Raw genomic sequence first — 56,908 nt, forward strand, 5'->3', positions numbered from 1 at the left:
AACGCAACGCCGTCGAGCGCTTCTTCAACAAACTCAAACACTTCAGGGCCGTCGCTACCCGCTATGACAAACGAGACGACAATTTCCTCGCCTCAATCCAACTCGCGTCAATCCGCATCTGGTTGCGGAGTTATGAGTCGGTCTCCTAGGACGGATCGACATTCACCGAAGCCAGATCATGACAGCGGCGAGGTGAATGAAGCCGGTGAAGTGAACGGTCCTGCGGTCGTATCGCGTCGCGAAGCGGCGGAAATGCTTCAGGCGATTGAAGCAGCGCTCGATGCGGTTGCGGAGTTTGTAGGTCGTAGCATCGTGCGGGATGAGGATCTTCCGGGTCCGATTGGATGGGATCACGGCCGCCGCGCCAATTTCGGTCACGCGCCGTCGGAAAGCATTGCTGTCATAGGCTTTGTCGGCAAGAACGGCGCCGCAAGCGAAGCCTTCGACCAGGGCGGGAGCGGCGGTGACATCGCCGACCTGGCCGGCCGTGATGATGAAGCGCACAGGTCGTCCCAGCGCGTCAGCCAGCATGTGGATCTTGGTGGTCAGTCCGCCTCGGGAACGCCCCAGCGCCTGATCCTTAGCCCCCCTTTTCCACTCGCGGCCTGCTGGTGGGCCCGGACAATCGTGCTGTCGATCATCAGATACTGGTTGTCACGATCGGCGGTCAGAGCCTCGAAAACTCGTTCCCACACCCCTGCGTGGCACCACCGGCTGAAGATACACCGGTCAATCGCGCTCCAGATACGCGACGATGCGCTGCCAATCCTACGGCAACTAATCGAGACCTAAGCGTCGCTGGGTACGCGATGTATAATATCGCCAAACCCTTGGGTCTTGTCCCGCTGCTAACAATTTTTTAGCTGCGTCCCGCCTCTCCCTAGCCTCGGTAAGGGAGACGACGGGATAGGATCTGAAGGTCACCATCTTCTGCTTGCCTTCGAAGCGATACTGAAGGCGCCAGTGACGACTGCCGGTTGGGGTGACGAGGAGGTGCAATCCACCCCCATCTGAGAGCTTGCGCGGCTTCGCGCTCGGCTTGGCGTTGCGGACGGCGGCATCTGACAGGGGCATTTTGTTGGTACCCGGCCTGTGAGTTGGTACCGAAGGATGCCAACAAACGTTCCAAAATGCCAACAGGCCCGGCGATACGCGTCAATGCGACGATCGCCGAAAATTCTTTGATTATAGTAGCTTAGCGCACTTCCGGTTACCCCCGGCGGGGAGGAGTGGTGCCAGGGACGTCATCGCTTAATCTATATAGTTATATGATTTTACAAGATTATTTTCATTTAGTTTTGACGCTGGGCCAACAGCAAGGCCAACAAGTGCGATGACTTGGGGAAAACTCGTTAGTTTGGTTCCCGAACAGGGATCCAAAACCGTCACCCACACCATCAAGGCGTCAATGGTCAGTTGGCATGAACCAAACGCCTCCCTTGTAAGAGAGAATCTCGACGTTCAGCAAAACTGCGATCGGCCTTCCCGCTTCATTCAGTTGACCATGGCTGGAGAAGGTCACTTTAAAGATCGTCGGCACCCCCCGACGCTCGGCCTCTCCATCCTGGACGGAGAACCTCGCCCAACGAAATCGGCTCGATGAGGTGTCATCCTGAGGGATCTCAGTTAGCAGATCTTATGCAGCATCAGCTTAATGAAGGATAATATTAACATCGACCGATGAAATACTAGACTTCGTCTTTTAAATTAGCAATCGATGCAGATCCAATTTTTCAACCTAGTGCCGCAGTTCACTAAATCCAGTCAAAGGCTACGATAGCCCAAAGCACCAACATATCTCTGAATCCACATTTTACCCTTAGGATGCGGACCGCGCGCACGAAGCCGAGGGGCGTCAAGACAACCCCGAGATAAGGGACCACAACACCGCAACGGCCATTGACCAATCTAAACAGCCACGGTAATTTGTGTGTACTTTTCTGTACACAGAGGGGATAGGACTTATGAATGCCCTGAGCGACATCGCAGTGTATTTAGAGAACCCACCTACCACAACTGTCATCATCGAGATTGATCCGAAAACAGCAAGGGAGGTTCTCGAAAAGCGCAATAAGGGTAATCGTCCGCCAAAGGCGAACAAAGTAAATCAATTTTCAGGAGATATGAGTTCTGACCGCTGGGGTTTAACTGGAGATACGATAAAATTTGGCACAGACGGCCGCTTGCTTGACGGTCAAAATAGACTTGCAGCATGCATAAAGTCTGGAAAAAACTTCAAAACCCATGTTATATTTGGAATCGATCCAGCTCTTTTTGGCCGAATGGATATCGGAAAACCAAGAAATCCGGCCGACATACTTCATATCGCTGGTTATAAATATGCATCCACATTAGCCGCAGCAATCAGGTGGGCGCACTTACTAGATAACGATCCATACGATCGCTCAACTTTGCAGCCGGACGAGGTCCTCCGCCTAGCGAAAGAAAAATATAATGATATTGAACCTTATTTGAAGTATGGAAGAGATATTAATAGGCAATTTGCGCATCCGGCGGGTCAGCTAGCCGCTTTAATTTATCATTTCTCGAGATCAGATAACAAAAAAGCAATGGATTTTATTAGAGCATGGCTTAAAGGTGATAGGAATGGAAAGTATCAAATCATAGATACAATGCAAGCTCTATTGCACTCGCAAAAGGCAAATAATAATGGCCGAATTCATGAGCTCACTCGAGCCAGCATCATCATAAAGGCTTGGAATATTTTTAAATTGGGGCAGAAAGGGTCTCTGGCTCAGCTCCAGTCTGCCGCAAATACAAAGCTCGAAATTATATCATAGAATAATTAAAAATTTTTCTTATATTTTTATAAAAAACAAATAAGTTGAAATAAATTACATGTACGCTCACGAGTAGGAATCTAATTCGCGACGGGCAATGATTTATGCAGTTTATTTAACGCGAAGAATGGCTTCAGTGAATCGTTTCATAATTTACATAGTATCTAGGTCAATCGACTGATTTTTGGATTTCGCTGTGCGCGGCGCCGCATCCTGCGACAGCCTGCGTACCGTGAGGCCCCCGCATCATTACTAGAAAACCAATGAACAGGCGGAGCAGAAACTATTCCACCTGCCAGGTGCGTTCAGTTCCGTTGACCTCGCACCTCTCCCGTGCCCGCCACCGCGGCGGGTCGGCAACCCATCGGTTGATGTCGGATTCCCGCCAGCCGGCGCCATTGGTGCTGATCCTGAGCTGGGCGGGAAACGTGCCCTCGGCGATCTTGCGATAGATCGTGGAACGGGACAGGCCGGTACGGGCGAGGACGGTCTTCAGGCGGATGATACGCTCTGGTGTCTGCATGGCGGTGCTGCCTCCTGCTGGATGCGCCTGAGGGCGCCTGCGCAAGACAAGGCATCGGGCGGCCAACCGGCAAGGGAATGAACGGCGCCGGTGTGGCATGGCGAACCGGCGGCCGCACATCGGACGGTTTTAGAGCCCGAGGCCACGACTGCGGTCGAAGTCGATGCCGTGACTGCGGGCGAGCTCTCGACCCAGACTGCGGCCGGTGTCAAAACTGATGCCGAGTTCCTTCTTGCGACTGGCGAGCAGGGATTCGAGCTGCGGGTCGCGCTCCAGGCTCCGCGCCATGTCGCCCATCTGGCTGCGGGTTGCCTTGTAGCCGGCGTAGTCGCCTTGCGCGTACTGGTGCTGGAGCTGTCGGTCGAGCTTCTGCCAGCGCTCGACGAAGCGATCGGCGCGGCGCTCCGAATCGGTGCGGATTTCGGTTTCAAGCTGGAGGGCGCGGATGGTGCGATTGAGCTTGCCGTCGGCGGCCTCGTGCACCAGCTCCGGGCTCTTCTCATAGGCCGCTTCCGCATCACGCCAGCCCTGGGGCCGCACCTCGTCGAAGGCCTTGCGGGCATCGGTGAGCTCGCGGATCTGCTCGGGCGTGCCCCGGCCGGTCGGATCGGCCCTGGTGAGGATCGCATCCCACGCCCGGGCATGCCGGACGAGCGCGCGGCTTCGCGCCCGCCGCAGCACTGCCTCCGGATCCTCGGGAGGCTCCTGGGCGAGCGGCTCGGGCTTAGCTCCCGCCTCTTCGCGCAAGGCTGGCGCTTCCCGTGCCGTGTCCACGGACGGCTTTAGGGTGTCGACAAGGTCGCGCAGCTTCTCCGGAACCTTGCGCACGATCTCGACGACACGCTGGCGGAAGGTGATGCCGCGCCGCTCGGCATAGGCCTGTGCCGGGTCGGACCGCGCGTAGTCCGACGCCATGTCCTTGGCCCGGTCGCGTGACAGCGTGCGCACCAGCCGCTCCCCATCCGCGAAGTCGTCGCGGCCATAATGCAGCTCCATGCCGTCGCGATGACGTGACAGCGCGACATAGCTGGAATGGGCATCCATGCCGGGCGTCGCCAGCACATGGGTGCGGTCCACCGTCATGCCCTGTGCCTTGTGGATGGTGGCGGCATAGCCATGGTCGATGCGGCCATAGTCCTTCAAGTCGAAGGCGACGGATCGGCCATCATCAATACGCACGGACATGGACTGTGCGCTGACCTCTTCGATGGTGCCGAGCGTGCCGTTCTTCACCCCGAGGCCGCGCTCGTTCTGCAGAAACATGACCCGGTCGCCACGGGCGAAGGAACGCGCGCCGCGCTCGACGGTGACGCGCACCTCCTCGCCGAGATCGCCGGCCTCCCGCATGCGTTCGCGGGCGGCCTGGTTGAGAGAGCGTACCTCGTCATTGGTGTGAGTGAGGATGATGCGGCTGCGGTCTGGTGCGGCTTGCCGGTCGCGGTCCCAACGCTCGATCAGCTCGCCCCGCGCCTGCTCCCGCGTTTGCGCGGCATGGACCATGCCGCTCCTCTCATAGGCTTGGATGGCCTCGCCGATCCGGCCGGTCGCCAGATCGCGCGTGGCATCGCGCTGCCAGCTCTCGCGCTGGCGGCGTACCTCGCTGATCTCCGCACTGGCGTGACGCTCAACAAGCGAGCGGAACGCGGCGCCGGCCTCGATGGATTGCAGTTGCTGCGGATCGCCGACCAGCACGACCTTGGCGCCGGCATCCGCGGCATGGGAGAGCACGCGCTCCAGCTGGCGCGTGCCGACCATGCCGGCCTCGTCGATCACCAGAACATCGCGTGAGGAGAGCATATCCCGGCTCTGGCTCCAGCCATGTTCCAGGCTGGCGATGGTGCGGGACGCAATGCCCGATCCGCTCTCCAGATTCTCCGCCGCGATGCCGGACAGCGCAACGCCGCGCACCTCCAGGCCGGCCGCCTCCCAGGCCTCGCGCGCGACACCCAGCATGGCGCTCTTCCCCGTCCCGGCATAGCCGACGACAATGCCGAGATCGCGGGTGCCGGTGATGTGCGACAGTGCGTCGGACTGCTCTACCGAAAGGACAAGGCCGCGCTCAACCGTGCGGGCCAAAGCGGCGTCGCGGTCCCTCTCGTTCACGGAATGGCGTTCGCGCTCGGCCATCAGCTCGGCAGCTTTGTGCAGACGCTGTTCGGCCTCGACCATCTGTTGCGTGGTGAAGCGATCCTCGCCGCGTCTATCCTTGCCGAGCTCGACGAGATCGGGCGCGCGGCCGATCGCGCCCATCACCTCGTTGAACTGCTCGATCCCGTCGCTATGGCGATGCGCAAAGCGCGCCATGTCCCGCCGGGTAAATGTCGACTGCTGCTGAGTGATGGCGTCCAGTGCCAGTCCCGGATCGGCGATGATGCGCGCGCCATTGCCGCGCGCGATCTCACGATGAACCTCTGCCCGGTCGGCGGCCTCGATCCCCTCTCCTTCGATGCGTTGCGCGGGCGCGCCGATCTGGCTCTGCGGCTCCAGCGCGATGCCCTGCGCTTCCAGGCTGCGATGATCGATGCGCGCGTCGATGTCGAGTTCAGCGAGGCGCTCATTGGCGAGCACCGCCCAACGTTCGCGCCAGCGCTCCACCATCTCGGTCGCGTTCCACTCCCGCACCTTCGGGCCGAAGCCGTCCTCATCGACCGAGCGCATGGTGAGCATGACATGGGCATGGGGTTTGGCCATGCCGTCCTCGCCCATATCCCAATGCACATTGAGATCGACGACCATCCCGAGATCGACGAACTCCGTCTCAACGAAGTCACGGGCGAGCGCGATGCCCTGCGCCCGGCTCATCTCGCGTGGCAGGGCGAACTCGACCTCGCGGGCGAGCTGGGCGTCCTTGCGTAGCTCGAAGGCTTCGACATCATTCCAGAGCCGCTCGCGGTCGCCCCATATCTCGGGCGCCCCGTCCGGCAGCAGCACCTCGGAATGCACAACGCCGCGCTTACTGGAGAAGTCCTGGACACGGTCGATCCGGTTGTCGCGCAGCCGTGAGGCCGAACGATAGGCCGCGGACGCCACCGCGCTGGAGCCGGCCTTGCGGCCGATGACCTTGACGTGAAGATGATAGATCGCCATCGCGATCCGAACATCACCACGGCGAAGCGCACGTCGGAACGACGTATAAGCGCGCCCTCCCTCGAAAAAATCTCGGGAGCGACGAGCCCATCCCAGTCTGTCCCGACGACATTACGGCCTTCCGCAACCCTCTCAACTATCATTCCTCCATCGATTGCTGATGGAGAGGACGATGCGCAAGCCACGGGACTTCGACGCGGAACTGAAGGCACTTGAAGACAAAGCCAAGGACCTCAAGACCCGCAAGGTGCAACAGCTGGGCGATCTGGTGATTGCCACCGGCGCGGACGCGCTCACCGCCGAGGAACTCGCCGGTGCGCTGCTTGTGCTGGCTGAGACCAAGGACCCCGGACGGAGGGAGGCGTGGGCGCGACGAGGCGCGGCGTTTTTTCAAGGAAGGGCACGTCGATCTTCACCGTCAGCTGACGGCGACCCGGTCAGCCCTCCGCCGCAATCAGACAGCGCGCAACCGCCATCAGGCGGCACGGGCGCGGCATGACATGCGCGACTGGCAGGTGGAGCGCCGCAGGCGCACGCGGCATCTGATCGAGCTCGGTGGGCTCATGGTCAAGTCGGGTGTCGTCGAACTGACCGGCGACGATCGCGCCGTCATCTACGGCGCGCTGCTCTGGGTGGCAGGTAAACTTCAGAGCAAGCATCACAACCGGGCACAGAAGCTCTGGGGTACGATCGGCAGAGGATCGTTCGAGATAAAACGTGGTGTGGATAGAAAGTGACCTTGCTCCCCCCCATCGCTGAGTGGATCGAGATCCGTTCCGATTTTGGTCCACTCGGCACTGTGCTAGAAACTCGTGCGGTGTGAGTACGTCGCGACTCGTGCGGGGGCCTTGATTGTGTCTATTGTCCACTCCTCGATGACATGGCAGCGTGAGCCAGCCCTCAAAGCAGCGTCTAGTTCAAAGTCACTCCGCCCGCACCTTCCTGCCTGATAAACCAAGGGGTACGTAGCGGTTTGTCGGTCGTTAAAGGCCGTTCACGAATTTCCTATTGGGGTGGCACTTCCGCTGTGCACGACCGCGAAATTCGCCGACGCCAATCTTTTTCTCGCTTGAGCAGCAGCCTTCGACCAGCGATACCTTAGGGCACCACATCGTTCGGCGTGGCCGGATCGCTGAACAGATATCTTAGGGGATAGCGAGCTGTGATTTGATGCTCCAAAGATTGAGCGACCAAGTCGAAGGCGCCTACACTTACGACGCTCTAAAGGCCGCGTACGATCGCAACGGCCCGCTTTCTGTCAACTTCCGCGAGATGACCGGCCTAGGATCTGGCGTTGATCGGCTGACGCACCTGTTCCACACCTATCCTGCGAAGCTCCTCCCAGCTATCCCATCCTACTTCCTGTCCTGCGGGCGCTTCGCGACTACCGGCAGCCGTCTGCTTGATCCATTTTGTGGTAGCGGCACTGTTCTGGTTGAAGGATTGGCCACCGGGTGTGAGGTGATCGGATGCGACGTCAATCCACTCGCACGACTGATCACTGCGGCCAAGACGACAGCGGTACCTGCCGCCGCGCTCAATGCCGCTTTTGAGCGATTGCTGGCCCGCCGGCCGCGGTTTGGTTTCGGCCCCCCAACCGGATCGGTACGCATGGAGCGTTGGTTCGCCCTGCCGGTAGCCAAAGAGCTCGATCGATTTGCCGCGGCGCTCGGCGCCATGCCCGACTGCACCGAGAAGACCTTTCTTCAAGCCTGCTTTTCCGCTGTTGTCCGCCGGGTCTGTTTAGCTGATCCGGCGATCTCCGTCCCAGTAAAACTCAATCCCGAGCGCGCGTCGCTTACGTCCGCCCAAAGGGACGATCGACGTCGCTGGTTAGCAGAACGACACAACGCCGACGTTGAAGCGATTTTCCATCAGATCGTCGCGGCGAACGTGCTCCGGATGGGCCGGTTGGAGGCAGTGGCCGGGTCGACCGCAAAGAGCCTTATACTGGACAACGTACGTTCCCTGGATAGCAGCCTTCGAGCCGACCTCGTCATTACCTCGCCCCCGTATGGCAGCGCGCAGAAATATGTGCGATCGAGCAGCCTGTCTCTGATCTGGCTCGGACTCGCGCCCGACGGGCTTCGGGCGATCGAAAAATTGACGATCGGCAGAGAGCATTTCCTCAAAAACGAGGTCGCAAGTGGCCTCCCTGAAGAATCATTGACTTTTGCAGCCGATGCGCTCGAGCGCATCGGCAAAAAGAACGCGACGAGACGGCACATCGCTGCCCAGTTTTTAATCGAAATGCAGAGCGCCCTCGTTGATATCGAAGCCGCAATCCGACCGGGAGGAGTTCTGATCCTCGTGGTGGGCGACAACATCGTGTGTGGCGAACGCTTTGCAACAACGCGCTACCTCGCGGCGATCTGTACGGAACTCGGCTTTGAAATTGAGCTTGAACTCGTCGATAGCATCCGCTCGCGCGGGCTGATCACACGGCGCAACCGTTCTGTCGGCTATATCGCCGAGGAAACAATTTTGGTTTTACGAAAACCGGCGAGCGGCGGCAATGGACGTTGAAGCGCAGTTGCTTCTGAAGATCCGGCGATTGAGCGAGGCGGTTTGGGACAACCGCGCAACCGGTCGCGATGTTGACGCCTGGTTGAAGATTTTTACGAGCAATAGCGCAAACGAGACCACCGATCGAGTTGCGATGTTGAACCTGTTGAGCAATTTCACTTATTTCGGAGTGCACGAAGTTCGAGAGCTTCTGGCCTCACTTTATCACGAGCTTTACCGTCAGCCACTCATACAGCGTATCCGGCAAAGTCTTGTCGACCCACTCGACATTGACGCCATCGAGGATTCCTACGCAGCGCATCTAAAGCGCACGCGTTTTTTGGGTGTTGGAAACCCTTCCGAAAGTGGCCCACACCTGCTTTATTATCTACGACAAGAGGCTGATCTCCCATCCGACCTGTTTATCAATCACTTCGAGCTGCCTGGTTTCGCGGGCGTAGCGGGAGACGTTGATCATTACGTGTTTATCGATGACCTCTGCGGCACTGGCTGCCAAGCCTGCGATTATTCCTCAACAGTCGTCGACACATTACGACGAGCTGCGCCAAAGGCCCAAGTCAGCTACTTTGCTCTAATCGCCACGACTGATGGCTTAAGACATGTTTTGGCTGAGGGCAGGTACACGACTGTCGCCTGCGTCATGGAGCTGGGCGACGACTTCAGATGCTTCTCCGAGAGATCGCGCTTCTGGACCGGCGACGGCGCCTCTGACCTCAAGGCAAGAGCGAAAGATATCTGCCTGCGTCATGGACGGATCCTTTATCCTCCACATCCGCTCGGCTTTGGCGAAGCCGAACTTGCAGTCGGATTTAGCCACAACACCCCAGACGATAGCCTTCCGATTTTCTGGAAACGCCAGAGCGCCGTACTCCCCAATTTCCGACCGTTATTCCGTCGCTACGGGAAGCTGGCCTGATGCGTAACGAAAATCCCTTCGGCATTACTAAGGCGGTCTATCTGACCTCCGAAGAGATTGACCGACTTTGGGTCGAGTCGATCGCTCCGACCAAAGGCACCGCTAAAGGAAAAGACGCTCTGTTCCAGCCGACGTCAGCAATGCCGGTCCTGATTGTTGGCGGCAAGGGAAGTGGTAAGACGCATCTCATGCGCTACTATTCGTACCCCCTGCAGGCTCTTCGACACGCGGAAGCGGGCCTGAGCGCTCTAGACGGCATTCGGCGCGACCGCTATCTCGGCATCTACGTTCTTCTCGGCGCAATGAACGCACAGCGGTTTACCGGCCGGGGTCAACCGCAGGAACGCTGGCAGACGCTGTTTGAATACACCATGGAGCTTTGGCTGGCACGTGAGCTTCTGAGCTTAATCGCAGGACTAGCTGATCCATCGGGCGAAATGGCCGGCGCCGCAGATGCGATCAGCGGCGATCTCTGGGAACTAATCGACGAGCGGCCTCCTGCGCGATTTCGGACACTGGCGGACGTGCTATTGTGGTTGAAAGATGAGCAAAGGGCACTCGATATCGATATGAATAATGTCGTGTTCAACGGCGTTTTCAGCTCACGCATTAAGGTCACCCGAGGCCGTCTTATATTCGGGATTCCTAAAGTTATCGCACGACGTTGTCCATCCTTTAGCGAAGTACGATTCTCTTATCAGCTCGACGAGCTCGAAATGCTTGAGGAAGAGCAACAAGTCTATGTGCAGACATTGATCCGCGAGCGTGAGCATCCTTGTACTTTTCGGATCGGCGCGCGCACCTACGGTATCCGTACTTTCAAGACGCTGGCCGCTGATGAGGAGAACCGCGAGGGTTCTGAGTTTGACAAGGTTCCCCTCGATTCTCGCCTGCGCGAGGTTTGGAAGCGGTTTGCCTATAAGCTCGTCAAGCGAAGGCTGTCGTCGGACGCCGGTGCAAACGAGCTTTCCGACCAAGCGATCCGGGACCTTTTTGAGGACCACTGCTGGACGGCGCGAGACGGCGCATTGCACCGACGGCTAGGATCGCGTCAGCTGGGCACGGGACCACATTTCGAAAAGCTGCTAGATCGATTGATGGACGGACTGAGGACCGGCGCTTCTCCGGGCATTGCAGACGAGAAGCAAGCAAAAGCGGTCATGGCAAAGCTGGCGGTCGATGGCGAGCCGCTTTTGGAAAAGCTCAACATCATGCTGCTGTATCAGCGCTGGTTCAGGCAGGAGGACCTGCCTGCGGCCGCCCGTTCGATCGCCGCATCGTGTCGCGCCTTCCTCGACGATGCAGGCACAGTTCCAGAATACGCACGGCAATTGCAGCATTATCAATCGGATCTCATCGCTCAATTGTTCAGAGAGGCTTCGCTGCCGGTGCCCTATCTCGGCTTCGACGACTTCGTCGCAATGTCAAACGGCCTTCCCCGGTCTCTGATGACTATCCTAAAGGACATTTATACCTGGGCGCTGTATGACGGTTCGGATGAAGAAATTACAAAGCTAACCGACAAGGATCAGATCCGAGGCGTATCTGAAGCCTCGGACTGGTTCTTTGAGGAAATGCGCAAACCAGGCGCGCACGGTTTAGCGCTCCGCATAGCGATCGAGCGCATCGCGCGTCTCTTTGAGATCAACCGGTACGCGGACAAGCCGGTCGAGGTATCGATGATGGCGTTCTCTGTTCCAGAATCGAGTGTCTCGGAGACGACCGCCCATCGGCTGAGGATGGCGGAAGAGCGCTCGTTTCTGATCCGTCTGCCGGATTTCGAGAAAGACCGTAACGGTGGTGAGCGTCGACCAAAGTTCCAGCTAAATGGCATGCTGGCCCCGCGCTTCGGCTTACCAATCGCCCGTCGCGGTGTAGCGCGCTTCGACGCCGCTACGGTCGACCTCATATTCGCGCCGGAAAACGAGGAGGCCTTTAAGGAATTTGCACGTGGGTTCGCGAACAAGATGACCGCCCCCCATTTCGGTCGCAGCCGTAGACGCAAGCAGGACGTCAGATTAAACCTCAATCAGCCAACACTATTTGATTAAAAACATGATTTGCTATGATTATTTTTATAAATATCGTCTCGACCCAGGCGGGAGATGGCCTGGGCATTGGGATTTGTTTATTTCGTCGTGGGACAACTCCAGTCGCGTTCGCTTTGTCTATGACAACATAAGCGCCGAACGAAAGGATTGGTTGATTCACCCTCAGTACCGATTAGGTGACGAGAGTCTCCCAGAAGGCGGGATCGTGCTTGCCACCTCGGAGGACGACGCCATTGTGAGATACCTCGACGGCCTTGAGGCTGATGGCATATCGCTCGCCAGGATATCACTGTGCGTCGACATTACAGGCATGATCCGTCCTCACCTGATGTTCTTGACTAAAATGCTTCGGACCCGGGGCGTGAGGCGTTTCGACGTCATTTATGCGGAGCCGATCTCATACGCCGACCGAGAAAACACGCGGTTCAATGATGGCGACGTACTTCAGACGCGCGAAGTGATTGGCTTTCAGGGTCTCAACACTAGTAGCGAAACACGAGAAGTATTAGTTGTCGCCCCTGGCTTCGACGATTTCTCGCTGAAAGAGGTCATGAGCGACAAGGAGGGCGCCACGCTCGTGGAAATTTTCGGCCTGCCGTCATTGCAGGCTGACATGTACCAGCTGAATGTTCTGAAAGCGCACTCTAACGCCCCGCGGCGGGGAAGGGGGCTGCACTCGCGGCGCTTCGCATCGGCTTCGGATCCCTTCGCCGTTGCGAGCGAGCTAAGCCGGGTACGCGAACAGTTAGAACTAGAAATGGCGAACCGCTTTTATTTCTCTCCATTGTCGACCAAGGCTCAGGCGCTCGGCTTTGCTCTTTTTTACATGGCAGAATGTGAGAACACGCCAGCCAGCATTATTTATCCTTATACCGCATCCTATGCACCCGGCACTGGAAGCGGTGTGTCGGGAGCCTGGAGATATGTAATCGATTTCGAACTGCTCGATCGACTCGTCTCGCGGGCGTCTGATCCTCAGGCCCATCCGCGGCTCTCAACCTAACGCTTCGGTCTGTGCAGCGTCAGGCCGCTCGGCGTCCGCCGCTGTTGCCTGTACTTCGGTGCTGCCCGCTTGGCCGATTGCAGCGAGCGCTGGCCCGACAATTCCCTCACCATAGTCTCGAACGAGCCTACGAACGATAAGTATCGCCTTTGCCTGCGCCGGTAGAGCAAGGTCCTGAAGTTCGGCGACATCGGCAAGTTCCGTCAGCCCGGGCCCGGCAAGCCGCCAGCATGCTTCCGGAAGCGACGCAACGATCAGAGCATCGTCGGCCCGCGCTACGGAGCTCAGGAGCTCAAGATCGAGCGGCGGCAGTCCTGTGATTGTCGCGCCGAGCGAAGAGATCGCAGTTTCGAGCACACTTTTGCCCACCACATTCAGCAGGATCAACCCAAGCACATTGCACTTGGCTTCATCGCTCATGCCGGGCGCTTCGCCAAGCTGCCGGACTTCGTCTCCAATCTCCGCCTTTTCGGCGTCAGAGACGTTCTGCATTAGGTTGAAACACAGAAGCGGCAACGCTTCCTTGGCCCTTTCAAATACGACACCCTTCATAAGCCGCGATACATCAAGCGCGCGCGGCGCCGCGCGTTCCCTGTCATAACGCCGATCGAGAGCCTGCAGGAAAGTTTCGAGGATCAGGTTGGGGCCGACAGAGATGTCCGACGACCCGACCCTCACGTTGAACAGCCCGGCCCGGAAGAACGCCATCGCACCTAGCCCGGCAACCATCACCCGATAGGCGTTGATCTGAGCTTGCTCCTGAGCCCCAAACGTAACGTCGAAAGTGTCGAGCAAGAGAAGTGCAAGCAACGCCGCGCCTGCATTGAGACCAACATAAGTCAAAGCGGCACGACTCTTCAACGTTGCGAACGGTTGATCTTTGTAGCGAGCGATCAATTCGGTCGCACCGAACACGGCTCCGATCAATGCCACCAGCGCCCAAGGAGCTGCGGTTGCGAGCACCTCCCATCCCCACTCCAGCCCAGAGCACGTACTCATCTAACATGACGCCAGTCAGCGTTACGCGATCGCCAGATACGCAAGCTCGTGCGCGCGCTGACCTGCGGGTGACAGAATGTATCGTACATTGCTGGGCGAAGGATCTCGTGGCACAATCAAGCCAAGATTCTCCAGAGCCCCTAGCGATTCAGCCACTTCCACGACATTCGCGCCGATCGCTTCTGCGATCTCCTTGGCCGCTGCACCGGCACCGTGCGCCTTCGACATTTCGGCCAGAATGCGTCCGGGCAGCGCCGACGCGCTCTGGCTAGGCTTGCCACGACGCGCGCTGTCGTAAAAGGCGCCAGACCCGGCAAACCTGAGCTCGTTCGGCATCAATCGTCTCCTTTCAGAGGAAACCCACCGCGAGAGCGGCAATCATTGCACAATATGATGAGCGTAGAGGCCTTCGCAAGCGAACGCACACGTCAACTCCCGCTGAGCTCGAGAGCCGAACGCAGATCGTCCCATTCTCGACGGGATAAGCCGGAATTCTGCGCATTCACGCTCTCACCAGCGATCATGCGTCGGATAGCAGCTAATGCGCTCGCAGAGAATGTGGCTGCATGCATCTGATGCTCCAAAAATGCGGCATGAGTTAGAGGAACCCACTGACGCACGATATCGAGCATCAGCTCCGCATATGCTCTAATTTCATACTGGGCGTGAGAGTCTGCCCGAAGTCTCAAAAACCTCAAGAGATTGTGAAGGTCTGTCTTCCAGTACCACTGCGTGTAAGTGTTTAGGCTTAGCCCGATCCGTGCCAGCTCCCTGGTCAGGCCGAGGCGGCCGCCGTCAATTTGCTGGTCGGCAGTGCCATCGTTAAGCATCCACCCATAATGTTCGTATGAACGTACGGCGTCATTCCGTAACAGGTGCAAAACCTCCTGAGCCTCGTCGCCAGATAGCACCGCATCCCGACCTTGGCGGTTCGTAGAAGACTGCGCAGCGAGATGCTCAGGCGACGGAATATAGAACTCACCGTCAAGGACCGAATACCGAGCAGAATACTCGTTGATGCTGGCCGTCCGGTGGCGCACCCACTGGCGGGCGACAAAAATCGGGAGCTTCACATGGAGCTTGATCTCGCACATCTCGAACGGTGTTGAATGCCAGTGCCGCATGAGATAGGCGATCAATGCGGCATCCTCACTGGTTTTTCGCGTGCCACGTCCATATGAGACGCGTGCCGCTTGAACCACGGAGCTGTCGTCGCCCATGTAGTCAACAACCCGCAGGAAGCCGTGATCGAGGACGGCTGTCGACTGGAATAGTAGCTCTTCCATTGCCGGAACGGTCGGCCGCAGGGTCTGCGATGAGGTGGCCCGCGCGCGGTCGATGTCTTCTTGCTGTTTCGAGGTGATGGTCATCCGCCCTCCGATATCACGTCAATTGTGGCCGCTCGTGCTCGCGATGGCGCAGCCAACGCTCCAAGGGACGACTATACTTGTCGCGATAGTCGCGCCAGTCGTCAGTCGTTGCCACACGTCCGATCCGAGCCGCACTTATCGGGCAGTCGACGGTGCCGCTAACCTCACTGCTCAAACATCTCGCCCCGGGGTTGAACGCCGTCGCATTGAATCTTGGCAATTGAATCGAAGCCCTCCGGTGGCGCTGGCCAGGATCGCTCATGTGCGCTTAGTGCCCGAGGTGGCAGGGCGAAGAGGCAGAATGGGCTGACCTTCAGGAGGCGGCATAAGGTCGAAGGGCACGACAATCCCACCCATGATGATCGCACCGGCCAACGACCGTCCAATGAGTGCGCCTATCATCGGTTCGCGATCCTACTTCTTCAACTGCGCCAGTCGCAAAATATCATCGCGGATGCGCCGCAACTCTGGCCAAGGGAATTGCCGTCCTTCGGCACCACCGGCGCCTACCGCGATCAGCACGTCAAGCTTCGCTGAGAGCCCCCACAGAGAGGTGGCGTCTGCCGCAAATAGCCCCGCAGTCAGCCCTTCTTCATCAGCGGATGCTGCCGCCTCTTCCCGTCGGGCAACGGAGTAGCCAATGACGTTATCCGCGTCGTCCCAGCGCTGCTGATGGGCGCGCAGACTTGCGGCGACTTCGTCGCGCCGAACGCGAAGCGAAGGCAGACTGGCCGCAAGCTCGTCGAACTGCCGCAGAGAGGCGATCCGCACGGGCGACGGCAGTTCGACTGCAGCAAGAACCGCCTGCGGAAAGCCAATCATCCGCGCAAGTTCGGACTCGAGGCGCTGCTGCTTCCGGCACAGAGCGAGTGTGCGCCGATGCGCGGCGCGCCATGCTTTCCACGCGAGGACAGCGGCATCCGTTGCGCCATCATCCTGCGTCGCGGCCGGAGCCGAACTGTTGAAGGAAGTACCGCCAATCGTCATCAGGGCGGCAGAGAGAAGGTCCCTCCGGGATGGCCGGGACAGACTCGTGCTAATCTCAGAATCAGCCATGATCCGAGCTCCAGACAGCTTGGGTTGTGGTCAGGCTGTGTGGGGTGTCCTACCACCCTGCACAGCCGTCTCGGGTGTCTTCCGAGCGAAGGCAGCCTCATAAGAGGCTAACGCAAGAGTAACATGTGTCAATTCTTTTAGCATCATATGATGCCAACGGCCTAATTTATGATGCTCACAAGTGACCAAATCCGAGCTGCGCGGGCCTTACTCAAATGGGATCAGAAGGCATTGGCTCGGGCGTCCAAAGTATCTCTCGCAACCATCAAACGAATTGAGCCGCTGTCCGGCCCGGTTGTCGCGAACGCTGTGACGATTGACGCCCTGCGTCGGGCTTTGGAAGCCGCAGGCATAGAGTTCATTACGGAAAATGGTGGCGGCGCCGGGGTCCGATTCCGCAAACCAGCCAAATCCGGCTGAGTGGCCCTCACCGCGGCCGGTGCTACCGAGGTGAGGCATGCAGCAAGGCCTTTGCGCCTACGCGCAGCCTCTAGTCGAAGATCAGGCTGCCGCTCTTCGTCGGACCACGCTTATAGCGGTCGAGCTCGTCCGCCCATACCTGCATGAGTTCGACCCGCTCTGGCCAATAGGTCGCCCGATTATAGGCACGACGAATTTCGTTTTGCTCCTGATGGCCAAGCGCGGCCTCGATCACATCTGACCGGTGCCCGCGCTCGTTCAGGATGGAGCTAGCAGCCGAGCGAAAACCATGGGCGGACATCTCTTCTTGCGTAAAACCCATTCGCCGCAACGCAGCGTTCATGGCATTCTCCGACAAGGGTCGAACGTTCGAACGGATCGACGGGAAGACGAGTTTGCTGGCGCGCGCGACCTCTTTCACCTCGCGGAGCACATTCATGGCCTGTCGGGATAGCGGAATATCGTGGGGCCGCCGCACCTTCGTGCGCTTCCCGTCGATGTGCCAGGCGGCCCCCTCGAGATCGAACTCGTCCCAAGTGGCACCTCGCACTTCGCCCGGACGGGCGAACGTCAGAGCCGTGAACTGAAGCGCGCAACGCAATGTCGGCCAGCCATCATACAAGTCGATCGATGCTAGCAGCGCGCCTAGCCGCTTTTCGTCGGTAATCGCCGCGCGGTGCTGCACCTTGGGCGCCTTTAAGGCGCCTCGCAGCATTTGGGTTGGATCGTTCGTGGCGCGAAGCGTCGAAACAGCCAACCGGAAAACGGTACCAATTAGGCTGCGCAGCCTGCGGGCCGTTTCGCGCCGACCGCTTCTCTCGATGTCTTGTAGAAGCGTCAGAACCTCGGCTGCGGTGATTTCTGCGATAGGCCGCGCACCCAACGATGGACCCGCGAGGTCCTGCAACATCCATTTGTTCTTCGTCAGAGTGGACGGAGCCGCGCCGTCGTCCTCTATGCGCGCCAGATATTCCGCAGCGATGCCGCCAAAGGTGCTCTCCGTTGCGACGGCCGCTGCGATCTTCCGGACCTTCTTGTCGGCTGAAGGATCGATACCCGAGGCCAACAGCTTCTTGGCCTCGTCACGCAATCGTCGAGCGTCCGCCAAGCCAACTGTCGGGTAGGCGCCGTGCGACAGTTTCTTTTGCTTGTTCCCGAATCGATAGGCTTGGTTCCACAGCCGCGCGCCGTTGGGTTTCACTAGGAGGTAAAGCCCTCCCCCGTCCGAGAGCTTATATTCGCTGTTCCTGCCTTTGGCGGATCGGCAAGCGGTATCTGACAGAGCCATGACATTCGCCCTTGTTGGCTTTCCGAGGCCAACAGACGACACTCTGGGGCCAACAGCAAGGCCAACAAATCCGCGAGATGCGGAGAGACAAAGCGACACAGAGCGAGACCGAATTAGGTCGGGCAGGCCATTTTTCCCTGTATTCTCAACACGATATGAGACGAACTAAAACGTCTCGCACCCGCTGGAGAAAGGGAAATGGTGCCCAGGGACGGAGTCGAACCGCCGACACTGCGATTTTCAGTCGCATGCTCTACCAGCTGAGCTACCTGGGCATGCCGACAACGGCTTGAAGCCGTGTGGAGCGGGCGGTTTATAGTGTTTCGGGCTCGCCCTGTCCATATGCCCGCCACGGGAAAATCGGCCTTTCCCCAGCCTGTCGTCACCGAAGCGTCACCTGTGGAGGTCGCACGATATCCAGCACGCGCGGCCGAAGGGGGCGCCGGTGGAGGGAGGATGGGTGCGGGATCGCGCATATTCCCGTGCGCGCCCATCCCGAGGCGCCCATACCGTGCGCGCCCACGCCGGAAAGGCCCGCAAACCGCATGCATCCGGGCGTGGGAGGGCAACGATCGAGAAGCGGACCGGGCCGTCGATCGAGCCCGAGCGAGCGCCGGAGCTCCCCCCATCCCGGCCGGCCCGGATCGGGGAGCGCCGGAACGCGGAATGTCTTGGCGCGGAGCCGGAGGAACCCGGAAGGCGCCGAGCCCGTAAGGCGCCAAGCCCGGAAGGCGCCAAGCCCGGAAGGCGCCAAGCCCGGAAGGCGCCAAGCCCGGAAGGTTCTGGGCGCGAAAGGTTCCGAGCCCGGACGGCGCGACTCGCGAAAGCGCAGACCCTGCAGGCGCATGAAGCCGAGGGGCAGAAGCGCGAACCCTCATCTGCCAAAGCCCATCGCCCGGCCCCGAGACCACGCCCCGCACACCCTCCCCCCTGCCATAGCCGGGCCCGCGGCCGGCTCAACGCCGGCGCGGCGGGGGCGGCGGCGGCGCGGGGGCGAGCGAGGGCTCTTCGCCGTCCTCGTCGTCTTCCTCGGTCACGGGAATGGCGTAGGCGCCAACCAGCCAGCGGTTGAGGTCGATATCGGCACAGCGGCTGGAGCAGAATGGGCGGTATTTTTCCACCGCCGGCTTACCGCAGATCGGGCAGCCACGGGCCGCCGCGCCACCCGTCTTGTCCTCACCCGAGGCCATGGGACGCTCCCCTGCTCACGCCGGATGACCCCAGCGCTGGCGAACCGGATAGCGCTCGCCCGCCAGCAGCGTCACCGTCTCCGCCAGCGGCAGGCCGACCACATTGGTATAGGAACCGACCAGCTTGATCACGAAGGTGCCGGCGAGCCCCTGAATGGCGTAGCCGCCCGCCTTGCCCTGCCATTCCCGCGCGGCGACATAGGCGTCCATCTCTTCGCGCGACAGGCGCTTGAAGCGCACCCGCGTCTCGACGAGACGGGTGCGTACCCCGCCCTTGGGCGTCATCAGGGCGATGCCGGTATAGACGCGATGGGCGCGGCCCGAGAGCAGGCGAAGGCAATCGGCCGCCTCCTCGCCGATCTCGGGCTTCGGCAGGATGCGGCGCCCCACCGCGACCACGGTGTCGGCGGCGAGGAGATAGGCCCCCTCATACGCACCGTCGGCGGTGCGGCGGGCATCGGCGGCGGCGAGTTTCTGCTGGGCGAGGCGCAGGGCGAGGCGGCGCGGAAGCTCGCCGCGCTCGGGCGTCTCGTCAATATCGGCGGGCAGCAGGGCGTCGGGCTCGATGCCGGCCTGGGCCAGCAGCGCCAGCCGGCGCGGCGAGCCCGAGGCCAGCACCAAAAGGGGGCGGGCGCTCACTCGTATACTCCTCTTCCGCCGGCCATTGGACATGACGGGCCGCCGGTCATTCGCGGCGGCACGCTAGTGCAACTTCCTTAAAAACTGAACGGCTTTTACGCCGCGCGGCCGCGTCATCAGAACCGGAAGCGGGCGCGGATGCGCGTTTCCAGCTCGTCGCGCACGGCGCGATAGGCATCGAGGCGCTGCTCGCGATTGCCGCTGACCAGCGTGGGGTCGGGTGTCGGCCAGTATTCGACGTCGATCGCGTTGGTGCGGGTCAGCTCCAGCGCGCGGTGATGGGCATCGGGCGAGAGAGTGATCACGAGATCGAAGCCGAGCCCCTCGTTCTCCTCCAGTTCCTCCAGAGTCTGCGGCCGGTGGCGATGCAGGTCGAGGCCGATCTCGTCGATGGCGGCGACGACGAAAGGGTCGCTCTCGCCCTTCATCACCCCGGCCGAGCCGACATAGAGCGAGCGGCCGAACAGATGGCGGGCCAGCACCGCCGCCATGGGCGAACGCACGCTGTTCTGGCCGCACATGAACAGCACCGATTGCGGCCGCTCGCGCCGCTTGCCGGGTACCCAGCCGGGCGACAGCGCGTCGGAGCCGGACCGCCCGTCCACGCCTCAGCCTTTCCAGTGCAGCGCGCAGACCAGCGTGAACAGGCGCCGGGCCGTGCCGAAATCAAGGGCGATCTTGTCCTTCAGCCGCGCGCGCAGCACCTCCGAGCCCTCGTTGTGCAGGCCGCGCCGGCCCATGTCGATGGCCTCGATCTGCGAGGGGCTCGAAGTGCGGATCGCCGAATAATAGCTCTCGCACACCATGAAATAATCCTTCACCACCCGCCGCAGCGGGCTGAGCGAGAGATGATGCTGCACCACCGGCGCGCCATCCTCGCGGGTGATTTCCAGCAGCAGCCGGCCGTCGGCCAGCGCGATGGACAGCCGATAGGGGCCGGGCTCGGTGTCGCCGATCGGGGTGAAGCTGTTTTCCTCGATGAGGTCGTAGATCGCGACCGCCCGCTCGTGCTCCACATCGCGGGTGGAACGGCCGATCGACCGGGCGTCGAGCGTCACCGCCGAGAGGCGGCGCGTGTCGGCGTGTGGGTCCTCGCCATCCGCCATCGCGCCGCCGCTACAGGTTCAGGCGGATCGCCACCGATCGGGCGTGGGCGCCGAGCCCCTCCGCCTCGCCGAGTGCGATCGCCGCCGGGCCGAGCGCGCGCAGCTGCTCGGGCCCACATTTGAGGATGGAGGTGCGCTTCATGAAATCGAGCACGTTGAGGCCGGAGGAGAAGCGCGCCGAGCGCGCGGTCGGCAGAACGTGGTTGGAACCGCCGACATAGTCGCCAATGGCTTCCGGCGTGTGGGCGCCGATGAAGATCGCGCCGGCATGGCGGATGCGCGCGACCAGCGCCTCGGCATCCGCGGTCATGATTTCCAGATGCTCGGGAGCGATACGGTCGGACAGCGCGGGCGCTTCCTCCAGGCTGGCGAGCGTGATGATCGCGCCGAATTCCGCCCAGCTGGCACCGGCGATGTCGCGGCGTGGCAGAAGCTCCAGCTGGCGCTCCACCGCGCTCGCGACCGCATCGGCCAGGTCTGCGTCGTCGGTCATCAGGATGGACTGCGCGGCGGTGTCGTGCTCGGCCTGCGCCAGCAGGTCGGCGGCGATCCAGTCCGGGTTCTGCGCGCCATCGGCGATGACAAGCACCTCGGAGGGGCCGGCCACCATGTCGATGCCCACCGTGCCGAACACGTGGCGCTTGGCGGCGGCCACATAGGCATTGCCGGGCCCGACGATCTTGGCCACCGGGGCGATGGTCTGCGTCCCGTAGGCCAGGGCCGCCACCGCCTGCGCCCCGCCGACACGGTAGACCTCATCGACGCCGGCAAGCCGCGCCGCCGCCAGCACCAAGGGGTTGAGCACGCCATCGGGCGCGGGCACCACCATGGCGAGCCGCCCGACGCCCGCCACCTTGGCCGGCACCGCGTTCATCAGCACGGATGAGGGATAGGCCGCGGTACCGCCCGGCACATAGAGGCCGACCGCATCGACCGGGGTCCAGCGATGGCCAAGCTCGACGCCGGCCGCGTCGACATAGCGCCCGCTCGCCGGCAGCTGGCGCTCGTGATGCGCGCGGATGCGACCCTGCGCGAAGGCGAGCGCCTCCACCGTGGCCGGATCGGCCGCCGCCACCGCCGCGTCAATCTCGGCTTCCGAGACCCGGATGCCCAGCGCGCCGAGATCGACCCGGTCGAAGCGCCGGGACAGATCGATCAGCGCCGCATCGCCGCGCGCGCGCACATCCGCGATGATGCCGGCCACCGCGTCGGCGACATCCTGCGACACCTCGCGCTTGGTGCCGAGAAAGGCCGTGAAGCGCGCGGCGAAATCGGGCGAGGACGTATCGAGGCGAAGCGGCATGGCGGATCCTGCGGGCACGTGACCCGTGTCCTATCGCAACCACGCCGCCCGAAGACAAGCGGGAAGAAGGCCGGTGGCAACACCGCTGCCGGGGCGCGGCACGCGGCAATGGCCGGCACCCGTGCGCGCGCTCACCCCACGTCGTGGCAGGGCGTGCCCTTGACGTCCCAGGCCGGGCCCAGATCCTCAAGGGCGACTTCGAGGCACTCGACGTCGAGCTGCACCTCGCCCCCGCCCGAGAACAGGAAGCTGACCGTGCCGGAGGGAGCCTCGCCCGCCTCGAACTTCATCGCCAGCAGGTTGAGCACGCCCTGCTTCTTCTTGAGATCGATGCCGCGCACCCGGGCGGCCAGCACGCGCTCGAAGCGCAGCCCGGAATGCCGGCGCACGCAGGGACCCGCAGCCGCTGCGGCAGCGCCCGTCGGCGTGCCGACCTCCGCCATCGCCTCGGCCTGGATCGCCTTTTCCCAATCGAACCGGCTGGCCAGCAGGACGAAGCGTCGCTCCTTCGGCACGAAGGTCATGTCGCCCACCGCCAGCACCGCGTCCTGCAGATGCATCGACAGTACCGCCAGATCTTCCGCGTCGAGCGCGATAAGCTTGAGGCCCTTGCCCATGTCCCTTAACTCCGTTGCCCGGCTCCCGTGCGGGCCAGCGCCATCCCGTGCTGCCCTCTCGCCACCGGGAGCTGGCCGTCTGCGAGGCAAATGGCGCGCCCCATGGCGTGCCGCAAGGGGGAAACGCGCCGCTGCGGAGTGTTGCTTGGCCTACTCGGGTAAACGGGAGGCGATCGGGCGTCGCGGCGTGAACCCCGCGGCATATTTGCCGCCGTCAGCCTTGGCGAACTGACCGATCAGCAGTGGCTTGGCGAGCTTCTCGAAATCGGCGACCTCGAAAAAGGCGAGGCTGGCGTTATCCGTCGCGGTCGATGCCGGCCGAACGGCATCACCACCATAGAAACCCGAGGACGACGGCAGGTGCCGCACCAGCACGCCGCGAAAGGGCACCTTGCCAATATCCGCCGACCCACCGGCATATCCCGAGGCGGAGGCATAGAAAAAGACGTGGCGCCCCTCCCATTGGGGAGGAAAGGACGCCTGGCTGGTGCTGAACGCCACACGGCGCCCGGCCGCGATGGCCAGCGCCGATTCCAGATGGACCAGCGGCACCGGCGCCAGAATCACCTCATGCGGCATGATCGTCTCCTCCGCTACCCTCGCCCCCCTCGCTCAGCCCGCGATGCGCTCGATCTGCGCGCCGCAGGCGGAGAGCTTCTCCTCCAGCCGCTCGAAGCCGCGATCGAGATGATAGACGCGGTGGATCATGCTCTCGCCCTCGGCGGCCAGCGCGCCGATGACCAGCGACACCGAGGCGCGCAGGTCGGTCGCCATGACGGGCGCGCCGGTCAGCTTCTCCACGCCCTCGATGGTCGCGGTCTCGCCATCGAGATGGATGCGCGCGCCGAGCCGGACGAGTTCCTGCACATGCATGAAGCGGTTCTCGAAAATGGTCTCGGTGATGGTCGAGGTGCCGCTCGCGCGCGTCATCAGGGCCATCAGCTGGGCCTGCAGGTCGGTCGGGAAGCCGGGGAACGGGGCGGTCGACACGTGCACCGGGGAAATGCCGGCGCCGTTGCGCCGGACCCGCAGCCCCTCATTCGACACCGTGACCTCGGCGCCGGCCTCACGCAGCGTGTCCAGCGCCGAATCCAGCAGGTCGGCCCGCGCGCCGGCCAGCATCACGTCGCCGCCGGTCATGGCGACCGCCATGGCATAGGTGCCGGTCTCGATGCGATCGGGCAGCACCGCGTAGCGGGCGCCATTGAGGCGTGGCACGCCACGGATGCGGATGGTGGAGGTGCCCTGCCCCTCGATGCGCCCGCCCATGGCGTTGATGCAATCGGCGACATCGACAATTTCCGGCTCGCAGGCGGCGTTCTCGAGGATCGTCTCGCCATCGGCCAGGCTCGCCGCCATCAGGGCGGTGTGGGTCGCGCCGACCGAGACCTTGGGGAACACGATATGCGCGCCCTTCAGCCCCTTGGGCGCGCGCGCCAGCACATAGCCGCCGTCGATCTCCAGCTCGGCACCCAGCGCGCGCAGCGCATCGAGATGGAAGTCGACCGGGCGCGTGCCGATGGCGCAGCCGCCGGGCAGCGAGACCTTGGCCTCGCCCATGCGCGCCAGAAGCGGCCCGATGACCCAGAAGCTCGCCCGCATCTTGGACACGAGCTCATAGGGCGCCGTGGTGTCGACGATCAGCCGCGCGTCGATTTCCAGTGTCTGCCCGGCATAGGCGCCATCGCCCCGCCGCTTGCCGTTGACGGTGATGTCGATGCCGTGATTGCCCAGGATCCGCTGCAGCAGCGCGACGTCGGCGAGGCGCGGCACGTTTTCCAGCACCAGCTTCTCGTCGGTGAGCAGGCCTGCGATCATCAGTGGCAAGGCGGCGTTCTTGGCGCCGGAGATCGGGATCGTCCCGTTGAGCGGATTGCCGCCGATGACGCGGATACGGTCCATGAGGTTCTGCTCTCCTTAACTCGGAAGCTGACGAGACGCACGGCCACCGGCACGACCGGCCGGGGAAACGCCGGGACGGGCACGCGGCACCTGTACCGTCAGGGAATGAGGGCGCGATGGGGCCGATTCGTGGCGAGGTCCATCCCTGTCCCCATGACGTCTAGCGCGTGTCGCGAGGGGAGACAACGCCCAGTAGATCAGGACGCCTCGTCCGGCCGAGACGGTGTGGGGGTGGCCGGCGCCTCGCCCGGCGCACCGCCACCGGGCGGCTCACTGGCCGACTCACCGGCAGTCGGATCCGCCTGCCGTCCCCGCGCCTGCTGCTTGCGCCGCTTGAGATTGGCGCGCAGGGCCGCCGCCAGACGCTCCGCGCGCGCGGTATCATCCGGGCCGCTCATGGCGTTGTTCCCTTCATGGCGCTTTTCCCCTCGCCCGGCATCGTCGCTTCCCAGCCGCGAGAGCGCTCGCCCGACCGCGCCCGTTTGCCATAAGGCCCGCCGGAGGGGAACGAAAGAGGCTGGATGCCCCGATGCGCGATCTCGCGATAGAGGACCTGCCACAGCGGGGCTGCCAAGGGCGGCCCGACGCCCGGATGGCGAGCGCCGCACCGGAGCCACGGGCACGTGGCAGGGGCGCGTGGCAGGGGCGCGTGGCAGGGGACGGTTCGGCAGCCCTTGACCACTCCTGCACAGGCGGCATGCACAGGGATGGTGCGAATTCCGCGCCCGACGCTTGCACCAGCCGGCGCGCTGTGGCAAACGTCGCCCCGCTTCGGCGGCTCCATCCGCCCGGCAGCGGCGCTGCGGTAGCTCAGTGGTAGAGCACTCCCTTGGTAAGGGAGAGGTCGAGAGTTCAATCCTCTCTCGCAGCACCATCTCCCGACAGGGAACCATCTTCCATCTTCATGAGCCTGCGTCTTCCCCAGCCAGCGCCCTCGCCGCGGCGATGGGGGTCACGCGGCTGTCCGCCTGCGGGGGGATTCACCGGGAGGCTGCCTCTCCGGTGGAAGCTCGCCGGATCCGCGCGCGCCCGGACCTGAATTCCCGGGACCCGCGTTACCCGAACCTGCGTTACCCGGGGCCTGCGTTACCCGGGCCTGCGTGTCCGCCGCAATCCAGCGGTGGACCACGAAGGATGGGCGCCGGCTCTTAACCAGTCGTTAACCAAGATTAACCAAACTTCTCCAAAGCAGAGGAGATTCGTGCGGTGAGCGTAATCGGCAAATCGGGGCCATCCATCCGCTTTCGCGGGCGTTCCTTCCTCGCGATGACGCTGGTCGCCGACGTGCCGATGGAGACGTGGTTCACCGATTTCGACATCTGGCTGCAGCGTTCGCCCGGCTTCTTCACCGGCCGCACCGTGGTGCTGGATCTCGCCGGCACCGCCGCCAACCGGGCCGAGGTGGAGCGCTGGATCCGCGAGTTGGCGAGCCGCGGCGTGCGGCTCATCGGTCTTGAAGGCGTCAAGCCCAGTATGGTCGATGCCGCCATGCCGCCGGTGCTGCGCGGGGGCCGGGACGCCACCCTGGCCATTCCCGACGAAATTTCCGCGCCTGTCGCGGAGCCGGCCAAGCCGGCCGCCCCGGTCGAGCCGGTCAACCTTCTGGTCGAGCAGCGCGTGCGCTCCGGCCAGTCGATCGTCTGCCTGGAAGGCGACGTGACCATTGTCGGCTCGGTCGGCGCGGGCGCCGAGATCATCGCCGGCGGGTCGATCCATGTTTACGGCACGCTGGCCGGCCGGGCCATTGCCGGGGCCACCTTCGGCGCCAAGTCGCGCATCTTCTGCCGAAAGCTGGAAGCGGAACTGCTCGCCATCGACGGCGTGTACCGCACGGCCGAGAACATCGACGACGCCTTCCGGCGCCAGTCCGTCCAGGTCTGGATCGAAAACGACGCATTGCGGCTTGCCGCACTTTAGGAGCGAGGCATGGCGAAGATCATCACAGTCACATCGGGCAAGGGCGGCGTCGGCAAGACCACGACGACCGCCGCGATCGGCGCTGCGCTCGCACGGACGGGCGACAGCGTGGTCGTGGTCGATTTCGATGTCGGCCTGCGCAATCTCGACCTCATCATGGGTGCCGAACGGCGCGTCGTCTATGATTTCGTGAACGTCATCCAGGGCGATGCCCGGCTGCCGCAGGCGCTGATCCGCGACAAGCGGGTGGAAACGCTGTTCCTGCTGCCGGCCTCGCAGACGCGCGACAAGGATGCGCTCACCGAAGAAGGCGTCGACAAGGTCATCGGCGACCTTTCGCGCCATTTCGACTGGGTGATCTGCGACAGCCCGGCCGGCATCGAGCGCGGCGCCACGCTCGCCATGCGCCATGCCGACATCGCCATCGTCGTCACCAACCCGGAAGTCTCCTCGGTGCGCGACAGCGACCGCATCGTCGGCATTCTCGATGCCAAGACGCTGAAGGCCGAGCGCGGCGAGACGGTGGACAAGCGCCTGCTGCTCACCCGCTACGACCCGATCCGTGCCGCCCGCGGCGACATGCTGAAGACCGAGGACGTGCTGGAAATCCTCTCGCTGCCGCTGCTCGGCATCGTGCCCGAAAGCCACGATGTGCTGCGGGCCTCGAATTTCGGCGTGCCGGTCTCCATTCACGATCCCGAGAGCGCGCCGGCGCGGGCCTATGTCGACGCCGCCCGCCGGCTCAAGGGCGAAACCGTGGCCATGGAAATTCCGGGCAAGCCGCGCCTCGGCTTTTTCGGCAAGTTCCTCAGGAGGGCAGCATGACCCTGTGGAAGAAGTGGTTCTCCAGTGCCAGCAGCGCGCCGCAGGCGCGTGAGCGCCTGCAGATTCTGCTCTCGCATGAACGCCAGGTGGTGGGCGGCGACGATCTTCTCGCGAGCCTGCGGGAGGATATTCTCGCCGCGGTCGCCAAGCGCGTGCCCTGCGACCGCGACACGGTGAAGGTGCGGCTCGAGCGCGGCGCGCCGCTGTCGATCCTCGAGATCGAGGTGGAGATCCGCGGCAATGTCGAGCTGGTGCTGAACCAGGCGGCCTGACGGACTCGGCGGGCGCCACACGCCGCCCGAGGAAACGAAGGACGGCCGGGACAGGGCACGCCGCCCCCTCCCGGCCGTCCTTCGTTGTGTTCCACAGCATGGCCATGCGACCCGGCGGCGGAACCGGGGCCGCGGGCGGAGGCTCGCCGCGTCCCGTGCCGGCACATGGCGTTGTCGCGGCAACCGGAGCCGGGCCGTGCGCGAATGGGCTGGAAACATGACGCGGCGCAGGACGGCGCCATCCGGTCGGCGCGTGCCGAGGCGGATCGACCGATCCGCCTAATGCCGCAGGCCGGGCGCTTCCTGCCCGGTGCGGGCGACATATTCGACATAGCCGCCGCCATATTGGTGGATGCCGTCCGGCGTCAGCTCCAGCACCCGGTTCGACAGCGCGGCGAGGAAATGCCGGTCGTGGCTCACGAACAGCATCGTGCCCTCATAACTCGCCAGCGCCGCGATCAGCATTTCCTTGGTGGCGATGTCGAGATGGTTGGTCGGCTCGTCCAGCACGAGAAAATTGGGCGGATCGTACAGCATCTTCGCCATGACGAGCCGCGCCTTCTCGCCGCCGGAGAGCACGCGGCAGCGCTTTTCCACATCGTCGCCGGTGAAGCCGAAGCAGCCGGCGAGCGAGCGCAGCGAGCCCTGCGCCGCCTGCGGGAAGGCGTCTTCCAGCGTCTGGAACACGGTGCGATCGCCTTCCAGCACCTCCATGGCATGCTGGGCGAAATAAGCCATCTTGACGCTGCCGCCGAGTGCCACCGTGCCGGCATCCGGGTCGGTGGAGCCGGTGACAAGCTTGAGCAGCGTGGACTTGCCGGCGCCGTTGACACCCATCACCGCCCAGCGCTCGCGCCGGCGGACATGGAAGTCCAGCCCCTCATAGATGCGCCGGGCGCCATAGGCCTTGGACACGTTCTTCAGCGCCACCACGTCCTCGCCCGAGCGGGGCGCGGGCTGGAACTCGAACGCCACGACCTGCCGGCGGCGAGGCGGCTCGACGCGCTCGATCTTGTCGAGCTTCTTCACCCGGCTCTGCACCTGCGCGGCATGGGAGGCGCGGGCCTTGAAGCGCTCGATGAAGGCGATCTCCTTGGCCAGCATGGCCTGCTGGCGCTCGAACTGGGCCTGCTGCTGCTTGTCGGCCAGCGCGCGCTGCTGGGCATAGAACTCGTAATCGCCGGAATAGGAGGTGAGCGTGCCGGCGTCGATTTCGACCACCTTGTTGACGATGCGGTTCATGAAGGCGCGGTCATGCGAGGTCATCATCAGCGCGCCGTCGAAATTCTTCAGGAACGCCTCCAGCCAGATCAGGCTCTCGATGTCGAGATGGTTGGAGGGCTCGTCGAGCAGCATCACGTCCGGGCGCATGAGCAGGATGCGGGCGAGCGCGACGCGCATCTTCCAGCCGCCCGAGAGCTTGCCGACATCGCCGTCGATCATTTCCTGGCTGAAGCCGAGACCGGCCACCACCTCGGCGGCCCGCCCCTCCAGCGAATAGCCGTCCAGTTCCTCGAAGCGGGCCTGCACCTCGCCATAGCGCTCGATGATGGCGTCCATCTCGTCGGCCCGGTCGGGGTCGACCATGGCGCCCTCCAGCGCGCGCAGCTCGGCGGCAATGGCGCTGACCGGGCCCGCCCCGTCCATGACCGCGGCCAGCACGGACTGGCCCGCCATCTCGCCGACATCCTGGCTGAAATAGCCGATGCTGATGCCGCGATCGACCGACACCTGCCCCTCGTCCGGCGCTTCCTCACCGGTGACCAGGCGGAACAGCGTCGTCTTGCCCGCCCCGTTCGGCCCCACCAGCCCCACCTTCTCGCCCTTGAGAAGCGTGGCCGAGGCCTCGATGAAGACGATCTGCTTGCCGTTCTGTTTGCCGATGGAATCGAGCCGGATCATGCGCGCGGGAGCCCTGCAATGGTGTTGCAGCGCAACTAGAGCCTTTTGCCGTCAGGTGGAACACCTCACGGCCAAGAAAATGGCCGGCGCGGCCGTCAAAGGCCTCAGCGGATGAATTCGATCGTGTCCAGCGCGATCAGCTGGCTGCCCTGATAATTGGTGTCGTGCAGCCGGCACAGCATGAATCGGTCGGCCACCTCGATCGGTCCATAGGCGGTGATCAGGTCGCCGCTGCGCAGCTTGATGGTCAGCGCGTGCTTGGCATCGTCCTTCGCCACTTCCTTGAGAAGGTCGCAGATGCTGCGGTCGGTGGTGCAGATGTTCATGGCGCTCGCTCCCGTGCTGTCGCGCTCCATCGGGTGCGGCGCAGGGCGCAGCCTGCTGCGAACCCGGTCGACCGATGGGCGCATTTTGGACGTCAACACGCCACGATCCATCCGGTTCCCTACGGAGGCACGCGCGCTCCGTCCGGACCAAGTCATTAACCCGCCAGATGATTTCCGCTACGGAAGGTCGTCAGCCCGCGATGCGGCGGGCCCGCCGCTTGCGCAGCACGGCGATCGTGCCGAGCGCGAGGAGGATGATCCCCATCGAGAACAGGGTCGTCACGGTGCCGAGCGCATAGAGAACCGGCGTGGTGACGTTGGTGGTCATGCCGTAGATTTCCAGCGGCAGCGTGTTGAAGGTGCCGGAGGTCATCAGCGTGCGGGCGAATTCGTCATAGGAGAGGGTGAAGCCGAACAGGCCGACACCGACCAGGCTGGGCAGGATGATCGGCAGCACCACATGGGCGAAGGTCTGCCACGGTGTCGCGCCGAGATCGCGCGCGGCCTCCTCATAGGCCGGGTTGAAGCGGTTGAAGACCGCGAACATGATCAACAGGCCGAAGGGCAGCGTCCAGGTGAGATGCGCGCCGAACGCCGAGGAGTACCAGGCCGGCTCCAGCCCGAAGACCTGGAAGGCGAGGCCGATGCCCAGCGAGATCAGGATCGAGGGCACGATCAGGCTGGCAATGGTGAGATAGAACAGCGGACCGGACCCGAGAAAGCGGCGGCGGAAGGCGAGCCCTGCCAGCAGCGACACCACCACCGTGGTCAGCATGGTCATGATGCCGAGGACCAGCGAGCGCGTGAAGGCGCCGCCGAAATCACCCACCGCCTGCTGCTCGAACAAGAGGTTGCGAAACCAGCGCAGCGAGGTCCCGTTCATCGGGAAGGTGAGGCCGCCATTGGGGCCCTGGAAGGACAGGATGAAGATGGTCGTCATCGGTCCGTACAGGAACAGCACGAACAGCGCGAAGAAGGCGGTGAGCACGTAGAAGCCGGGGCCGCGCCTTTCAGAATTCATGACGCCCTCACAGCTCTTTGCGGATGTTGACGATGCGCAGGATGGCGCCGACCAGCAGTAGCACGAGGATCAGGAGGATCACCGCGTTCGCCGCCGCCGCCGGGTATTGCAGCAGCGCGATCTGGTTCGCCATCATCAGGCCCACCGAAGCCGATTGCCCGCCCGACATGAAGCGCACGGTGATGAAATCACCCATCACCAGCGTGACGACGAAGATCGAGCCAATGGCGATGCCGGGCTTGGCCAGCGGGATGATCACATTGGTGAGGATCTGCCAGCCGCTCGCCCCGGCGTCGCGCGCGGCCTCGATCAGCGCGCGGTCGATGCGCATCAGGGTGTTGAAGATCGGCGTCACCATGAACAGCGTGTAGAGGTGCACCATGGCGAGCACGACGGCGAAATCCGAGAACAGCAGGAATTCCAGCGGCTGGTTGATGATGCCGAGCTGCATCAGCGTCTGGTTCAGCAGCCCGTTGCGCCCCAGGAACGGGATCCACGAGATCATGCGGATGATGTTCGAGGTGAGGAAGGGGATGGTGCAGACCAGGAACAGCACCATCTGCGCCGTCGCCGAGCGGATGTGGAAGGCGAGGTAGTAGGCCACCCAGAAGCCGACCAGCAACGTCACCGCCCAGACGATGACGGTGAATTTCAGCGTGTTGATATAGGTGTTCCACGTCACCGGCGAGGTGATCGTCTCCTCGTAATTGGTGAAGACGAAGGCCGGGAAGATCTGGATGGAATCATAGTCCCAGAAGCTCACCATGGTGATGGTGGCGATGGGCAGCACCAGGAACGCCGCGAGGATCAGCGTCAGCGGCGTCGCCTGAAGGTAGGGAGCGATCCGGGAGAGGGTCATGGCGCGCACCTTGGGGCCGCTGCGAGGCCGAAGCCCTCTCCCCGCGGGGGAGAGGGCTGGGTGAGGGGGCGAGCGGCCGGACGCGAAGGAAGGCCCCTCGCCCCACCCCTCTCCCCCGCGGGGAGAGGGAGCCAACGGCGCTCGCTCCCCATCTTCATCCTCACGCCGCGATGAACTCGTTCCAGCGGCGCACCATGTAGCGGTCCTCGTCCATCACCGAGTTCCAGCAGGCGACCGCGCCCATGCGCTCCTTGAAGGAGCCGCCGTCACGCACCGCGCCGGCCGTGTACATCACCTTGCCCTCGGGCGAGAGAATGTCGGTCTTGGCCGGCTGGCCGAGCATCCAGAAGCCCCACTCCTCGGGGGTCATGTTCTTCTCGGCGGTAGACAGCACGGCCGAGTAATAGCCCTGACGGTTGAGATAGGCGCCGACCCAGCCGGACAGGTACCAGTTGATATATTCATAGGCCGCGTCCAGCTGCGCGCCCTTGAGGTGGCGGGCGATGCCGAGGCCGCCGCCCCAGGCGCGATAGCCTTCTTCCAGCGGCTGGTAGACGCAGGGAATGCCCTTGGAGCGCACCGCCGCCACCGCCGGCGACCACATGGACTGGATGACCACCTCGCCCGAGGCCATCAGGTTCACGCTCTCGTCGAAGGTCTTCCAGAAGGCGCGGAACTGGCCGGCCTTCTTGGTCTTGATGAGGAAATCGATCGTGGCGTCGATCTCCGCCTTGGTCATGTTGCCCTTGTCGCCATACTTGATGATGCCGGCGCTCTCGCAGATCATCGCCGCGTCCATGATGCCGATGGACGGAATGTTCAGGATCGAGGTCTTGCCCTTGAAGGCGGGGTCGAGAATGTCCTTCCAGTTCTTGATCGGCCGGCCCACGAGGTCGGGGCGGATGCCGAGCGTGTCGGCATTGTAGATGGTGGGGATCAGCGTCATCCACTGGGTGGGCGCCTTGGCGAAGGTCTTGGATTCCGGTCCCTCGACAAAGCCGACCGTGCTCGGCGCGGTGCCCTGCGCGATCTTCGATTCCGGGGTCAGCTTGCCGGTGGTGAAGATCGGCACGATGTCGTCGTAATATTTGATCTTCTTCACATCCATCGGCTGCAGCGTGCCCGCGGCGAACACCTTCTTGCAGATCCAGTATTCGATGTCGGCGATGTCGAAGGAGTTGGCCTGCGTCACCACGCGCTGGGAGACGGCGTCGGAATCGAGCGCGGTCATCTGCAGCGTGATGCCCAGATCCGCCTTGCACTTCTCGGCGATGGCGTTGAGATTCGACACGCCGGTGCCGAACTGGCGCAGCGTGATCGGGTTCTGCGCCCAGATGGTGGGGAAGCCCGTCACCGCGCCCGAGCCGGCAAGGCCGCCGAACACGGCCGCGCCCTTGAGCACATTGCGGCGCGACAGGCCGGACTTCACGTCCGTGGCGGCGCCCGCGGCGCTCGTATCCGTGGTCTTCTTGCTCATCGAAGTCTCCCGAGCGTTGGCCGGTCTGTGAGCCGGCGTTGCATGTCGCTGATGTCAGGCGGAAGGCGAAGGCTGCAGGATGTGGACATCCTGCGAGGTCCAGGCGAGCGGCACGGCATCGCCGACGCTGAGCGGCGCCTCGAAAAAGGCGGTCTCCGGCACCTGCACGGAGAACTCGTCGACACCTGGGGCCGCGAGGGCGATCTGCACCTTCTGGCCGTGATACTCGATATTCTGCACCAGCCCGGTGAGCCCGCAACCGGGCACGACGCTGTCGGCGAGCCGCACGCGGTCGGTACGTACCGCGATCTCCACCGGCGCGCCCGGCTCCAGCCCGGCCGCGCCCGGCGTGGTGAAGGATGCCCCGCCCGGCACTTCGAAGGTCGCGGTGTCGCCCGCCACGGTCGATACCCGGCCGGCAATCACGTTGTGATCCCCCATGAAACGGGCGACGAAGGCGGTGGCGGGGCGATTGAACACCTCGCGCGGCGTTGCCGCCTGCTCGATGCGCCCGCCATTCATCACCACGACAAGGTCGGAGAGCGCCATCGCCTCCTCCTGGCTATGGGTGACGTGGATGAAGGAAATGCCGAGCTGCAATTGCAGCTTCTTCAGTTCCTGCCGCACCTTGATCTTGAGGAACGGATCGAGCGCGGAGAGCGGCTCGTCGAGGAGGAGCGCCTGCGGATCGGTGATCAGCGCTCTCGCCAGCGCCACGCGCTGCTGCTGGCCACCCGACAGCTGCGCCGGACGACGCTCGGCGAGGTGGTCGAGCTGCACCAGCTTCAGCATCTCCATCGCCTTGGCGCGGCGGGTGAGCTTGTCGACGCCCTTCATCTTCAGCGAGAAGGCGACATTGTCGACGCTGTCGAGATGAGGAAACAGCGCGTAGCTCTGGAACATCATCGCCGTGCCGCGCTTGGCCGGCGGCAGGTCCGTGACCACGGTGGGCCCGAGGCGGACATCGCCCTCGCTGATGCTCTCATGGCCGGCGATCATGCGCAGCGTGGTGGTCTTGCCGCAGCCGGAGGGGCCCAGCAGGCAACAATAGGTGCCGGCCGGAATCTTCAGCGAAACGGCATCCACGGCGAGTGCCGTGCCATAGCGTTTCGTGACGTGGATCAGCTCAATGTCGGCGCCCTTGCTCATCTTGCCGCCGCAACTCCCCGCATGTCCGACCGCCAGGGTCCTCGCAAGCGCTATGCCAACCGCGCCGCGCACAGGCGAAACCGCGCGGGCCGGGAAGAGTGCGGGCGGGCGGCGGGTGACTGCGCGCCGGACATGCAGGGAGAACGCACAGCAATTGGGCATGGCATGCACCGATTGCTCATATTGGATACAATTATCGATAATTCAGTATCCAATGTGTCCGTGCCGCGCGGTGATGACGGCCGATCGCGCCAGAAAATCGCTCGAAATCGCCCCTCGGCCGCCCCTTGGCCCATTGTCCTATGCCGGGGACATTGAGCGATGGCGGCAAATCGCTCACGTTAGGACATCACGCGCGACTGCCTGTCCCCCGGGCGGCGGCTCGCGCCAATGGGTCACAATCGGGAGAACGCCTTCATGTTACGTACGATGTTCGCCGCCGCGGCGGCCGCGCTGCTGACGCTGTCGCCGGCGCTCGCACAGGATTTTCCGACCCGGCCGGTCACCATGGTGATCCCCTTCGCCGCCGGCGGCTCCACCGATCTCGTCGGCCGGCTAATCGCCGAGCGCATGACCGCCGAACTCGGCCAGACCGTGGTGGTGGAGAACAAGGGCGGGGCGGGCGGCAATCTCGGCGCCGCGCAGGTCGCCAAGGCCAGTCCGGACGGCTACACCATCCTCATGGGCACGGTCGCGACCCACGCGCTCAACCCCGCGCTCTACAAGAAGATGCCCTATGACCCGGTGACCAGCTTCGCGCCTGTGTCGCTGCTGGTGATCGTACCCAACGTGCTGGTGGTGAACCCGGAATTCCCGGCCAAGACCACGGAGGAGCTGATCGCGCTGCTCAAGGCCAACCCCGGCAAGTACAGCTATGCCTCCTCGGGCAACGGCACGCCGCTGCATCTGTCCGGCGAGGTGTTCAAGAGCATGGCCGGCGTCGACATGCAGCACATTCCCTATCAGGGCGCCGGGCCGGCGCTGATCGACGTGATATCGGGCCAGGTGCCGATCATGTTCGACAACCTCCCCTCCTCCTCCGGCCACATCAAGTCGGGCAAGCTGCGCGCGCTCGGCGTGACCACGGCCCAGCGCGCCCCGTCCTTCCCGGACGTGCCGGCCATCGCCGAGGTGCTGCCGGGCTACGAGACCTATACGTGGAACGCGCTGTTCGCTCCGGCCGGCACGCCGCCGGAAGTGGTCGCCAAGCTCAACGCGGCGGCCAACAAGGCGCTCGCCGACCCCAAGGTGCAGGCGCGCCTCGCCGATTTCAGCGCCACGCCGGTCGGCTCGACGCCGGAAGAACTCGGCGAGCACGTCAAGAAGGAACTCGCCAAATGGGCGCCGATCGTGAAGGCGTCCGGCGCGCAGCTGGATTGACGAAGGCGCCGCACGGTCATTGAACTCCCTCTCCCCGAGGGGGAGGGGGAGTTTGGCCGGTTCGGCACGCCCGGTCGCGCCAGGCTGGCCTCAGAACACCGTGCCGTCCGCGTCGATGGCGATGGGCGGCGGGCCGGCGGGCGGGCGGCGCTCGGCGGCGATGCGCCGGCCGGCCGTCCAGGTGCCGCCCTGCAGCAGCTTGGCGAGGGGGAACAGCGAGGCATCGAGCCCCAGCTGCCCGCGCACCTCGTCGGCCAGCCGGTCCATCAGCGCCACGGTCAGCGCCCGCCACTCCACGACCAGCTCGGATGAGACGGCATGTTTCTGCGCCGGATCGATCGGCGCGCGCGGCACGATCAGCCCGAGATCGACCAGCAGGCCGCCATTGCGGTATTCCGGCAGCGCGGTCAGCGCATCGAGCTCGGTAACGGCGAGGCCGGCGGTCTCGAACGGCTCCAGCAGCGAATAGGTCAGCCACTGCGAGAGCTTGTGAAACGGCACGATGCCGTTCGAGCGGTCCGGCACCGTCACCGCGGGATGGCGGCCGACATCACCCAGCGCCACACCGTCGACGCTCACCCCGGACGGCCAGATCACCGACAGCCCGTCCAGCAGCGCCTCAAGGATGCGCGCCGCCGGCAGCCGGCCGAGCCGCGCCTGCGGCGCCAGCGCGTCATAGAGATGGCCCGGGCGAAACACGCCGTCACCGAACAGGTCCGGCCGCGCCGCCAGCGCCGCGCCGAGCCGGTTGACCAGCCGCACGCGGCCCTCCAGCCCGACCAGCGGGTTGGCCTCGCTCACCTGGAAATGAGCGGCGAGCGTGCCCGCATCGAGCCGGATCAACGCCGGCGCGTCGGCGCGCAGCGGGTTGGTCGGGTCGGAGGAGAAGACGCCGGCCGCGAACATGTTGAAGCTCGCCACCGCCAGCCCTTCCGAGCGGCCGATGGTGAGCCCGCTCGCCTCCTCGTGATAGCGCCAGGCATCCCCCGCCCCGGCGTCCAGCAGCACGCTCACCACCGCGAGATCGATCATGATGCGGGCGCGCTCGGCCGGCTCGGTGCTCGTCAGCCCCGCCGCCAGAGCGCCCCAGCGGTCCAGCCCGCCGGCATCGAAATGCCGCCAGCGGCTGTGATAGGGGATGTCCAGCGTGGGATAGTCCTGCCGCGTCACCGCGGCGACATAGTCGGCCACGGCGCCGAGCGCGCCCTCCTCGACGGTGAAATGCGGCGAGTGACCCGCCAGCACGTGATCGAGCACGAGGTGGCAACGGGCACGGACGGCGGCCGGCGAGCGCAGCGCGGCAAGTTCGGGCGGGGCGGGTACAGGCGATGTCATGTCGGGCGATATCATGTCGGGCAAGGTCGTGTCGGGCGAGTTCTTGTCGGGCGAGTTCTTGTCGGGCGAGGTCTTGTCGGGCGAGGTCTTGTCGGGCGAGGTCATGCTTCGGCTTTCATCGGGCAGATTTCATCGTGCGGACTGGATCGTGAGCACCGGGAGGAACCGGACGGCAACCGGCTCCCGCCTCCCCGGAAGAGGGGTGGGGCGAGGGCGAACCGACGTTTCATCGCCGCTCCGCCCTCCGGCCCGGCGCGCGGGGCCACCTCTCCCCAACGGCGGGAGGAAACGGCCGGAGCGGGCCTATTCCTCCAGTCCGCGCCCCTGCGTGACGTCATACTGGCTCTGGAAGCCGACATTGTAATAGCCCGCCGACACCTTCGCCTCCATCTCGACGCGGGCATCCTGCGGGATGAGATCGTCGGGGATCGGCACCCGCTCGAGGATCCGGATGCCCGCCCGGTCGAGCGCGTTGAACTTCATGTCGCTCATCGAGGCGAAGCGGTCGATCTGGCGGATGCCCAGCCAGTGGAACACGTCCGGCATCAGTTCCTGGAACCGCATGTCCTGCACGCCGGCGACGCATTCGGTACGCTTGAAATAGGTTTCCGGCAGGTCGCCGCCCTCCTGCCGCTTGCGGGCATTGTAGACGAGGAACTTCGTCACCTCGCCCAGCGCGCGACCTTCTTTGCGGTTATAGACCACGAGGCCGACGCCGCCCTTCTGCGCCATCTCCACGCAGAGTTCGATGCCATGGGCGAGATAGGGCCGGCAGGTGCAGATATCGGAGGAGAACACGTCGGAGCCGTTGCACTCGTCATGCACGCGGCAGGCGAGCGGGGTGATTCCGTCACCGATCCGCGAAGGCTCGCCGAACATGTAGAGCGTCATGCCGCCGATGGGGGGCAGGAACACCTTGAGGTCGCCGCGCGTCACCAGTTCGGGGAACATGCCGCCGGTATGCTCGAACAGCGCCCGGCGCAGCGCGCCCTCGGTGACGCCGAAGCGCTCGGCAATGCCGGGCAGGTACCAGACCGGCTCGATCGCCGCCTTGGTGACGCGCACGTCGCCCTTGGGCCCGATAATGTCGCCATCGACGGCGAGCCGCCCGGCCCTGAGCGCGTCGCGGATCTCCGGCATGTCGATACGGGCGCGGGTGATGGCGATGGAGGGGCGCACGTCGAGCCCGCCGGCAATGGCCTCCGGGAAGGCCTCGCCGATCATGTGGCCATACGGGTCGAGCGAGACGATCTTGCCCGCGTCGCCCCATTGCGGATGCGGGCCGATCGTGTCGGACGGGGCGGTGTTGGTGAGGTCGGCCCTGAAATCGGCCGGCAGGGCGCCGGCGGCGATGGCGAGCGCGCGATAGATCGCATAGCTGCCGGCATGGGAGCCGATGGCGTTGCGGCGCTTGGGGTCGGTCAGCGTGGCGACGACCGGCCCGCGCTCGGCGGCGCTGGGCGCCCCCCAGTTCAGCGTGGGGCCGTCGGCGGCGACGCCGGTCGGCGCGCCGTGGGAGGTGAGCACGATGTGATTGCGGGAACGACCGCCTGCACTGGCATTGACGGACATGATTGGCTCGCTTCTCGTCCGGCCGGCGGGCCGGTTCATCGGAAGCACGCAATGTGAGCGCCATTTTGCCTCGTCCGCAAGGGGGATCACGCAGGGCCCGCGAAAAATCGGACGAAACGGTCCGATTCTTGTATTGCCCCTCCCGCCTTCCGCGCGGTTGTGGGAAGCTGGCGGCACACGAGCACCGGCCCGGCCGGCAGCAAAGCGCCTCTTCCCGCGCAGCGCGCCGCCGCCCTCGCCGCCCCACGGTCAACAGAGTTCGCCCCTCATGAACGCTCCCCTCGCCCCCGCGCCCGCCGAGATGCCCGCCGATCTGCCGCCGACCACCGTCGTGGTGGGGCACCCGCTGATCCAGCACAAGCTGACGCTGATGCGCCGCTCGCGCACGCCGGCCAACGAGTTCCGGCTGCTGCTGCGGGAAATCAGCATGCTGCTCGCCTATGAGGTGACGCGCGACATGCCGACCGAACTGATCGAGATCGAGACCCCGCTCACGACCATGCAGGCGCCGGTGCTGGCGGGAAAGAAGCTGTGCCTGGTGTCCGTGCTGCGGGCGGGCGGCGGTATTCTGGAGGGCATGCTGGAAATCCTGCCGGCGGCGCGCGTCGGCCATGTCGGGCTCTACCGCGATCCGGTCTCGCTGCAGGCGGTGGAGTATTATCTCAAGCTGCCGCGCGACATTTCCGAGCGCACCGCCATCGTGCTCGACCCGATGCTGGCCACCGGCAATTCGGCCGCCGCCGCCGTCTCCGAAGTGAAGGCGGCAGGCTGCCAGTCGATCAAGTTCGTCTGCCTGATCGCCGCGCCGGAGGGGCTCAGGACACTGCACGAGGCGCATCCCGACGTCACCGTCTACACGGCGGCGGTGGATAGCCACCTCAACGACCATGGCTATATCGTGCCCGGCATCGGCGATGCCGGCGATCGCATCTTCGGCACCAAGTGAGGCTGGCGGCGGCGCCTGCCCCTTGCACAGGCTCCGCCGAAACTTTCGGCGCACCGGCTTCGATCTGCCGCGAATCCGGGCTTTCGCTCCGCCAAAGCGCCGTCTATCCTGCTGCTGTCCCTAGGGTTCCGGCGCCATGTTCGGCGTGTCTGGGCCGAGAGGGACAGCCCGGTGGCGAGACATTCGCCGGGTGCACGGCGGGATAAAAGCCCGGGAGGCTCGCGCGACGCGTTCGCGGAAGAGGCCCCGTTTCGCCGCCCAGGGTCCTTTCCCGAACGCCCGTCGCAGATTGTGACCAGCGAGGAGAGTGACCTTATGCGTCCGACCCCGATCCGCTCCACCCGTATCGCCGGCCCCGCGCCGGATCGCCAGCGCCGGCGCCGCCACCACCCGAATTTCAACGTCAAGGACATGCAGGGCTGGAAAGCCCTGGAGGCCGAGGAAGGCCTTTCCGAGCATGGCTGGCGCAAGGAGCAGCAATGGGCGCTCGACATGGGCCTGCCCGGCGCGGATTCGATCAACGACAAGTCGATCCCCACCTTCGCGCGCGGCGAACTGCCCCATTTCGCCGGCATCAACACCTTCCTCAAGGCGCCCTATGTCGAGAACGTGCGCGATGTCGGCAAATATGATGCCGCCGTCATGGGCATTCCGTTCGACAGCGGCACCACCTATCGCCCCGGTACCCGCTTCGGGCCGCAGGGCATCCGCCGCATCTCCGCGCTCTACACGCCCTATAATTACGAGCTGGGCATCGACCTGCGCGAGCAGATGACGCTCTGCGACGCCGGCGACGTGTTCACCATTCCGGCCAATCTGGAAAAGAGCTTCGACCAGATCTCCAAGGGCGTCAGCCACGTCTTCTCCTCGGGCGCGCTCCCCGTCATGCTGGGCGGCGATCATTCGATCGGCTTTCCCTGCGTGCGCGGCATCGCCGAATGCACCTCCAAGCGCATCGGCATCATCCATTTCGACCGCCACATCGACATCCAGGAGAAGGATCTCGACGAGCGCATGCACACCACGCCCTGGTACTGGGCGACCAACCTGCCGAATGTCTCGCCCAAGAACCTCGTCCAGCTCGGCATCGGCGGCTGGCAGGTGCCGCGCTACGGCGTGCAGGAGGCGAGGAAGCGCGGCACCAATGTGCTGACCATCGACGATATCGAGAAGATCGGGCTGGAAAAGACCGCCGAGATCGCGCTCGAACTCGCCTGGAAGGATGCCGACGCGGTCTATATCTCGTTCGATGTGGATTCGATCGACTGCGGCTTCGTACCCGGCACCGGCTGGCCCGAGCCCGGCGGCTTCCTGCCGCGCGAGGCGCTCAAGATCCTCGGGCTGGTCGCCGCGGAAGGGCTGTGCGGGCTGGAGGTGGTGGAGGTGTCCCCGCCCTATGACACGTCCGACATCACCGCCCTGTTCGGCACCCGCGTGGTGGTGGAGGCGCTCGGTTCCATGGTCGCCCATGGCAAGCTCGGCAGCCACAAGCACATGATCGACAAGCCGGTGAGCTTCTGAAGGGCTCGACAGAACTCCCTCTCCCCCCTCGGGGAGAGGGTCGGGGTGAGGGCCTTCAACGCTCCGCGATCGCAGGGCCCCTCACCAACCCGCTTCGCGGGCCACCTCTCCCGACGGGGAGAGGAATGACAGGGAATTTTCGATGCACCGCGATCACGATCATCACCACCACGGCGCCGGCGGCCATTCCCACGCGCACGGCCATCATCACCACGATCACGCGCACGATCATTCGGGCCATAATCACGGCCACGGACCGCGCAAGAGCGCGCAGTGGCAGACCCCGCACCGGCCCGAGGCGCCCGAGGCGCAGGATCACCCGGCGGGCGAGCCCGATCTCGATCTGGTCGAGACGGCCTTCGTCGAGAGTTTCCGCACCGCCAGCGATCCGACCAGCTTCCTGCGCCTCGCCCGGGTGCCGTTCGATGCGGTGACGGCGGAGGGCATGCGCGTCAGCCTCTTGCGGGTCGAGACCAGCGAGGCGACCGATGTCGGCTCCGTCATGCCCCATCTTGGCGGCGGAAGCTCTCGCTACGATCCGCTGCCCGGCGCCATGGCCTCGCGCCGGCGGCAGCTGCGCTTCGTCTATTTCGACGGCCGCGGCGCCGTGCCGATGACGCTGGCGCAGGTGCGCACCCTCGCGGAGACGTGAGCGGGCGGCCTTTTCAATAGGCGCGCCCGATCGCCGCGTTCGTGCTTTCGCGGGTTGATCGGAACCAATCCAAAGTTCATGGTGCCCGACAACGAGCCCGCTCCCCCTCCTGCGGGCCGGAGTGGATGCCGATGGATTATGTGAGCTTCTTCCAGCAGGCCGTCGATGCGCTGAAGCACGAGCAGCGCTACCGGACCTTTGCCGAAATCGAGCGGGACACCCGCCGTTTCCCGCACGCGGTCTGGCACTCGCCGCAGGGCGAGCGCGACATCGTCATCTGGTGCTCCAACGACTATCTCGGCATGGGCTGCCATGAGAGCGTGGTCGACGCCATGTGCACCACCGCGCGCGAGGCCGGCGCGGGCGCGGGCGGCACGCGCAACATTTCCGGCAACAGCCACGCCATCGTCGAGCTGGAAGCCGAACTCGCCGACCTGCACGGCAAGGACGCGGCGCTGGTCTTCACGTCGGGCTATGTGTCGAACCAGACCGGCATCGCCACGCTGGCGCGCCTCATCCCGGATTGCCTGATCCTATCGGACGCGCTGAACCATAATTCGATGATCGAGGGCGTGCGCCAGGCGGGCCGCGACAAGCAGGTCTTCCGCCATAACGACCTGGCCCATCTCGAGGAATTGCTGCGGACGGCCGGCGCGCGGCCCAAGCTGATCGTGTTCGAGAGCGTCTATTCGATGGATGGCGACGTCGCGCCTCTCAGTGCGATCTGCGACCTTGCCCAGAAATACGGCGCCATGACCTATCTGGACGAGGTACACGCGGTGGGCATGTATGGCCCGCGCGGTGGCGGCGTCGCCGAGCGCGACGGCGTGATGCACCGGATCGACGTGGTCGAGGGCACGCTCGGCAAGGCGTTCGGCGTGGTCGGCGGCTACATCGCCGCCGGGCGCGCGGTCATCGATGCCGTCCGCTCCTATGCGCCCGGCTTCATCTTCACCACCGCGCTGCCCCCGGCGGTGGCCGCCGCCGCCGCCACCTCGGTACGCCACCTCAAGGCCTCCGGCGTGGAGCGCGCCCGCCAGCAGGCGCAGGTCGCCAAGGTGAAGCGCGCGCTGGATCTCGCCGGCCTGCCGCAGATCGTCACGCAGACCCATATCGTGCCGATCATGGTGGGCGATGCGGAGGCCTGCAAGGCGGCGAGCGACATGCTGCTGGCCGATCACGGCATCTATATCCAGCCGATCAACTACCCCACCGTGCCGCGCGGCACGGAGCGGCTGCGCATCACCCCCGGCCCGTTCCATGACGATGCGCTGATCGCCCGGCTCGCCGACGCGCTCACCGATGTGTGGACCCGGCTCGGCCTCACCTTCGTGGCGCGGGCGGAAGCGGCGGAATAGGCGACGGAACCGGGGGAAGCGGCCGGCTTCCCCGCCCCTGCGCTCGCTCCCTCGCCGTCTGGCTCAGTCCTTCCGCTCGCCCGTGTCCTTGTCCTTCTCCTGCGCCTGCAGGGGCGTGGCGATGGAGCCGAAGATGAGGCGCGCGATGACCGGAATGAGCAGCGACAGCAGGAGAAACCGCGCCAGATGGTGCGCGGCGACGAAAGCCGGATCGATGCCGAGCACGAAGGCCATGATGATCATGGCCTCCAGCGCACCGGGCGAATAGGCGACGAGCAGCTTCGCCAGCGGCTCCCCGGAAAGCCAGCACGCGATCAAGGCAAATATCACCGTGACCGCCGACGCCAGCGACAGGGCGACGAGCGAATCGATGAAGAAACGCTTAAGCGTCTCCAGCCGCGTGCCGGCGAACCGGCTGCCGATATTGGCGCCGAGGATGACGAAGCCGGCAATCAGCAGCGCATCGGGCAGCCGACCCTCGATCAGACCGATGCCGTGCACGATGCCGCTCGCCAGCATGGCGCCGACCATGGTGCCCCCGGGCAGGCGCAGGCGCTCGGCCAGGAACGCGCCGAGAATGCCGACCCCGAGCGAGATGAGGAAGCTCGCCACGTCCGGCACCACGGGATTGATCGGCAGCGTGCCCGCCGGCTGGTGGCCGAGCCCGCCCAGCGCCAGCGGCAGCAGCGCGACCAGAACGAACAGCCGCAGCGACTGGCTGAGGACCACGCGGCGCAGATCCGCGCCCGAGCCTTCCGCCATGATGAGGATGGTCGACAGCGCGCCGGGCGCGGCGCCGAAGAAGGCGCTGCGCCGGTCCCACCCGGCGACGCCGACGAGATAGAGCATCACCGCCCCCATCATGACGGGGATCGACGCCGCCAGCACCGCCATCGTGCCCGGCCAGTTGGTGATGCCGTTCAGCGTCTCCGGCGTGATGGCCGAGCCCATCGAGGTGCCGAGCACGACATAGGTCGCGGTGCGCACATGGCTCTCGACCCCCACCGGCATGCCGCAGAGCGCGGCCACCGCCGTCACCACCAGCGCACCCGACAGCCAGCCCGCCGGCATGCCCGCCCAAGCGAAGGCCGCGCCGCCGGCAAAGGCCAGCGCCAGCGACGCGGCCCACCAGCCGAGGCTCCGGGGAGGCGGCAGGCGACGCACGAGGGAAGAGAAAGGCGACATGAGGCGAGACGCGGCTGGCGGAAGGGGAGCCACACGGAATGCGGTGCAACACGTAGATTTGCGGCGGATCAATGCGACGACTGCCGCCTCGCGTCAAACCATCCCCATGCTCAGCTCAGCGCTTTTTCATGCGGAACGCGCCGTTCCGCGCTACACATCCTACCCCACCGCGCCGCATTTTACGCCGGAGGTCGGGGCCGAACGGCATGGCGCCTGGCTCGACGCGCTGGACGAGGGCGCGACCCTGTCGCTCTATCTCCACGTCCCGTTCTGTCCGTCGCTGTGCTTTTATTGCGGCTGCACCACCAAGGCGACGCGACGCCCCGCGCCGGTCGCCGCCTATGTCTCCCGGCTGGAGCGCGAGATCGACCGGATCGCCGCGCGCGCCGGCCGGCGCCCCGTCACCCACATCGCCTGGGGCGGGGGAACCCCCAGCCTGATCGGCCCCGAGGCGCTCAAGCGCCTCTATGAGCGGATGGCCGGCAGCTTCGATCTCTCCCGGCTCGCCGAGCACGCCATCGAACTCGACCCGCGCGAGACCGACGAGGGCATCGCCGAGGCGCTCGCGGTGATCGGCGTCGACCGGGTGAGCTTCGGCGTGCAGGATTTCAGCGCGCATGTGCAGAGCGCGATCGGCCGGGTGCAGCCCTTCGGCACGGTGGAGCGCGCGGTGCGGCTGGTGCGCGAGGCCGGCGTCGCCGCCGTCAATCTCGACCTCATGTACGGCCTGCCGCACCAGAGCGAGCGCGACGTGCGGCGCACCGCGCAGATGGCGACGCTGCTGAAGCCGGAACGGCTCGCGCTGTTCGGCTATGCGCATGTGCCCTGGGTGCGGGGCAACCAGCGGCTGATCGACCAGACCGCGCTGCCCGGCGCGGCCGAGCGGCTCGACCAGTCGGAAGCGGCGCGCGCCACGCTGCTGGCGAGCGGTTACGTGGCGATCGGGCTGGACCATTTCGCCCGGCCGGAGGACCCGATGGCGCGGGCCGCCGCCGCCGGCCGCCTGCGCCGCAATTTCCAGGGCTACACGGTGGACCAGGCCGATGCGCTCATCGGCCTCGGCGCGTCCGCCATCAGTCGGTTTCCCCAGGGCTTCACCCAGAACGCCGCCGATTCGGCCTCCTATATCAGGGCGATCGACGCCGGGCGCTTCGCCACCGTGCGCGGTGTCGCCTTCACCCGCGAGGACGTGCAGCGCGGGGCGCTGATCGAGCGGCTGATGTGCGACCTCGCGGTCGATCTCGATGCAGCCACCCTTGACGAGGCCGCTCCCCGCCTCGCCACGCTGGTCGCGGATGGGCTGATCGCCATCGAGGGACGGCATGTGACCATGACCCCGGAGGGCCGCCCCTTCGTCCGCCTCGCCGCCGCCGCGCTCGACGCCCGGCTGCAGAGCGGGACGGTGCGCCATTCGGTAGCGGTGTAGGACGGATCAAGCCGGCGGCGCCCAGCCCCGCGCGCCGCACGAAGAAGCGCCCGGCCGGGAGGCCGGAGCGCCGGAGGCCTGCGAAGGGACGCCCGTGATGTGCCCGGCGCGGTGCGCGTCAGGCGGCGCCGGCGAGGCGGCGCATGCTGCCGTGATCGTGGATCTTCACCTCGTCCGCCCGCAGCAGCGCCACCAGGCCGCGACGCTTGAGCTCGGAGAAGGCGCGGCTCACGGTCTCAAGGGTCAGGCCGAGGAAATCGGCAATCTCCTGCCGGGTCATCGACAAATGCAGCGTGCTGCCGACCACGCTCTCCGGCGTCAGGCGCAGCAGGAAGAAGGCGACGCGTTCCAGCGCCGACATGCGGCCCAGCACCAGCGCGTGGGAATGCATGGCGCAGAGCTGCGCCTCGAAGCGGCGGAGCAGGCGGGCGGCGAGCGTCGGGTCGCGATCCAGCGCGCCGCGCTCGTGGGTGGTGATGATGGCGGCCGTCAGCGTCTCGGCCGAGCAGGCATAGACGTCGCAGGCGGCAAGGCCGAACACGTCGCCGGGCCCGAGCAGTTCCACCACCTGCCGGCGGCCATCGGGCAGCAGCTTGGTGAGCATCACCGCGCCCTCGACCACTTCCATGATGCGCCGGGCAGGATCGCCCTCGTGCAGCACGGTGGCATGGGCGGTGAAGCGCATGTGAGCGATGTGCGGCTCGCTCGAGGCCGGATGACGCGAATGGCTGCCCGTGCGTTCTTCGATGATCTGGCGCATCTCGCCCTCCGCGATTTGATGTAGCTCAAGCTTAGAGAGCAACGGGGGCCGCCACAGTTCGGTGGGCTGCGTAAGGGACTTTCCGGAAGGCACGACCGAAATGGCCCCGCACAGCCCTTGAGTCGCGGATCGACCGGCTAGAGCTTTTCCGGTGAATTCCGGTTCACCGGAAAAGCTCTAGGTTATTGTTCTGACGCATTTTCTTCACACGAACCGGAATCCACTTCGCTCGAAAATGCTCTAGAAACGCTCCGCGAAGGGGCGCGTGATCGCCCGTTTCTCCGTGCCGACAGGAAGGAAATGCGCGGCGGTCAGCTCGCGGGCAGCGCGCGCGCCAGCGCCTCGACGGTGAGCGGCTTGCGCACCACGCCGGCCGGGGCCAGCCCGCGCAACTGGTGATCGATGGCGCTCTGCGACTGACCGGTGATGACCACGACGCGCGGCACGGCGGCCATCTTCAGCAGCCAGCGCACCACCTGCGCGCCGGGAATGCCCGGCAGGGTCAGGTCGACGATCACCGTGTCCGAGCCATCGGGCGGGGGGGAGCGGAACAGGCTTTCCGCGTCGGGATAGGAAATCACGTCGTGACCGAGATTTGCAAGGATGAGGCTGAGCGAATCGCTCACCCCCGCATCGTCCTCAACCACATGAACCCGCACCGGCGTTCTCCCGCTTGTTCAGTCGAAACTGGTCAAGCGAGGCACGGTGAGCAATTCGTAGGGATGCGTAGCCAGAGGGGGTTGCCGTTTGCCGCCGGTCAGGCGCGCATGTCCTTGAGCACGATTCGCACGAGATCGGCGGCGTTCTTGGCGCCCAGCTTTTCCATGATGCGGGCGCGGTGCACCTCGATGGTGCGCGGCGAAATGCCGAGCAGGCGCCCGGCCTCCTTGTTGGAGGCGCCCGAGGCGATCTGCACCAGCACCTCGCGCTCGCGCGGGGTCAGCAGGTCATGGCCGGGGAAATGCGCGGTCAGCAGGTCGCCGGGCTCGGCGCTGGAGCGCCGCTGGTGCGCGGCGATGGCGTCGCGCACGCGCTCCACCACCGTTTCGGCGTTGAACGGCTTTTCGATGAAGTCGAGCGCGCCGTGGCGGATGGCATCCACCGCCATGGGGATGTCGCCCTGCCCGGAAATGATGAAGATCGGGGCGGGATAACGATCCGCCTCCAGTTCCTTCAGGATGTCGAGGCCGGAGCGGCCGGGCATGTGCACGTCGAGCACGATGCAGGCCGGCACATGATGGCGCGCCACCGAGAGGAAGGCCGCGCCGTCGGAAAAGCCGCGCACATGGTAGCCCTCGAGGCTCAGCACGAGCGACAGCGCATCGCGGACCGCCGAATCATCGTCGACGATGAAGACTTCATCCAACTGCGCCATACGGCTCCCCCTCACCCGACCTCGGACGGCACCGGCGGCGGCGCAACGGGCAGAACGAGCGAGAAGCACGCACCCTTTCCGTTACCGCCCGGATCGACCAGAAGATCGCCGCCGTGGTTCTGGGCGATCGTCCGCGAAATCGCAAGCCCGAGGCCCATGCCGCGACGTTTTGAACTGGCGAAGGCCTCGAACAGCTTCGGCAGCGCCGGCGCGGCGATGCCCGGCCCGTTATCGTGGACCTCGATCACCACATTGCCGTCCCGCAGGCGCGTGCGCACGCGGATCGCCGGATCGCCGGTGGGCGCCGCGGCCTCGATCGCGTTGCGCACCAGATTGACGACGATCTGCTGGATCTGCACGGGATCGACGGCGACGGGCGGCAGGTCGCCGGCAAACTCCCGCTCGACACGGATGCGGTGGCGCTGGCCGAGCAGGGTCAATTCGACCGCCTCGTCCACCATCGGGTCGATGTCGCGCACCGAGCGCACCGGCTCGCGCTTCTCCACGAACTGACGCATGCGCTGGATGATGTGGCCGGCCCGCTCCGCCTCGGCTGCCGCCTTGTCGAGGATGTCGCCGACCATGGCATTGATGTCCATGCCCCGGGAATGGGCACGCCGGATGGCCTGCAGATAGAGCATGAGGGCGGTGAGCGGCTGGTTCAGTTCATGGGCGATGGCCGCGCCCATTTCGTCGATGGCCGACACACGCGCCAGATGCACGAGCTCGCTCTGCAGGTCGGCGAGGCGCTGCTCGCTCTCCTTGCGCGGGCGCAGGTCGCGCAGGATGCCGATGAACTGCCGCCCGTCCGGCGTCGCGGCCTCGCCGACCGAGAGTTCCAGCGGAAACACCGTGCCGTCGGCATGGCGGCCACGCACCTCGCGGCCGATGCCGATGATCTTCTTGACGCCGGTGCTGATATAGCTGCCGACATACTTGTCGTGATCATACGCATATTCGATCGGCATCACGATCTTGACGTTCTGGCCCACCGCCTCGACCGAGGCAATGCCGAACATCTGCTCGCAGGCCTTGTTGAAGATCAGGATGCGCGCACGCTCGTCGATGACGATGATGCCATCGGCCGCCGTATCCAGCACCGACAGCAGACGCGCCTCCGATACAGTGGCGCATTCCGGGAGGCCGGGCGAGGAACTGAAATCACGCATGATTTCAGTGTGCTCCGCCGCCCGGCCAGCCGCAAGCCGTCCATACGGACAATTACGACCCCGCCGCTATTTCTGCAACCAGCGCACGAGCCGGTCGGTCGCCTCCAGCATCTGCGCCTCGCCGCGCGCGAAACACATGCGGATGTAGCGCTCGCCACCCGGCCCGAAGGCGGTTCCGGGCGCCAGCCCGATATTGGCCTCGTCGACCAGCTTGAGGGCAAGCGCGCGCATGTCGGTTTCTCCATCCACCCCGAAGAACATGTAGAAAGCGCCCGGCGGCGTGGCGAAGCGCACGCGATTTGAGGAGGCCAGCCCCCGGGCGACAATGTCGCGCCCGCGCCGCGCCCGCTCGATCTGGTGGGCGACGAAGCTCTCCCCGCGCTCCAGCGCGGCGACTCCGGCCCGCTGCATGAAGGCGGCGACGCCCGAGGTGGAATACTGGATCAGGTTTTCCAGCACCGGGCCGAGCGAGGGATGTGCCTCGATCCAGCCGAGCCGCCAGCCGGTCATCGCCCAGTTCTTGGAGAAGGTCTGCACGAACAGGATGCGGTCCTCCGGCTCCATGACATCATGGAAGGAGGGCGCCAGCCCGCCCTCGCCGGCCTCATAGAAGAAGCGCCCGTAGATCTCGTCGGCGACGATCCACAGCCCGTGCCGGCGGGCGATGTCGAGCACGCCGGCCAGCGCCTCGCGCGAGGCGACGAAGCCGGTGGGGTTCGCCGGCGAATTGATGAAGATCACCCGCGTGCGCGGCGTCACCGCGCTCTCCAGCCGGTCGAGGTCGAGCCAGAAGCCGCGCGCCTCGTCGAAGGAGAGCGGCATGAAGACCGGGCGGGCGCCGATGACCTCGGCGGCGGCGGCGGCATTCGGCCAGACCGGCGAGGGAATGAGAATCTCGTCACCCGCCGACAGGGTCAGCGCCAGCGCGATCTGGATCGCCTGCATGCCCGAGCCGGTCACGTAATAGCGCTCGGGATCCTCCGGCACGCCGTGGAGACGCGTCATGTAGCGGGCGATGGCGGCGCGCAGTTCGGGGATGCCGCGCTGCCAGGTGTAGAAGGTTTCGCCCGCCGCCAGCGAACGGGTCGCCGCCTCGCTGATGAAGGCGGGCGTGGGCAGGTCGCCCTCCCCCGCCCAGAGCGGGATGATCCCCTCGCTCTTGCGGCCGTAATTCATCACCTCGACGATGCCGCTCTCCGGCAGGGCGAGCGCCTGCGGGCGGATGTGATCGAGCAGCGAGGGAGCGGAAAACAGCGGGTCGGCGGAGGCGGACATGGACGGCCCTTCGATGGCGCGGGAAAGAGCGGAACATAGCTCATCCCGCCCGCCGCGCTCATCAAAAGACGTCATGTGGCGATTGGCGGAATCGATGGGTGCGGCTCCCCGCGACGCCCCCCCGCCCGACATCGGCGCTACCAGCCCGGTTCGAGCGGCACCGCGTCCACCGGCCGCTCGGCCAGTTGCACCTGCCAGGGCGGGAACACGCCGGCGAACACGTCGCCCAGACTCGCCCCCGACAAGGCGCCGGCCAGCCAGGTGGCATCCACCGGCAGGCATCCCTGCTCGCGCAGCCGGATGCTGAACGACAATTCGTTGAGGATCGCCAGCGTCTTCGCCTCGAAGGTCGGCAGGGTCTGCGGCGTCAGCGCGAAGCGGCTGTGCCACTCCACGCCCTGCCCGGTTCCCGCCCCGGTCAGCCAGCCGATGATGTTGGCGCGCAGGTTCGCGTCCAGCGGCGCATCCGCGCGAAACGGGTTGGCCGGATCGCCGGAGAAGATGTCCGAGGCCCGCGTCACCGAAACAAGCGAGCCCAGCAGGCGCAACTCGGTCGGCGGCAGGAAGACGAAGGACGAGCGCAGCCAGCTCTGCGTGCTGCGGCCGAACAGGCGGGTCGGCTCGTTGTAGCGGTCGATATGGCCGATGGCGACGCCCCGGCCGCGCACGGCATGCAGCACCGCGAGGGAAATGCGCTCGATATAGGCGGTGTAGAGCTGCCGGAAGGCGGAGGTGGTGAGGTGAACGTAATCGAAATTCATCAGCCCCGCGCCGAGAAAGGCGATGCCGGCATCGAGCGAGGAGAATTCGCGCGCCGTGTCGGCCGCGCCGATCAGCACGGTTCCGGGCGCGATCTCGGCAGCGTAGCCCGGCGGCAGCGTGTTGTCGCACACGACCAGCTGCCTTTCGACGCCAGGCATCTGCGTGGCGTAGTACTGGTTCAGGTCGTCCAGCGCGTTGGCATGGTCGACCGCACCGTGGCGGGCCATCAGGACGGCGATGCGAAGGCTCATGATGCGCGCGACCCGCCGCAGACCTCGATCACCGCCTCGCGACGGATCCATCCCTGTCCGTCACCGCTGGCCGCCATCTCGCGAATGAGATCGACCAGCCGGTCGGCGCAATCGCGCCAGCGCGGCGCCGCGCCGCCGTCCGGAAGCGCGCCGCCCATCGTCAGCCCCTCCGGGGGACGTCCATGCCATGTTTCGCCCACGACGCTCACCAGCTCGATTTCATCTTCAAACGGCACGAGACGCCCCGGCAACCGTGCGTGATCGGCAATCTCGTTCCACAGCGGCGAGCGGCGGACGACGACGACGCGGCCATGGGCGAGGCCATGCACGACCGGCAGCCCGAACCCCTCGTAGCAGGACGGGAAGACCAGCACGGCGGCGTTGGCCACAAGCGCGTTGATCGTCGCCTGCTCGATCATGCCACTCTTCATCAGCCGTACCCGCGGGGTCGGCGCAACCGAGCCCCCGAGCGCCACGATGTTGGCATAGGGGAAGGCGTCCGACAAAGTGGCCAGCGTCGGGTCCACCAGCTTGTGGTCGTAGCTGTTGCCGAAGACGAGCATATAGGGCTCGTCCATGCCGGAGGGCGAGTCGCTGGGCGGCGCCGTCTCCACCGGATCGAGGCTGTGCAGCGTCACCGCGTGAGCGGTGCCGAGCGGCCCGAAGCGCGCGGCGAAACGCTCGCGCGAGTAATTCGAGTTGAAGGCCAGCCCGTCCACCATCCGGGGCAGCGCGTGCCAGACGGCGTCGAGTTGCGACGTGCCGGGGGCGAGGATGTCCCAGGCGATGGTGTCGAGCATGGTGACGGCGGTGAACACCGCGCTGCGGTGCAGCTCCAGCAGCGTCGCCGTCTGCCAGGGCTGGTCGAGCAGCAGCGCCGCGAGATAGCCGCGCCGCTCGCCCGTCACGTCATCGGCCAGTTGAGCGTCCATGCCGGGGAATCGGGCGGCAATGTCGTGGAAGCGGGCCGCCTTGGGCGTCGCCAGCACGGTGAAGGCGAGGCCGGCGGGGGCGAGCTGGTGCAACCCCTGGAGATAGCCGAGCATCGCCTGCGAGGTGCCATTGAAGCCGACCTGAAGGTTGCGGCAATCGAGCAGGATGCGGGCGGTTCCGTCCGCCAGGAACGCATCCGCCAGCAGGGTCTCGAATTTCTGGCCGGCGGTGTCCGACAGCCAGCCCCGCGCATGGGCTGCCTGATCACGCCAGACAGTCTCCGAATCGCCCTCGATGCGCGGCGCCTCGGGATAGATGTCGGCAGCGCTGCCGGCATATTCGGCGACGATGCGGTTGGCGACCAGCGTGCGGTAGCCGAGCCGCCGCAATTGCGTCAGCAGGCGGCGCAGGGCCTCGGCGAAATCGAGGCTCTCGTCGACACGCGCGAGTAGCGCCGCCTGCGGGGTGATCAGCAGCAGCGGCGCGGACTGCTCCGGCGCCAGCTGCGTCACCGGCAGGCAGGCCAGCGCGTTGCGATGGAACCGCCGGGGCGGCCGGCCCCGCTGGCCGGTGAGCGGAAAGATGGTGCCGTCGGGATGGGCGAAGCGTGGCTGCACCACACCGATCATCGGATCGACGCCCTGCAGCTTGGCCAGGGCGGCGGCCACCTCGTCGCCGGGAAAGCCATCGCCCGTGACCACGAGAAGGCCGCGCCGCTGCGCGGCCGCCAGGCGCAGCGCCGCCGCCAGAATGCTGCCGCCGGTGCCGGGCGGCCGCAGGAAGGGCGGCGGACACGGCTCCTCGCCTTTGCCAGACCCGGCCACGACCCATAGGCGCCGCTCCTCGGCGACCATGCCGGTGCGGCTCCTGAAGCGCTCCAGCCACGGCGCCAACGGCGATCCGCCATCGGGGACGCCGATCACGATGTCCATGGCCGGCGCCGTGCGTTGGTCAACCCATGCATTCATTCGGCGACGCCTCCCGGCGACGGCACGCCCAGGCGCCTGTCCAGCTCCCGGGCCAGTTCATGAAAGACCGAATCGGGCGAGAGGATGCGCGTTACCACATCCTTCGCCGCGATGACGCGCTTGGCGGCCGTGTCGTCATCGAGCAGGCGGATCACCGCCGCGGTGAAGACGTGCCAGTCGGTCACGACATCGCACAGCGCGCGCAGCTCCGGCGCCACGCCATCGACACCCGAGGGCCAGGTGACCAGCGGGCGCAGATGGGCCATCGCTTCCAGCGTCTTGATCTTGATTCCGGTGCCCGCCACCGCCGGATTGATGACGAGGCGCGCCCCGGCATAGACCGGCGTCAGGTCGTCGATGAAGCCCAGCGCCCGCACGCCCTCCGTGCCCAACGGCACGGCGCGGCCCAGCGAACCGGCAACCTGCAGCTCCGCCGCGGGGACCGCCTCGCGGATGAGCGGCCAGGAAAACCGCAGGAAATCGCGCAGGCCCTTCACGTTCATGGCGTTGCCGGAGCCGATGAGCAGCACCGTCGGGCGCTCGGGCGTGCGCGCCTCGCTCACCACATCCATGTCGATGCCGACATGCAGGACCGTGGGGCCGGAGACGATGCGGCGCAGTTCCGCGGCCTCCTCGGGCTGAACCGCGAGCACGAGATCCGCCGGCTCCAGCATCAGGGCCTCTTCCTGCGGTGCCATGGCGAGGCCATGCGAAATGCCGAATTCGAGCACCTTGCCGCCGAGCGAGGAAAACACATCATGCGTCTGGATCGCCTTCAGCACGCCCGGGCGCAGATGGCGCAGGCTGCGGCTGGTCCAGATATAGTTGGCGATCACCATGGCCGGCTCGACCGCGCTGTCGAGCGCCTGCGCCACCTTTACCAGCGCATCCGGGCAGAAGGTGCGCAGCGTCTCCGCCCAGCGGCCGGTGGGATCGATCGCGCCGTCGACGCGGCCGGGCGCGCCATCCAGCTGCGCCAGCGCCGCCGCCAGATCGGGACGGGCGACCGCATGGCGCAGCTCGTTCTCGCGCGAGATCCAGATGAGATTGGGGCAGTAATCCATGAGTTCGCGCAGCCGCGCCTCATCCGGCCCCTCGCCCGGCAACGGGCAATAGACCAGCACGACATCGAAGCCCCGACGCTCCAGCCACGCCATCATCCGCTGGGTGCCGTATTCATTGCCGGCGCGCACCGGCCAGGGCGGCACATGGGTGAGGTAAAGCACCATCGGCCGGCCCGAACCGGCAGCGTCCGGCGGCAGGGCGCGCAACGGCTGGACGCTCAGCGCGCGGGGGGGCGGGGCGTCCGACGGCGCGCTGCCGGCCTCGTCGGCCGGGGCGCCGCCGGCGAGCAGGCGGCCCGGATGATTGCCGGCGATACCCGCCATCCCCGCGGTCGTCAGATCGAGCAGCAGCGGACTGCCATCCCGGCGACCGAATTTCTCGTAGTGCTCCACCGCACTGAAGCCGGCCGCCGCGACATCGGGGTGCAGTTCCAGATATTTGCGTTCGGACAGGTCCCGGCTGGGGTTGCGCCGCTCGCGCGAGCCATGCTGCAGGTAATGCACCACCGGATCGGTTCCGGGCGCCAGATCCTTGTTGCTCTCCAGATAGTATTGCGGATCGAAGAACACCGAATTCACGATCATCCGGTAGCGGCCGCGGCGGACGGGCAGCTTCCTGAAGGCGAGTGCCAGCTTCTGCCGCAGCTGGAGGAGCGTGTTGTCGCGGACCGCTCTTGTATAGCGCTGGGAGATCGAGGCGATCAGCCGTTCCGCCGTCTCCAGCACCAGCCAGAGTTCATTGTTGTGATATTGCAGCCGCTCCGCCTTGGCGACCGCGCGCGCGTGCTCTTCCCGCAGGCTGCTATCCTCGGTGAGCAGCCCGTCGAGCCGCACCCGCGCGTCGTCACGCTCGGCGGCAATGGAACGACCCTGCGCGGCGAGGTTGTCGCGCTCCCCGGTCAGCACGCGGCAGCGCGCGTCGAGCCGCGCGCGCTCGTCTTCCAGCACGGATTGCGAGGCCTCGCGTGCCGACAGGGTGCGTTCGAGATCATCGATCCGCGCGCGCCGGCGCAGGCTCTCGGCATGAACCTCGCTGACCCCGGCCCAGACCGCGCCGACATCGGCAAAGCTGCGGCGCACCGCGGCCATATCCGCGCCCGCAAGCGCGCACAGCGCGCGCATGGCCGCCGGAGGCTCGGCCCCCATCGCCACGATGCCCAGCCCGTCGGCATGAAGGAATTCGAAACTGGGATGGACGCCCGCCAGTTCCTCGAACAGCGTCCGGATTCCGGCCTCGCCGCGCCGGGCATTGGTGCCGTCGATCAACAGGACCGCGCGGGCGGAGAGTTTGGGACCCCAGGCTTCGGCAAGGCGGCGGGCCTGGGCAGCGTCCATATCGCCGCCAACATGCAGCAGGTCGATCGACTGATCGGCGAATTGCTCGCGCGCGGCGTCCAATGAACTGCGGATCAACTTGGAGAAAGCGGCGTAATGGTCGGCATTGAAACGCTGCAGCGCGTCATGCGCCTCGTCGCCACCCGGACCCGGCCCGTCCTGGCGCCCGCCATCCACCGCGAAACACTGCGTGGCAAGCGGCGCGCGAGCGACCGCTTCGCAGAAAGCGGCATAGGCGACGCCGCGGCCAGCCCCGAGCTCGACCAGGATGCGAGGCTGCACGGCCTCGACAAGCCAGAAAGCGAACGGCACATGCCCCCACCACGGACTGGATTCGCCAATAAGCTTGGGGATCCAGAGCGGCGGCTTGATATCGACTTCTGGAGTCGGCTGAACGCTCATTTCGTGTGCACCAGAATCACGTCCCGCCAACAAGCAATGCAAAGTCGGCCGCCCCTGCAGAATCGCGCACGAGACATACTTCGCATGATTCTCGATCGCAATCCCATGCAGGACGTCAGCGTTGTCCGACGTCTTGACACTGGAGCAGTTGGTCCGATTCGAATGTATAACGCCATCTTCGTGGACAGGTCGTTAAGCTAAGCTGGTCTCTTCGGTGGCCGATCCGGGCGGATGGCCCGACGACGCTATATTGGCGGGGCATCTTTTGGAATCTTTCAACATCGTTCGCTGCCATCCGCGCCGTTGCTGACCTGCGAACACCTCCTCGGCCCGGAGAATGCCGGATGGATCTGTCAGGCATGTGATGCCCCGTGGATGTCGCAGGCGATGCGCCGATGCGGGCAGGCGGCCGTCGCAAAAAAAGTCAAACAGTATGACTATTCAGCCGTCGACTCCTGTGGCATAGATTTCCGGCCGGCAAGCGCTCCCGCCAGAGGCGCGACGGCGACACCAACGGGAGAAACGCCAATGAATTTCAAGGCTTTGCTGCTCGCGACCGCCGTCTCCGGCGCGCTGTTCGCCGCCCATGCCCAGGCCGCCGAGCTTACGGTCGGCTTCTCGCAGATCGGCTCGGAATCGGGCTGGCGTGCGGCCGAGACCACCGTTTCCAAGGCCGAGGCCAAGAAGCGGAACA

General features: G+C 65.2%; 51 protein-coding genes, 2 tRNA genes, 2 pseudogenes and 1 riboswitch (1 of these 56 cut by a window edge). Of the genes and pseudogenes, 19 read left to right on the forward strand and 36 right to left on the reverse strand.

The annotated features are described in order from the left end of the window. Positions 1 to 149: pseudogene (locus tag QOZ99_RS17225) on the forward strand (IS5/IS1182 family transposase); the annotation flags it as partial. A 13-nt stretch (positions 150 to 162) separates the two neighbouring features. Here QOZ99_RS17225 and QOZ99_RS17230 read toward each other — a convergent pair. After that, positions 163 to 597 (reverse strand): annotated as a pseudogene (locus QOZ99_RS17230) (IS5 family transposase); the annotation flags it as partial. Between the two features lie 180 nt (positions 598 to 777). Continuing rightward, the gene (locus QOZ99_RS17235; RefSeq protein ID WP_306891241.1) at positions 778 to 1,074 is read right to left on the reverse strand and encodes an Arm DNA-binding domain-containing protein; all 297 of its coding nucleotides are present in this window, start codon (positions 1,072 to 1,074) and stop codon (positions 778 to 780) included. Between the two features lie 890 nt (positions 1,075 to 1,964). Between QOZ99_RS17235 and QOZ99_RS17240 the strand changes: the two genes are divergently transcribed. Next, positions 1,965 to 2,801: a hypothetical protein gene (locus QOZ99_RS17240; protein ID WP_306891242.1), complete on the forward strand. Its 837-nt coding sequence runs from the start codon at positions 1,965 to 1,967 to the stop codon at positions 2,799 to 2,801. Positions 2,802 to 3,084: 283 nt separating this feature from the next. Here QOZ99_RS17240 and QOZ99_RS17245 read toward each other — a convergent pair whose 3' ends face one another. Both QOZ99_RS17245 and traA read right to left on the reverse strand, forming a co-directional pair. Then, positions 3,085 to 3,324, reverse strand: a complete 240-nt coding sequence (locus tag QOZ99_RS17245; protein ID WP_306891243.1) for a helix-turn-helix transcriptional regulator — start codon at positions 3,322 to 3,324, stop codon at positions 3,085 to 3,087. Between the two features lie 129 nt (positions 3,325 to 3,453). Continuing rightward, positions 3,454 to 6,411: a Ti-type conjugative transfer relaxase TraA gene (gene traA / locus QOZ99_RS17250; protein WP_306891244.1), complete on the reverse strand. Its 2,958-nt coding sequence runs from the start codon at positions 6,409 to 6,411 to the stop codon at positions 3,454 to 3,456. Positions 6,412 to 6,583: 172 nt separating this feature from the next. On the opposite strand from traA, the gene QOZ99_RS17255 reads away from it, so the two are divergent. The 6 genes from QOZ99_RS17255 (at position 6,584) to QOZ99_RS17280 (ending at position 12,907) form a co-directional block, all read left to right on the forward strand. Then, positions 6,584 to 6,910, forward strand: a complete 327-nt coding sequence (locus tag QOZ99_RS17255; RefSeq protein WP_306891245.1) for a conjugal transfer protein TraD — start codon at positions 6,584 to 6,586, stop codon at positions 6,908 to 6,910. Position 6,911: 1 nt separating this feature from the next. Beyond that, positions 6,912 to 7,148, forward strand: coding sequence for a conjugal transfer protein TraD (locus QOZ99_RS17260; RefSeq protein WP_306891246.1), 237 nt, complete (start codon positions 6,912 to 6,914; stop codon positions 7,146 to 7,148). A 445-nt stretch (positions 7,149 to 7,593) separates the two neighbouring features. Next, a complete protein-coding gene (locus tag QOZ99_RS17265; protein WP_306891247.1) occupies positions 7,594 to 8,937 on the forward strand; it encodes a TRM11 family methyltransferase in 1,344 nt (447 codons plus the stop codon). Further along, complete coding sequence (locus QOZ99_RS17270) at positions 8,927 to 9,853, forward strand: phosphoribosyltransferase-like protein (RefSeq protein ID WP_306891248.1); 927 nt, start codon at positions 8,927 to 8,929, stop codon at positions 9,851 to 9,853. The genes QOZ99_RS17265 and QOZ99_RS17270 overlap by 11 nt, the downstream gene beginning before the upstream one ends. Further along, positions 9,853 to 11,904: an ORC-CDC6 family AAA ATPase gene (locus tag QOZ99_RS17275; protein WP_306891249.1), complete on the forward strand. Its 2,052-nt coding sequence runs from the start codon at positions 9,853 to 9,855 to the stop codon at positions 11,902 to 11,904. Before QOZ99_RS17270 ends, QOZ99_RS17275 begins: the two co-directional genes overlap by 1 nt. Positions 11,905 to 11,908: 4 nt before the next feature. Beyond that, complete coding sequence (locus QOZ99_RS17280; RefSeq protein WP_306891250.1) at positions 11,909 to 12,907, forward strand: hypothetical protein; 999 nt, start codon at positions 11,909 to 11,911, stop codon at positions 12,905 to 12,907. On the opposite strand, the gene QOZ99_RS17285 is transcribed toward QOZ99_RS17280, so the two are convergent. From QOZ99_RS17285 to QOZ99_RS17355, 15 genes are all read right to left on the reverse strand, one after another. Continuing rightward, positions 12,899 to 13,870, reverse strand: coding sequence for a hypothetical protein (locus QOZ99_RS17285; RefSeq protein ID WP_306891251.1), 972 nt, complete (start codon positions 13,868 to 13,870; stop codon positions 12,899 to 12,901). The two genes, QOZ99_RS17280 and QOZ99_RS17285, sit on opposite strands and share 9 nt — an antisense overlap. A gap of 57 nt (positions 13,871 to 13,927) precedes the next feature. Further along, a complete protein-coding gene (locus QOZ99_RS17290) occupies positions 13,928 to 14,242 on the reverse strand; it encodes a hypothetical protein (RefSeq protein WP_306891252.1) in 315 nt (104 codons plus the stop codon). Positions 14,243 to 14,334: 92 nt separating this feature from the next. After that, on the reverse strand, positions 14,335 to 15,276 hold the full coding sequence (gene thyX, locus QOZ99_RS17295) for an FAD-dependent thymidylate synthase (protein ID WP_306891253.1): 942 nt from the start codon (positions 15,274 to 15,276) through the stop codon (positions 14,335 to 14,337). 414 nt (positions 15,277 to 15,690) lie between these two features. Next, on the reverse strand, positions 15,691 to 16,332 hold the full coding sequence (locus QOZ99_RS17300) for a hypothetical protein (RefSeq protein WP_306891254.1): 642 nt from the start codon (positions 16,330 to 16,332) through the stop codon (positions 15,691 to 15,693). 490 nt (positions 16,333 to 16,822) lie between these two features. Beyond that, positions 16,823 to 18,040, reverse strand: a complete 1,218-nt coding sequence (locus QOZ99_RS17305) for a tyrosine-type recombinase/integrase (RefSeq protein ID WP_306891255.1) — start codon at positions 18,038 to 18,040, stop codon at positions 16,823 to 16,825. Between the two features lie 199 nt (positions 18,041 to 18,239). Then, positions 18,240 to 18,315, reverse strand: a tRNA-Phe gene (locus tag QOZ99_RS17310). A gap of 681 nt (positions 18,316 to 18,996) precedes the next feature. Next, positions 18,997 to 19,230 (reverse strand): DNA gyrase inhibitor YacG, encoded by a 234-nt coding sequence (gene yacG / locus QOZ99_RS17315; protein ID WP_306891256.1) that lies wholly within the window; start codon positions 19,228 to 19,230, stop codon positions 18,997 to 18,999. 15 nt (positions 19,231 to 19,245) lie between these two features. Then, a complete protein-coding gene (locus tag QOZ99_RS17320) occupies positions 19,246 to 19,869 on the reverse strand; it encodes a Maf-like protein (RefSeq protein ID WP_306891257.1) in 624 nt (207 codons plus the stop codon). Positions 19,870 to 19,985: 116 nt separating this feature from the next. Beyond that, on the reverse strand, positions 19,986 to 20,390 hold the full coding sequence (locus QOZ99_RS17325) for an arsenate-mycothiol transferase ArsC (RefSeq protein ID WP_246339826.1): 405 nt from the start codon (positions 20,388 to 20,390) through the stop codon (positions 19,986 to 19,988). A gap of 87 nt (positions 20,391 to 20,477) precedes the next feature. Continuing rightward, entirely contained in the window at positions 20,478 to 20,975 is a 498-nt protein-coding gene (locus tag QOZ99_RS17330; protein WP_306891258.1) for a UPF0262 family protein, read from the reverse strand. A gap of 10 nt (positions 20,976 to 20,985) precedes the next feature. After that, positions 20,986 to 22,278 carry a histidinol dehydrogenase gene (gene hisD, locus QOZ99_RS17335; RefSeq protein ID WP_306891259.1) on the reverse strand — a complete coding sequence of 431 codons (1,293 nt, stop codon included), beginning with the start codon at positions 22,276 to 22,278 and terminating at the stop codon, positions 20,986 to 20,988. Between the two features lie 131 nt (positions 22,279 to 22,409). Continuing rightward, positions 22,410 to 22,895 carry a DUF2948 family protein gene (locus tag QOZ99_RS17340; protein ID WP_306891260.1) on the reverse strand — a complete coding sequence of 162 codons (486 nt, stop codon included), beginning with the start codon at positions 22,893 to 22,895 and terminating at the stop codon, positions 22,410 to 22,412. A gap of 150 nt (positions 22,896 to 23,045) precedes the next feature. Then, positions 23,046 to 23,474: a hypothetical protein gene (locus QOZ99_RS17345; protein WP_306891261.1), complete on the reverse strand. Its 429-nt coding sequence runs from the start codon at positions 23,472 to 23,474 to the stop codon at positions 23,046 to 23,048. A 33-nt stretch (positions 23,475 to 23,507) separates the two neighbouring features. Beyond that, the gene (gene murA / locus QOZ99_RS17350) at positions 23,508 to 24,797 is read right to left on the reverse strand and encodes a UDP-N-acetylglucosamine 1-carboxyvinyltransferase (protein WP_306891262.1); all 1,290 of its coding nucleotides are present in this window, start codon (positions 24,795 to 24,797) and stop codon (positions 23,508 to 23,510) included. A 197-nt stretch (positions 24,798 to 24,994) separates the two neighbouring features. Beyond that, positions 24,995 to 25,195 carry a hypothetical protein gene (locus tag QOZ99_RS17355; RefSeq protein WP_306891263.1) on the reverse strand — a complete coding sequence of 67 codons (201 nt, stop codon included), beginning with the start codon at positions 25,193 to 25,195 and terminating at the stop codon, positions 24,995 to 24,997. A gap of 401 nt (positions 25,196 to 25,596) precedes the next feature. Here QOZ99_RS17355 and QOZ99_RS17360 point away from each other — a divergent pair. The 4 genes from QOZ99_RS17360 (at position 25,597) to minE (ending at position 27,811) form a co-directional block, all read left to right on the forward strand. Continuing rightward, positions 25,597 to 25,671: transfer RNA gene (locus QOZ99_RS17360), tRNA-Thr, on the forward strand. A 332-nt stretch (positions 25,672 to 26,003) separates the two neighbouring features. Further along, complete coding sequence (gene minC, locus QOZ99_RS17365) at positions 26,004 to 26,714, forward strand: septum site-determining protein MinC (protein WP_306891264.1); 711 nt, start codon at positions 26,004 to 26,006, stop codon at positions 26,712 to 26,714. 9 nt (positions 26,715 to 26,723) lie between these two features. Beyond that, positions 26,724 to 27,539: a septum site-determining protein MinD gene (minD, locus tag QOZ99_RS17370; protein ID WP_306891265.1), complete on the forward strand. Its 816-nt coding sequence runs from the start codon at positions 26,724 to 26,726 to the stop codon at positions 27,537 to 27,539. Continuing rightward, on the forward strand, positions 27,536 to 27,811 hold the full coding sequence (gene minE, locus QOZ99_RS17375; RefSeq protein WP_306891266.1) for a cell division topological specificity factor MinE: 276 nt from the start codon (positions 27,536 to 27,538) through the stop codon (positions 27,809 to 27,811). The genes minD and minE overlap by 4 nt, the downstream gene beginning before the upstream one ends. Before the next feature lie 279 nt (positions 27,812 to 28,090). Here the strand turns inward: minE and QOZ99_RS17380 are convergent, their stop codons facing one another. The 6 genes from QOZ99_RS17380 to QOZ99_RS17405 all read right to left on the reverse strand — a co-directional run bounded on the left by QOZ99_RS17380 (position 28,091) and on the right by QOZ99_RS17405 (position 34,545). Beyond that, positions 28,091 to 29,713 (reverse strand): ABC-F family ATP-binding cassette domain-containing protein, encoded by a 1,623-nt coding sequence (locus QOZ99_RS17380; protein ID WP_306891267.1) that lies wholly within the window; start codon positions 29,711 to 29,713, stop codon positions 28,091 to 28,093. A gap of 104 nt (positions 29,714 to 29,817) precedes the next feature. Beyond that, entirely contained in the window at positions 29,818 to 30,039 is a 222-nt protein-coding gene (locus QOZ99_RS17385) for a hypothetical protein (RefSeq protein ID WP_306891268.1), read from the reverse strand. Between the two features lie 190 nt (positions 30,040 to 30,229). Further along, positions 30,230 to 31,060, reverse strand: a complete 831-nt coding sequence (locus QOZ99_RS17390; protein ID WP_306891269.1) for an ABC transporter permease — start codon at positions 31,058 to 31,060, stop codon at positions 30,230 to 30,232. 7 nt (positions 31,061 to 31,067) lie between these two features. Next, positions 31,068 to 31,919: an ABC transporter permease gene (locus QOZ99_RS17395; RefSeq protein ID WP_306891270.1), complete on the reverse strand. Its 852-nt coding sequence runs from the start codon at positions 31,917 to 31,919 to the stop codon at positions 31,068 to 31,070. Positions 31,920 to 32,079: 160 nt separating this feature from the next. After that, positions 32,080 to 33,396, reverse strand: a complete 1,317-nt coding sequence (locus QOZ99_RS17400) for an ABC transporter substrate-binding protein (protein ID WP_306891271.1) — start codon at positions 33,394 to 33,396, stop codon at positions 32,080 to 32,082. Between the two features lie 54 nt (positions 33,397 to 33,450). Beyond that, the gene (locus QOZ99_RS17405; RefSeq protein WP_306891272.1) at positions 33,451 to 34,545 is read right to left on the reverse strand and encodes an ABC transporter ATP-binding protein; all 1,095 of its coding nucleotides are present in this window, start codon (positions 34,543 to 34,545) and stop codon (positions 33,451 to 33,453) included. 417 nt (positions 34,546 to 34,962) lie between these two features. Here QOZ99_RS17405 and QOZ99_RS17410 point away from each other — a divergent pair, with 417 nt between their 5' ends. Continuing rightward, positions 34,963 to 35,925 carry a Bug family tripartite tricarboxylate transporter substrate binding protein gene (locus tag QOZ99_RS17410; protein WP_306891273.1) on the forward strand — a complete coding sequence of 321 codons (963 nt, stop codon included), beginning with the start codon at positions 34,963 to 34,965 and terminating at the stop codon, positions 35,923 to 35,925. 90 nt (positions 35,926 to 36,015) lie between these two features. Here QOZ99_RS17410 and QOZ99_RS17415 read toward each other — a convergent pair whose 3' ends face one another. After that, complete coding sequence (locus tag QOZ99_RS17415; RefSeq protein ID WP_306891319.1) at positions 36,016 to 37,260, reverse strand: URC4/urg3 family protein; 1,245 nt, start codon at positions 37,258 to 37,260, stop codon at positions 36,016 to 36,018. 303 nt (positions 37,261 to 37,563) lie between these two features. Beyond that, a complete protein-coding gene (locus QOZ99_RS17420) occupies positions 37,564 to 38,832 on the reverse strand; it encodes a GTP cyclohydrolase II (protein WP_306891274.1) in 1,269 nt (422 codons plus the stop codon). A gap of 301 nt (positions 38,833 to 39,133) precedes the next feature. Between QOZ99_RS17420 and upp the strand changes: the two genes are divergently transcribed. From upp to hemA, 4 genes are all read left to right on the forward strand, one after another. Beyond that, positions 39,134 to 39,778, forward strand: a complete 645-nt coding sequence (gene upp, locus QOZ99_RS17425) for a uracil phosphoribosyltransferase (protein WP_370876881.1) — start codon at positions 39,134 to 39,136, stop codon at positions 39,776 to 39,778. Positions 39,779 to 39,887: 109 nt separating this feature from the next. Beyond that, positions 39,888 to 39,997, forward strand: a riboswitch (guanidine-I (ykkC/yxkD leader). Positions 39,998 to 40,093: 96 nt separating this feature from the next. Continuing rightward, positions 40,094 to 41,299, forward strand: coding sequence for an agmatinase family protein (locus tag QOZ99_RS17430; protein WP_306891276.1), 1,206 nt, complete (start codon positions 40,094 to 40,096; stop codon positions 41,297 to 41,299). Positions 41,300 to 41,441: 142 nt separating this feature from the next. Next, positions 41,442 to 41,951: a hypothetical protein gene (locus QOZ99_RS17435; protein ID WP_306891277.1), complete on the forward strand. Its 510-nt coding sequence runs from the start codon at positions 41,442 to 41,444 to the stop codon at positions 41,949 to 41,951. Positions 41,952 to 42,082: 131 nt separating this feature from the next. After that, on the forward strand, positions 42,083 to 43,309 hold the full coding sequence (gene hemA, locus QOZ99_RS17440) for a 5-aminolevulinate synthase (RefSeq protein WP_306891278.1): 1,227 nt from the start codon (positions 42,083 to 42,085) through the stop codon (positions 43,307 to 43,309). 63 nt (positions 43,310 to 43,372) lie between these two features. Here hemA and QOZ99_RS17445 read toward each other — a convergent pair whose 3' ends face one another. After that, entirely contained in the window at positions 43,373 to 44,494 is a 1,122-nt protein-coding gene (locus QOZ99_RS17445) for an AbrB family transcriptional regulator (protein ID WP_306891279.1), read from the reverse strand. A 106-nt stretch (positions 44,495 to 44,600) separates the two neighbouring features. On the opposite strand from QOZ99_RS17445, the gene hemN reads away from it, so the two are divergent. Next, a complete protein-coding gene (gene hemN / locus QOZ99_RS17450) occupies positions 44,601 to 45,920 on the forward strand; it encodes an oxygen-independent coproporphyrinogen III oxidase (RefSeq protein ID WP_306891280.1) in 1,320 nt (439 codons plus the stop codon). A 118-nt stretch (positions 45,921 to 46,038) separates the two neighbouring features. Here hemN and QOZ99_RS17455 read toward each other — a convergent pair whose 3' ends face one another. The 8 genes from QOZ99_RS17455 to QOZ99_RS17490 all read right to left on the reverse strand — a co-directional run bounded on the left by QOZ99_RS17455 (position 46,039) and on the right by QOZ99_RS17490 (position 56,214). Beyond that, complete coding sequence (locus tag QOZ99_RS17455; RefSeq protein ID WP_306891281.1) at positions 46,039 to 46,680, reverse strand: Crp/Fnr family transcriptional regulator; 642 nt, start codon at positions 46,678 to 46,680, stop codon at positions 46,039 to 46,041. A gap of 311 nt (positions 46,681 to 46,991) precedes the next feature. Further along, positions 46,992 to 47,339, reverse strand: coding sequence for a response regulator (locus QOZ99_RS17460; RefSeq protein ID WP_306891282.1), 348 nt, complete (start codon positions 47,337 to 47,339; stop codon positions 46,992 to 46,994). A 98-nt stretch (positions 47,340 to 47,437) separates the two neighbouring features. Next, positions 47,438 to 48,055, reverse strand: coding sequence for a response regulator transcription factor (locus QOZ99_RS17465; protein WP_306891283.1), 618 nt, complete (start codon positions 48,053 to 48,055; stop codon positions 47,438 to 47,440). A gap of 11 nt (positions 48,056 to 48,066) precedes the next feature. Further along, on the reverse strand, positions 48,067 to 49,224 hold the full coding sequence (locus tag QOZ99_RS17470) for a two-component system sensor histidine kinase NtrB (protein WP_306891284.1): 1,158 nt from the start codon (positions 49,222 to 49,224) through the stop codon (positions 48,067 to 48,069). Between the two features lie 66 nt (positions 49,225 to 49,290). Beyond that, a complete protein-coding gene (locus QOZ99_RS17475; RefSeq protein WP_306891285.1) occupies positions 49,291 to 50,499 on the reverse strand; it encodes a pyridoxal phosphate-dependent aminotransferase in 1,209 nt (402 codons plus the stop codon). A 137-nt stretch (positions 50,500 to 50,636) separates the two neighbouring features. Beyond that, the gene (locus QOZ99_RS17480; RefSeq protein ID WP_306891286.1) at positions 50,637 to 51,512 is read right to left on the reverse strand and encodes a hypothetical protein; all 876 of its coding nucleotides are present in this window, start codon (positions 51,510 to 51,512) and stop codon (positions 50,637 to 50,639) included. Continuing rightward, entirely contained in the window at positions 51,509 to 53,413 is a 1,905-nt protein-coding gene (locus tag QOZ99_RS17485) for a glycosyltransferase (protein WP_306891287.1), read from the reverse strand. The genes QOZ99_RS17480 and QOZ99_RS17485 overlap by 4 nt, the downstream gene beginning before the upstream one ends. Then, entirely contained in the window at positions 53,410 to 56,214 is a 2,805-nt protein-coding gene (locus QOZ99_RS17490) for a glycosyltransferase (RefSeq protein ID WP_306891288.1), read from the reverse strand. Before QOZ99_RS17490 ends, QOZ99_RS17485 begins: the two co-directional genes overlap by 4 nt. Positions 56,215 to 56,742: 528 nt before the next feature. Here QOZ99_RS17490 and ytfQ point away from each other — a divergent pair. Continuing rightward, positions 56,743 to 56,908, forward strand: partial view of a galactofuranose ABC transporter, galactofuranose-binding protein YtfQ gene (ytfQ, locus tag QOZ99_RS17495; RefSeq protein ID WP_306891289.1) — the 5' end (the start) only. The gene runs 800 nt beyond the window's last position; only the first 166 of its 966 coding nucleotides appear in the window; it begins with the start codon at positions 56,743 to 56,745; its stop codon lies off the right edge, out of view.

It is taken from the genome of Ancylobacter amanitiformis, assembly GCF_030814815.1.
Taxonomy (GTDB): domain Bacteria; phylum Pseudomonadota; class Alphaproteobacteria; order Rhizobiales; family Xanthobacteraceae; genus Ancylobacter; species Ancylobacter amanitiformis.

Coding starts and splice junctions, on each gene's coding strand:
- QOZ99_RS17235 (WP_306891241.1), bottom strand. CDS start 1,074: ATGCCCCTGTCAGATGCCGCCGTCCGCAACGCCAAGCCGAGCGCGAAG.
- QOZ99_RS17240 (WP_306891242.1), top strand. CDS start 1,965: ATGAATGCCCTGAGCGACATCGCAGTGTATTTAGAGAACCCACCTACC.
- QOZ99_RS17245 (WP_306891243.1), bottom strand. CDS start 3,324: ATGCAGACACCAGAGCGTATCATCCGCCTGAAGACCGTCCTCGCCCGT.
- traA (WP_306891244.1), bottom strand. CDS start 6,411: ATGGCGATCTATCATCTTCACGTCAAGGTCATCGGCCGCAAGGCCGGC.
- QOZ99_RS17255 (WP_306891245.1), top strand. CDS start 6,584: ATGCGCAAGCCACGGGACTTCGACGCGGAACTGAAGGCACTTGAAGAC.
- QOZ99_RS17260 (WP_306891246.1), top strand. CDS start 6,912: ATGCGCGACTGGCAGGTGGAGCGCCGCAGGCGCACGCGGCATCTGATC.
- QOZ99_RS17270 (WP_306891248.1), top strand. CDS start 8,927: ATGGACGTTGAAGCGCAGTTGCTTCTGAAGATCCGGCGATTGAGCGAG.
- QOZ99_RS17275 (WP_306891249.1), top strand. CDS start 9,853: ATGCGTAACGAAAATCCCTTCGGCATTACTAAGGCGGTCTATCTGACC.
- QOZ99_RS17280 (WP_306891250.1), top strand. CDS start 11,909: ATGATTTGCTATGATTATTTTTATAAATATCGTCTCGACCCAGGCGGG.
- QOZ99_RS17290 (WP_306891252.1), bottom strand. CDS start 14,242: ATGCCGAACGAGCTCAGGTTTGCCGGGTCTGGCGCCTTTTACGACAGC.
- thyX (WP_306891253.1), bottom strand. CDS start 15,276: ATGACCATCACCTCGAAACAGCAAGAAGACATCGACCGCGCGCGGGCC.
- QOZ99_RS17300 (WP_306891254.1), bottom strand. CDS start 16,332: ATGGCTGATTCTGAGATTAGCACGAGTCTGTCCCGGCCATCCCGGAGG.
- QOZ99_RS17305 (WP_306891255.1), bottom strand. CDS start 18,040: ATGGCTCTGTCAGATACCGCTTGCCGATCCGCCAAAGGCAGGAACAGC.
- yacG (WP_306891256.1), bottom strand. CDS start 19,230: ATGGCCTCGGGTGAGGACAAGACGGGTGGCGCGGCGGCCCGTGGCTGC.
- QOZ99_RS17325 (WP_246339826.1), bottom strand. CDS start 20,390: ATGTGCGGCCAGAACAGCGTGCGTTCGCCCATGGCGGCGGTGCTGGCC.
- QOZ99_RS17330 (WP_306891258.1), bottom strand. CDS start 20,975: ATGGCGGATGGCGAGGACCCACACGCCGACACGCGCCGCCTCTCGGCG.
- hisD (WP_306891259.1), bottom strand. CDS start 22,278: ATGCCGCTTCGCCTCGATACGTCCTCGCCCGATTTCGCCGCGCGCTTC.
- QOZ99_RS17340 (WP_306891260.1), bottom strand. CDS start 22,895: ATGGGCAAGGGCCTCAAGCTTATCGCGCTCGACGCGGAAGATCTGGCG.
- QOZ99_RS17345 (WP_306891261.1), bottom strand. CDS start 23,474: ATGCCGCATGAGGTGATTCTGGCGCCGGTGCCGCTGGTCCATCTGGAA.
- murA (WP_306891262.1), bottom strand. CDS start 24,797: ATGGACCGTATCCGCGTCATCGGCGGCAATCCGCTCAACGGGACGATC.
- QOZ99_RS17355 (WP_306891263.1), bottom strand. CDS start 25,195: ATGAGCGGCCCGGATGATACCGCGCGCGCGGAGCGTCTGGCGGCGGCC.
- minD (WP_306891265.1), top strand. CDS start 26,724: ATGGCGAAGATCATCACAGTCACATCGGGCAAGGGCGGCGTCGGCAAG.
- minE (WP_306891266.1), top strand. CDS start 27,536: ATGACCCTGTGGAAGAAGTGGTTCTCCAGTGCCAGCAGCGCGCCGCAG.
- QOZ99_RS17380 (WP_306891267.1), bottom strand. CDS start 29,713: ATGATCCGGCTCGATTCCATCGGCAAACAGAACGGCAAGCAGATCGTC.
- QOZ99_RS17385 (WP_306891268.1), bottom strand. CDS start 30,039: ATGAACATCTGCACCACCGACCGCAGCATCTGCGACCTTCTCAAGGAA.
- QOZ99_RS17390 (WP_306891269.1), bottom strand. CDS start 31,060: ATGAATTCTGAAAGGCGCGGCCCCGGCTTCTACGTGCTCACCGCCTTC.
- QOZ99_RS17395 (WP_306891270.1), bottom strand. CDS start 31,919: ATGACCCTCTCCCGGATCGCTCCCTACCTTCAGGCGACGCCGCTGACG.
- QOZ99_RS17400 (WP_306891271.1), bottom strand. CDS start 33,396: ATGAGCAAGAAGACCACGGATACGAGCGCCGCGGGCGCCGCCACGGAC.
- QOZ99_RS17405 (WP_306891272.1), bottom strand. CDS start 34,545: ATGAGCAAGGGCGCCGACATTGAGCTGATCCACGTCACGAAACGCTAT.
- QOZ99_RS17410 (WP_306891273.1), top strand. CDS start 34,963: ATGTTACGTACGATGTTCGCCGCCGCGGCGGCCGCGCTGCTGACGCTG.
- QOZ99_RS17415 (WP_306891319.1), bottom strand. CDS start 37,260: ATGACATCGCCTGTACCCGCCCCGCCCGAACTTGCCGCGCTGCGCTCG.
- QOZ99_RS17420 (WP_306891274.1), bottom strand. CDS start 38,832: ATGTCCGTCAATGCCAGTGCAGGCGGTCGTTCCCGCAATCACATCGTG.
- upp (WP_370876881.1), top strand. CDS start 39,134: ATGCCCGCCGATCTGCCGCCGACCACCGTCGTGGTGGGGCACCCGCTG.
- QOZ99_RS17430 (WP_306891276.1), top strand. CDS start 40,094: ATGCGTCCGACCCCGATCCGCTCCACCCGTATCGCCGGCCCCGCGCCG.
- QOZ99_RS17435 (WP_306891277.1), top strand. CDS start 41,442: ATGCACCGCGATCACGATCATCACCACCACGGCGCCGGCGGCCATTCC.
- hemA (WP_306891278.1), top strand. CDS start 42,083: ATGGATTATGTGAGCTTCTTCCAGCAGGCCGTCGATGCGCTGAAGCAC.
- QOZ99_RS17445 (WP_306891279.1), bottom strand. CDS start 44,494: ATGTCGCCTTTCTCTTCCCTCGTGCGTCGCCTGCCGCCTCCCCGGAGC.
- hemN (WP_306891280.1), top strand. CDS start 44,601: ATGCTCAGCTCAGCGCTTTTTCATGCGGAACGCGCCGTTCCGCGCTAC.
- QOZ99_RS17455 (WP_306891281.1), bottom strand. CDS start 46,680: ATGCGCCAGATCATCGAAGAACGCACGGGCAGCCATTCGCGTCATCCG.
- QOZ99_RS17465 (WP_306891283.1), bottom strand. CDS start 48,055: ATGGCGCAGTTGGATGAAGTCTTCATCGTCGACGATGATTCGGCGGTC.
- QOZ99_RS17470 (WP_306891284.1), bottom strand. CDS start 49,224: ATGCGTGATTTCAGTTCCTCGCCCGGCCTCCCGGAATGCGCCACTGTA.
- QOZ99_RS17475 (WP_306891285.1), bottom strand. CDS start 50,499: ATGTCCGCCTCCGCCGACCCGCTGTTTTCCGCTCCCTCGCTGCTCGAT.
- QOZ99_RS17480 (WP_306891286.1), bottom strand. CDS start 51,512: ATGAGCCTTCGCATCGCCGTCCTGATGGCCCGCCACGGTGCGGTCGAC.
- QOZ99_RS17485 (WP_306891287.1), bottom strand. CDS start 53,413: ATGAATGCATGGGTTGACCAACGCACGGCGCCGGCCATGGACATCGTG.
- QOZ99_RS17490 (WP_306891288.1), bottom strand. CDS start 56,214: ATGAGCGTTCAGCCGACTCCAGAAGTCGATATCAAGCCGCCGCTCTGG.